At 58.3% G+C, this 57,671-nt stretch carries 42 protein-coding genes and 4 tRNA genes (2 of these 46 only partly in view); 29 read left to right on the top strand and 17 right to left on the bottom strand.

The window, feature by feature from the left end:
- On the bottom strand, positions 1-187 hold the 5' end (the start) of the coding sequence (locus tag J2129_RS06030) for a DNA topoisomerase subunit B (protein ID WP_209630009.1). Its footprint begins 1,811 nt before the window's first position; the window shows 187 of its 1,998 coding nt (coding positions 1-187); it begins with the start codon at positions 185-187; its stop codon lies beyond the left edge, outside the window.
- A 1,161-nt stretch (positions 188-1,348) separates the two neighbouring features.
- On the opposite strand from J2129_RS06030, the gene J2129_RS06025 reads away from it, so the two are divergent.
- On the top strand, positions 1,349-1,765 hold the full coding sequence (locus J2129_RS06025) for a secondary thiamine-phosphate synthase enzyme YjbQ (protein WP_209630008.1): 417 nt from the start codon (positions 1,349-1,351) through the stop codon (positions 1,763-1,765).
- A 51-nt stretch (positions 1,766-1,816) separates the two neighbouring features.
- On the opposite strand, the gene J2129_RS06020 is transcribed toward J2129_RS06025, so the two are convergent.
- Positions 1,817-2,080, bottom strand: coding sequence for a UPF0147 family protein (locus J2129_RS06020; RefSeq protein ID WP_209630007.1), 264 nt, complete (start codon positions 2,078-2,080; stop codon positions 1,817-1,819).
- 76 nt (positions 2,081-2,156) lie between these two features.
- Between J2129_RS06020 and J2129_RS06015 the strand changes: the two genes are divergently transcribed.
- Positions 2,157-2,528, top strand: coding sequence for an autoantigen p27 domain-containing protein (locus J2129_RS06015; RefSeq protein WP_209630006.1), 372 nt, complete (start codon positions 2,157-2,159; stop codon positions 2,526-2,528).
- On the opposite strand, the gene J2129_RS06010 is transcribed toward J2129_RS06015, so the two are convergent.
- Together J2129_RS06010 and glyS are read right to left on the bottom strand one after the other, a co-directional pair.
- Positions 2,519-4,783 (bottom strand): DEAD/DEAH box helicase, encoded by a 2,265-nt coding sequence (locus tag J2129_RS06010; RefSeq protein WP_209630005.1) that lies wholly within the window; start codon positions 4,781-4,783, stop codon positions 2,519-2,521. The genes J2129_RS06015 and J2129_RS06010 overlap by 10 nt on opposite strands.
- Positions 4,780-6,504, bottom strand: coding sequence for a glycine--tRNA ligase (gene glyS / locus J2129_RS06005; RefSeq protein WP_209630004.1), 1,725 nt, complete (start codon positions 6,502-6,504; stop codon positions 4,780-4,782). Before glyS ends, J2129_RS06010 begins: the two co-directional genes overlap by 4 nt.
- Before the next feature lie 406 nt (positions 6,505-6,910).
- Here glyS and J2129_RS06000 point away from each other — a divergent pair, with 406 nt between their 5' ends.
- Together J2129_RS06000 and J2129_RS05995 are read left to right on the top strand one after the other, a co-directional pair.
- Positions 6,911-7,519, top strand: coding sequence for a response regulator receiver protein (locus J2129_RS06000; protein ID WP_209630003.1), 609 nt, complete (start codon positions 6,911-6,913; stop codon positions 7,517-7,519).
- Positions 7,520-7,579: 60 nt separating this feature from the next.
- Positions 7,580-8,233: a metal-dependent hydrolase gene (locus J2129_RS05995; RefSeq protein WP_209630002.1), complete on the top strand. Its 654-nt coding sequence runs from the start codon at positions 7,580-7,582 to the stop codon at positions 8,231-8,233.
- A 1,095-nt stretch (positions 8,234-9,328) separates the two neighbouring features.
- Here the strand turns inward: J2129_RS05995 and J2129_RS05990 are convergent.
- On the bottom strand, positions 9,329-10,510 hold the full coding sequence (locus J2129_RS05990) for a bifunctional 5,6,7,8-tetrahydromethanopterin hydro-lyase/3-hexulose-6-phosphate synthase (RefSeq protein ID WP_209630001.1): 1,182 nt from the start codon (positions 10,508-10,510) through the stop codon (positions 9,329-9,331).
- Positions 10,511-11,627: 1,117 nt separating this feature from the next.
- Positions 11,628-11,796 (bottom strand) — tRNA-Trp (locus J2129_RS05985).
- A gap of 98 nt (positions 11,797-11,894) precedes the next feature.
- Between J2129_RS05985 and J2129_RS05980 the strand changes: the two genes are divergently transcribed.
- From J2129_RS05980 to J2129_RS05970, 3 genes are all read left to right on the top strand, one after another.
- Positions 11,895-13,595 (top strand): AMP-binding protein, encoded by a 1,701-nt coding sequence (locus J2129_RS05980; RefSeq protein WP_209630000.1) that lies wholly within the window; start codon positions 11,895-11,897, stop codon positions 13,593-13,595.
- A gap of 1,101 nt (positions 13,596-14,696) precedes the next feature.
- Positions 14,697-15,071, top strand: coding sequence for a molybdenum cofactor biosynthesis protein MoaE (locus tag J2129_RS05975; RefSeq protein WP_209629999.1), 375 nt, complete (start codon positions 14,697-14,699; stop codon positions 15,069-15,071).
- Positions 15,072-15,162: 91 nt separating this feature from the next.
- The gene (locus J2129_RS05970) at positions 15,163-16,122 is read left to right on the top strand and encodes an aldolase (protein ID WP_209629998.1); all 960 of its coding nucleotides are present in this window, start codon (positions 15,163-15,165) and stop codon (positions 16,120-16,122) included.
- A 1,085-nt stretch (positions 16,123-17,207) separates the two neighbouring features.
- On the opposite strand, the gene J2129_RS05965 is transcribed toward J2129_RS05970, so the two are convergent.
- Complete coding sequence (locus tag J2129_RS05965) at positions 17,208-18,509, bottom strand: amidohydrolase family protein (protein WP_209631271.1); 1,302 nt, start codon at positions 18,507-18,509, stop codon at positions 17,208-17,210.
- A 4-nt stretch (positions 18,510-18,513) separates the two neighbouring features.
- Entirely contained in the window at positions 18,514-19,188 is a 675-nt protein-coding gene (locus J2129_RS05960) for an MTAP family purine nucleoside phosphorylase (RefSeq protein WP_209629997.1), read from the bottom strand.
- A gap of 551 nt (positions 19,189-19,739) precedes the next feature.
- Between J2129_RS05960 and J2129_RS05955 the strand changes: the two genes are divergently transcribed.
- Together J2129_RS05955 and J2129_RS05950 are read left to right on the top strand one after the other, a co-directional pair.
- Positions 19,740-20,870 (top strand): nicotinate phosphoribosyltransferase, encoded by a 1,131-nt coding sequence (locus tag J2129_RS05955; protein WP_209629996.1) that lies wholly within the window; start codon positions 19,740-19,742, stop codon positions 20,868-20,870.
- A gap of 62 nt (positions 20,871-20,932) precedes the next feature.
- Positions 20,933-21,004, top strand: a tRNA-Ala gene (locus J2129_RS05950).
- 1,532 nt (positions 21,005-22,536) lie between these two features.
- Here the strand turns inward: J2129_RS05950 and J2129_RS05945 are convergent.
- On the bottom strand, positions 22,537-24,027 hold the full coding sequence (locus J2129_RS05945; protein ID WP_209629995.1) for a PH domain-containing protein: 1,491 nt from the start codon (positions 24,025-24,027) through the stop codon (positions 22,537-22,539).
- 199 nt (positions 24,028-24,226) lie between these two features.
- Positions 24,227-24,820 (bottom strand): PH domain-containing protein, encoded by a 594-nt coding sequence (locus J2129_RS05940; protein ID WP_209629994.1) that lies wholly within the window; start codon positions 24,818-24,820, stop codon positions 24,227-24,229.
- A 393-nt stretch (positions 24,821-25,213) separates the two neighbouring features.
- Here J2129_RS05940 and J2129_RS05935 point away from each other — a divergent pair.
- Together J2129_RS05935 and J2129_RS05930 are read left to right on the top strand one after the other, a co-directional pair.
- Positions 25,214-25,285: transfer RNA gene (locus J2129_RS05935), tRNA-Ala, on the top strand.
- A gap of 1,468 nt (positions 25,286-26,753) precedes the next feature.
- Positions 26,754-28,469: a hypothetical protein gene (locus J2129_RS05930; RefSeq protein ID WP_209629993.1), complete on the top strand. Its 1,716-nt coding sequence runs from the start codon at positions 26,754-26,756 to the stop codon at positions 28,467-28,469.
- Between the two features lie 456 nt (positions 28,470-28,925).
- Here J2129_RS05930 and thiC read toward each other — a convergent pair whose 3' ends face one another.
- Positions 28,926-30,206, bottom strand: a complete 1,281-nt coding sequence (gene thiC, locus J2129_RS05925; protein WP_209629992.1) for a phosphomethylpyrimidine synthase ThiC — start codon at positions 30,204-30,206, stop codon at positions 28,926-28,928.
- Between the two features lie 121 nt (positions 30,207-30,327).
- Here thiC and J2129_RS05920 point away from each other — a divergent pair, with 121 nt between their 5' ends.
- The 3 genes from J2129_RS05920 to J2129_RS05910 all read left to right on the top strand — a co-directional run bounded on the left by J2129_RS05920 (position 30,328) and on the right by J2129_RS05910 (position 33,755).
- Entirely contained in the window at positions 30,328-30,480 is a 153-nt protein-coding gene (locus J2129_RS05920) for a hypothetical protein (protein WP_209629991.1), read from the top strand.
- Between the two features lie 1,566 nt (positions 30,481-32,046).
- On the top strand, positions 32,047-32,676 hold the full coding sequence (locus J2129_RS05915) for a DUF47 family protein (protein ID WP_209629990.1): 630 nt from the start codon (positions 32,047-32,049) through the stop codon (positions 32,674-32,676).
- A gap of 5 nt (positions 32,677-32,681) precedes the next feature.
- On the top strand, positions 32,682-33,755 hold the full coding sequence (locus tag J2129_RS05910; RefSeq protein ID WP_348632297.1) for an inorganic phosphate transporter: 1,074 nt from the start codon (positions 32,682-32,684) through the stop codon (positions 33,753-33,755).
- A 71-nt stretch (positions 33,756-33,826) separates the two neighbouring features.
- On the opposite strand, the gene nth is transcribed toward J2129_RS05910, so the two are convergent.
- From nth to pyrH, 3 genes are all read right to left on the bottom strand, one after another.
- Entirely contained in the window at positions 33,827-34,495 is a 669-nt protein-coding gene (gene nth / locus J2129_RS05905; RefSeq protein WP_348632296.1) for an endonuclease III, read from the bottom strand.
- A gap of 446 nt (positions 34,496-34,941) precedes the next feature.
- Positions 34,942-35,016, bottom strand: a tRNA-Pro gene (locus J2129_RS05900).
- Between the two features lie 55 nt (positions 35,017-35,071).
- Complete coding sequence (gene pyrH, locus J2129_RS05895) at positions 35,072-35,776, bottom strand: UMP kinase (protein ID WP_209629989.1); 705 nt, start codon at positions 35,774-35,776, stop codon at positions 35,072-35,074.
- Positions 35,777-35,878: 102 nt separating this feature from the next.
- On the opposite strand from pyrH, the gene amrS reads away from it, so the two are divergent.
- Together amrS and J2129_RS05885 are read left to right on the top strand one after the other, a co-directional pair.
- Positions 35,879-36,889 carry an AmmeMemoRadiSam system radical SAM enzyme gene (gene amrS, locus J2129_RS05890; protein WP_209629988.1) on the top strand — a complete coding sequence of 337 codons (1,011 nt, stop codon included), beginning with the start codon at positions 35,879-35,881 and terminating at the stop codon, positions 36,887-36,889.
- Positions 36,873-37,364, top strand: coding sequence for a Mut7-C RNAse domain-containing protein (locus tag J2129_RS05885; RefSeq protein ID WP_209629987.1), 492 nt, complete (start codon positions 36,873-36,875; stop codon positions 37,362-37,364). The genes amrS and J2129_RS05885 overlap by 17 nt, the downstream gene beginning before the upstream one ends.
- 5 nt (positions 37,365-37,369) lie before the next feature.
- Here J2129_RS05885 and J2129_RS05880 read toward each other — a convergent pair whose 3' ends face one another.
- Positions 37,370-38,035 carry a flavodoxin family protein gene (locus J2129_RS05880; RefSeq protein ID WP_209629986.1) on the bottom strand — a complete coding sequence of 222 codons (666 nt, stop codon included), beginning with the start codon at positions 38,033-38,035 and terminating at the stop codon, positions 37,370-37,372.
- Positions 38,036-38,558: 523 nt separating this feature from the next.
- Here J2129_RS05880 and mcrB point away from each other — a divergent pair.
- The 6 genes from mcrB (at position 38,559) to J2129_RS05850 (ending at position 46,402) form a co-directional block, all read left to right on the top strand.
- Positions 38,559-39,875 (top strand): coenzyme-B sulfoethylthiotransferase subunit beta, encoded by a 1,317-nt coding sequence (gene mcrB, locus J2129_RS05875; RefSeq protein WP_209629985.1) that lies wholly within the window; start codon positions 38,559-38,561, stop codon positions 39,873-39,875.
- The gene (gene mcrD / locus J2129_RS05870) at positions 39,868-40,407 is read left to right on the top strand and encodes a methyl-coenzyme M reductase operon protein D (protein WP_209629984.1); all 540 of its coding nucleotides are present in this window, start codon (positions 39,868-39,870) and stop codon (positions 40,405-40,407) included. The genes mcrB and mcrD overlap by 8 nt, the downstream gene beginning before the upstream one ends.
- Before the next feature lie 9 nt (positions 40,408-40,416).
- Positions 40,417-41,181 (top strand): coenzyme-B sulfoethylthiotransferase subunit gamma, encoded by a 765-nt coding sequence (gene mcrG, locus J2129_RS05865; RefSeq protein ID WP_209629983.1) that lies wholly within the window; start codon positions 40,417-40,419, stop codon positions 41,179-41,181.
- 5 nt (positions 41,182-41,186) lie between these two features.
- Entirely contained in the window at positions 41,187-42,893 is a 1,707-nt protein-coding gene (gene mcrA / locus J2129_RS05860) for a coenzyme-B sulfoethylthiotransferase subunit alpha (RefSeq protein WP_209629982.1), read from the top strand.
- Between the two features lie 1,740 nt (positions 42,894-44,633).
- Positions 44,634-45,248 carry a flavodoxin family protein gene (locus J2129_RS05855; protein WP_209629981.1) on the top strand — a complete coding sequence of 205 codons (615 nt, stop codon included), beginning with the start codon at positions 44,634-44,636 and terminating at the stop codon, positions 45,246-45,248.
- 983 nt (positions 45,249-46,231) lie between these two features.
- Entirely contained in the window at positions 46,232-46,402 is a 171-nt protein-coding gene (locus tag J2129_RS05850) for a hypothetical protein (RefSeq protein WP_209631367.1), read from the top strand.
- Between the two features lie 1,204 nt (positions 46,403-47,606).
- On the opposite strand, the gene J2129_RS05845 is transcribed toward J2129_RS05850, so the two are convergent.
- Entirely contained in the window at positions 47,607-49,064 is a 1,458-nt protein-coding gene (locus tag J2129_RS05845) for a DHA2 family efflux MFS transporter permease subunit (RefSeq protein ID WP_245320651.1), read from the bottom strand.
- Positions 49,065-49,559: 495 nt separating this feature from the next.
- Positions 49,560-49,781 carry a ferredoxin gene (locus J2129_RS05840; RefSeq protein ID WP_209629980.1) on the bottom strand — a complete coding sequence of 74 codons (222 nt, stop codon included), beginning with the start codon at positions 49,779-49,781 and terminating at the stop codon, positions 49,560-49,562.
- A 545-nt stretch (positions 49,782-50,326) separates the two neighbouring features.
- Between J2129_RS05840 and J2129_RS05835 the strand changes: the two genes are divergently transcribed.
- The 7 genes from J2129_RS05835 to J2129_RS05805 form a co-directional block, all read left to right on the top strand.
- Positions 50,327-52,126: a hypothetical protein gene (locus tag J2129_RS05835; RefSeq protein ID WP_209629979.1), complete on the top strand. Its 1,800-nt coding sequence runs from the start codon at positions 50,327-50,329 to the stop codon at positions 52,124-52,126.
- Positions 52,127-52,131: 5 nt separating this feature from the next.
- Positions 52,132-53,406 (top strand): BREX system ATP-binding protein BrxD, encoded by a 1,275-nt coding sequence (gene brxD / locus J2129_RS05830; RefSeq protein WP_209629978.1) that lies wholly within the window; start codon positions 52,132-52,134, stop codon positions 53,404-53,406.
- 12 nt (positions 53,407-53,418) lie between these two features.
- The gene (locus tag J2129_RS05825) at positions 53,419-54,384 is read left to right on the top strand and encodes an HD domain-containing protein (RefSeq protein ID WP_209629977.1); all 966 of its coding nucleotides are present in this window, start codon (positions 53,419-53,421) and stop codon (positions 54,382-54,384) included.
- Positions 54,385-54,803: 419 nt separating this feature from the next.
- Positions 54,804-55,031 (top strand): hypothetical protein, encoded by a 228-nt coding sequence (locus J2129_RS05820; protein WP_209629976.1) that lies wholly within the window; start codon positions 54,804-54,806, stop codon positions 55,029-55,031.
- A gap of 1,125 nt (positions 55,032-56,156) precedes the next feature.
- Positions 56,157-56,567, top strand: a complete 411-nt coding sequence (locus tag J2129_RS05815; protein WP_209629975.1) for a PaaI family thioesterase — start codon at positions 56,157-56,159, stop codon at positions 56,565-56,567.
- Positions 56,568-56,625: 58 nt separating this feature from the next.
- Complete coding sequence (locus J2129_RS05810) at positions 56,626-57,141, top strand: DJ-1/PfpI family protein (RefSeq protein WP_209629974.1); 516 nt, start codon at positions 56,626-56,628, stop codon at positions 57,139-57,141.
- A 178-nt stretch (positions 57,142-57,319) separates the two neighbouring features.
- On the top strand, positions 57,320-57,671 hold the beginning of the coding sequence (locus J2129_RS05805) for a PAS domain S-box protein (RefSeq protein ID WP_209629973.1). Its footprint extends 4,832 nt past the window's final position; only the first 352 of its 5,184 coding nucleotides appear in the window; the start codon lies at positions 57,320-57,322; its stop codon lies off the right edge, out of view.

The following is a 57,671-nucleotide window of genomic DNA, read 5'->3' as shown; positions in this document are numbered from 1 at the left end:
CAAGGACAAGGGTTATGTGGTCGCAGTACCCGGCGAGCGCCTCGTCGATGGCATTGTCCACCACTTCATAGACGAGGTGGTGCAACCCCCTCGTGTCGGTGCTCCCGATGTACATGGCGGGCCGCTCGCGCACTGGCTCAAGCCCTTTCAGTACGGTGATATGGGAGGCGTCATATGATTCTTTCATAGATGTCCTCCGTTATAATAAAGGAAGCAAAAGATCGTGGATTCACAGTCTGATATATAGGATGTATATCCTCATTAAGGTACTTATATTGCGAGACTTTTTCTTATGCCAGGTCAGGGTTTGGCACCGCCGGCATGGTCTGCGTCGCCGAGAGCATCTCTCCAGGTTTTCTTCTGTGCAGGGTACAATATCGAGAGGGGCGCCTGCCGACGGGGGGTTTGGACCAGGTAAAAATTGGTGTAATACGGCTCTGTAGAAATCCTCTGGGCAGGTATCTTTGGCGGGAGGCGTGCCGCCCCCCAGATCTCCCCGCGCGATTCGAGAGGTGGTGGAGCGATTGATTGTGCCTTCCTGGCCCTATCTTCCTCCTGGGGGTTGGGAAGGCAGAGGGCAGATGTTCTGGATCATTTTCAAAGTAAATCCTCATAGATCTCTCAGAGGATCTTTCTGATCACGTGCCCTCCCACCTCATACGCGCCGGAGCCATCCCCTGATCCCCGGATGAATATGAAAGGAATGGTGCCTTCCTCGGCTCGATCGTGCGGTGGGAGGTGCGAGAGGCGGCGCGGCCCCTGCAAGAGAGAACCATCCTGAGAGATCCTGCAGAGCCAGAAGTAGCTCACTCTCGCCCTCCTTCCTTCACGCAAATATCAGAGCAGAAGGCAGGGACCATCATGATGAAAAAACGACCCCGATCTCTTTTGATCTGTCATGAGAGGAGTCAGGGCGATCTGAATTTCGTGCACCTCTCTCAATTCTAATCATTGGGCTCTGTAGAAATCCTCATGATGAATCTCTCTGGCGGGGGAGCGTGCCGCGACACGATAGGTTGAGGAGGGCAACATCCTTCTTTATGATTATTTATTCTGCCTTCCCGACCCCATCTTCCTCCCGGGGGTCCGGGGGCAGCGCCCCCGGCGGGAGGCTATGGGAAGGCGGTTGACACGCATTCTCCCCACGATATGTAGGGGCTTCTACAGAGCCGATCGCCGGGATCATGTTCACGGGGGAGGTACGCTCCGGGCAGACCGCATGCGCAGAATCCCATCGCAGTGTCCTGGTATAGAAGGACCCCTCATCACCTCCCTCGCAAAAGGTGGCGGAGTTGTCTTCCCTGCATCCAGGGTATGCTTTTTCTACCTGGCCGCTGGATGCTCACCTATGGTGCATCAAGAACGGATCACGGTGACCACCAGCGGGGAGGGCGACATCATCGACCTCACCCCGGCGGTGCACCGGTGTGTGGAAGCAAGCGGAGCCGAGAATGGGGTCTGCACCCTCTTTGTCATCGGTTCGACGGCGGCGATCTCGACGATCGAGTACGAGGACGGGGTGCTCGACGACCTGCGGGGCGCCCTCGAGCGGGTCGCTCCTTCGGATATCATCTACGCCCATGACAGACGGTGGGGGGACGGGAACGGACGGTCGCACGTGCGTGCCTCGTTCGTCGGCCCCTCTCTCACCCTGCCGGTGGAGCACGGGTCGCCGGTGCTTGGCACCTGGCAACAGGTCGTCCTCCTGGAACTTGATATCAGGCAGCGCCGTGAAAGAACGGTGGTCTGCACGGTGCTGCCCTAAAAAAGTGGATCTCAGAATTGAGATAGAAAAATATCTACCAATGGTTTCTGTTCAGTCGAGTGGGATCGTTTCAAGCTGTGAGACCAATTCCCAGATCCGGGTTCGGGCATGAACCGGCATGTTCGGATCATTGGAGACCTCATCGATGGTTGAGATCGCCTCAGCCGCACGCAGGCCGATGCTCTTCTCCTCGTTCATGAGGAGAGTCTTGGTTTCGTCAGCAACCCTGCGGATGTTACGAGGGATGGTGTTGTCTTCAGAAATATGCTGAAGCATCTGAATACACACATTTATTGTTTCCTCTGGAGTGGCCATTGACAATCACCCTTTATTACTATATACCTCTGGTTCTTATATACATTGATTTATCAGAACGCATTCGGAGGCAGAGATGACAGAGAGAAAACCAGAGGATATCATGGCCGAGTATCTCCTGAAAGGAGGCAAAATGCTCGCAAAAGAGTGCAAGGTCTGTGGATCTCCGTTATTCGAGTATAAGGGGGAGACGCTCTGTGTCGTCTGTGCAGAGAGGACAGAACAGGAGGAGAGCGCATCGACCGCGCCGGTGCCCGCCGCGGCCCCGGTCTCCCCCTCCACCCCTGCTCCCCAGGCCAGGGCAGGCACTGCCGAGGCCGGGATCGAGGCGGCGGTCGCTTCCCTCTGCGGACGGGTCGAGACCGAGACCGACGAGCGCCGGTGCCTCACCCTGATGCAGGCGGTGCTTGCCGGCGCCGAGGCCCTCAAACTCCTCCGTCACTCATAAGGCCGGGTCGAGAGTTCCCTGATCTTCTCGGCCGTCTTTTTTCCGATCCCTTTTACCTGGCTCAGGTCGTCGACGCCTGCGTCGATGACCGCCTGTACCGACCCGAAGTGTGCGAGGAGGGCGCGCGCGTGTTTGAGCCCGACCTCAGGGTAGGCCGCGACGATATATTCCTGCTCTTCCTGTGCGGTCCGGTAGGTCTTTGCCGGCAGGACCGCTCGTTCGGTCCGCTCGCTCCCCTCTCTCCTGGCGATGACGGCAAGCATCTCGGCGGTCTCCGTAGCGCTCCTGGTGAAGATGAGCGAGACGCCGAGGTCGATGGTGATCGCGGCGAGCGCTCCCCTGATGGCGTTGGGATGGATGTCTCGTGCGGCATAGAGATCCCCCTCGCCCTCGACGATGAGGACCGGGCGGGTGACCGCGGAGGCCAGGGCCCGCACCTGGCCCAGGAGGTCGCGCTCGACCAGGGTGTCGGCAAAGTCCTGAACGGTCTTGCGCTCCACCAGCACGCGGTCGCCGACGGCGTAGTCCCCGACTTCCAGGCGGGTGAGGTTCACCCGCATTCCGAGGTCAGAGAGAACCTCGACGACCTTCGAGGAGGTCTCGCGGTCGTCGGCGGTGATCACCGGAGCGTCGGGTTCTGGGGACGCCGGTGCGGGGGCGTCGGCAAACGAACCGATGCTCGTCTGTCCCGTGGCCTGGGGTGCCGGGGGTGCAGGCGGGGCCTGGCCGCCGTTGTTGTTCCCAAGTTTCCTGATCCCCTTGATCATCTGGCGCTCGCGGTTGAGGCTCACGTACTTGTAGACCTCGTCTGCAGTTCCTCTGGTGGTGAGGACGATGATCCGTCCTGCCTCGTTCCGGCCGGTCCGCCCTTTCCGTTGGATGCTTCTGATCTCCGACGGGACCGCTTCGTAGAAGATGACCAGGTCGGTGGACGGGACGTCGAGTCCTTCCTCGCCGACCGAGGTGGAGACGATCGCCGGGAACTCGCCCTCGCGGAACCGCCTCAGCACTTCGATCTGCTGCTTCTGCGTAAGCCCCTTCTCGGCGTCTTTGGTGGCCTGCCCCACGAACCGTTCGGCATGGACCCCCGCCGCCATGAGAGCGTCGACCAGGTGGCCGACCGTGTCCCTGAAACTCGCAAAGACGATGGTCCTGCTGCCAGGGTGCTCGCGCACCTCTTCGAGGACGAGGTCGACGGTCAACCCGACCTTGGGATGGAGTTCATGCTCCCACCCGGCGGCGCGGGTGCAGAGTCTGCGGAAGACCGGGTCGCCGGCAAGCCGCCTGCTTGCCTTTGTTCCTTTTGATGAGTGTCCCTCAGAGGAGAGTTTCTCCAGGTAGGTCCTGAGGGCCGCACTCCCCTGCGACTCGGCAAGCGAGACCGCGTGCCTCACCTTCATGATCTCGGCGTACACCGAGGCCGCCATGAACCCGGCAGCGTCGCGCTGTGCGATCCGCGCCTGCACCTGGGCGTTGAGACCGTTGAGCGCCTTCATCGAGAGTCGTTCGCGTCCCGGCACCCTGAACCCGGCCTCCCTGAGGGCGTTGAGCCGCGAGTCAAGGAGACGGTTGAGGTCGGCGACGGCCTCTGCAAGGTCGTCAGGAAGGTCGACTGAGAGATAGTCCACCTCGCGCTCATGGACGTACGGACGGACGTCGGGATCATGCTCGGTCCGCGTCTCCACCTGCACGACCCCGAGGTGTGCCATCACCTCTTCCACCTTCCCGTGGTCCCCGCCAGGCGAAGCGGTCATCGCAAGGAGAAGCGGCTTCTCGGCCGTCGTCAGGTAGCGGCGGGCGAGAAAGACATATGCATAGTTCCCGACCGCCCGGTGGCACTCGTCCACCACCAGGAGCGTCACCCCGCCGAGGTCGTAGCGCCCGGCGATGAGGTCGTTTTTCACTACCTGCGGGGTGGCAAAGACCGCCTGCGCGCGTTCCCAGGTCGCCGTGCGCTCTTCGGGGGCGGTGTCCCCGGTAAAGAGTGCGCACTCCCCGTCAGGGAGCATGAGCCGTTCTGAGAAGAAACGGAAGTGCTGCTCCACGAGCGGTTTGGTCGGGGCAAGCATCAGGAGCCTTCCCCCCTCCTGGTACAGCCGTGAAGCTGCGGTGATCAGGGCGACGGCGGTCTTGCCAAGGCCTGTAGGCAGGACCACCATCGTATGGGTGTCGAGGGCCTGGAGAGCGATGGCGAGCTGGTATCGCCGTTCTTCCAGGCACTCCGGCCTGATGAGGGGGTGGCTGATGTACTTCATTCTGTCGTAAGGTCGGCAAAGGTGGTGCGGCCCCTGGTAAGAGAGACCAGCGTCTGGACCAGAGCGTCGGTCCTGACCCGCACCTGTGCCATGGAGTCGCGGTCACGCAGGGTGACCGTCCCCGCCTCTTTCGTCTCGGTATCGACGGTCACCGCAAAGGGCGTCCCGATCTCGTCCTGCCTGCGGTACCGGCGGCCGATCGCCCCGTTGTCGTCGTAGTCGGCAAGCACGCCGGCGTCCTGGAGGTCGACGGTGATCTCCCGCGCGATCGTGTCGAGGCCGTCCTTGTTCACCAGCGGGAAGACCGCCACCTGGACCGGGGCGATACATGGGGCGAGGCGGAGCACCTTCCGGACCTCGCCGTCGACATCCTCTTCTTCATAGGCGTGTTCGAGAACCGAGTAGATCATCCGGTCGACCCCGTACGAGGGCTCGATGACATGGGGCATCACCTCGGCGCCCCGCACCTCGACCTCCTCCTCGTGGAGGGTGTAGAGGTCGCCTGGCACAAAGATCGTCTCGCCGTCGACGACCACCTCGGCGCCGTCAGGTCCGGGCATCGCCTCTTCCAGGGCGGCGGCGATCTTTGCGGCCTTGCCGCGGTACTTGGGGCCGAGCACGCCCATGTTGGCGACGATCCGCTTCCTCGTCTCTTTGCGCGCCTTGTCGAAGGGGACAAAGACGGTCATGGAGTCCCCGCTCTCGGCCGCATGGGCCTTGAGGTCGTAGTCGGTCCTGTCGGCGATCCCGACGACCTCGACCCACCCGAACCGCTCAGAGTACACTTCGGCGTCCCAGCAGTCGATGGCATAGTGGGCCCGCTCGTCAGGGAGGTGCTGCCTGAAGCGGGTCCGCTTCGGATCGATCCCGATGGCGGCCAGGAGTTCGTGGGTGAGGGCGAGGTAATAGGCGATATACTCGTTGGCGATGATCCCCTCGTCCACCGCCTGGCGCATCGTCCTGGTGATCGCCTCGGTGTTCTGCTGCTGCTGCTCGATCGCCCAGAGTTCTACGGGGTAGTCGGCGTAGCGCGCAAAGGCGGGGTGCGTCTTCTCCTGGGGGTTGACAAAGATCTCGGCTTCTGCCTGGGTGAACTCGCGCAGGCGGATCATGCCCTGGCGCGGCGAGATCTCGTTCCTGTACGACTTGCCGATCTGGACGGCGCCGAAGGGGAGTTTCTGCCGGTAGAAGCGCGAGAGCCTGGAGAAGTCGGTGAAGATCCCCTGGGCGGTCTCGGGCCTGAGATACCCTTTCCGCTGTGAACCTGGGCCGATGGTCGTCTGGAACATCAGGTTGAAGTCAAAGACCTCGGTCTGCCCGAAGGGTTCGCCGCAGGACGGGCAGGTGGCGTCGGTGATGGCGGCTTCCAGGTCCTCTTTGGAGAGGACCGCGCCATTCTCGACCCCGCATGCCTCGGCAAGGTGGTCCGCCCGGAAATATTCGTGGCAGTGGGGGCACTGGCACATCTTGTCGGCAAATCCCTTCACATGGCCTGAGGCGAGATATATGGACTCGGTCCCGACGGTCGGGCACTCGATCTCGTAGTAGCCTTCTCTGATGATATAGTAGTGTCTCCAGATGTCTTCGATCCGCCGTTTTGTCATGGCACCGAGCGGGCCGTAATCGATGAACCCGGCAACAGAGCCATAGAGCTCTGCTGAGGGCCAGACAAAGCCGCGGCGTTTTGCAAGTTCTATGACTTTATCGTAGATGTCACTCACTGTGATCAGTCCCTATAGTTGTTTGACCATAGGATTATATAGTGACACTTTCCCTGCCAGGACGAGGTGGGCACCTGGCAGGGAGCAGGGGTGTGCCTGGGGGTGTTGTCGCAGAACCGCGCAGATAATTCGACCTCGCAATAGGGGGTGTGGAAAGAATTTCCAGGGAGAAAGGTTGGATATCATCCCGATGGGCACGGAAAAATCCCATGCGCGGGGGGTGGAAAAATCTGAAAAGATCAGGGGGTGGAATGGCAGGATCTTTTTTTTGTCGTGCCTTTTTTACTCCATACACCAAACATATTTCAATATCTCGGAGTGAATCTTACAGGTCGTCCCGGGAATTAATTAAAAATTTTTAAATATGATCAGACGTATTCTATTTCAGACCTAGTGTGGTATTGTCATGCCAGCAGACAAGAGAAAAAAGGAACTCCTTGACCTCTTCCAGGACCTCACCAGCAAGACGGAGATCGTCGAGCCGATGAAGAAGATCCATGGGAGTCTCAGGGACCGTGATGCCGTGGGGCGTGAGATCGCTCTTATCATGCGCGAGATCCTTGACCAGGGTTTCTTCCAGACCAAGCTCTCTCCCCGCCAACTGGCGACGCTTGTCATCGCCTTCAATGAAGGTAAGAATGACACTGAGATCGCCCGCGAGCTTGGGAACGAAAAACTGGCAAAGACCGTCGCGAGGGCACGAGTCAGGATCAAACTCTTCCGCGACTCTGATTTCGACATGCCCTTTGAGCGCAGTGAACTCACCGACCTTGTCGATTCAGGGAAGACGATGAACGAGATCTCCCAGACTCTTGGGATCAGTTCGTCGTCTCTGCGTGAGTACAGGCATGTGATCGCGATGGATGAGGACGCGACTCTTGACCCTTACCTGGAACGGATCAAGGACGTGATCGAGGACCGCGACCTCTCTGAACAGATGACCCGTGGCGTTACCAACGACGGGCTTGCTGAAGCGATCGATGTGACTGAGGCTGAGATGATCGACATTACCTGATCCCTGTTGCACGGCCCCCCAGTACCACCTTTTTTTACTTCATGGCACAGATCTGCGTGCATGAAGATCCAGTGGCTTGGCCATGCATGTTTCCTGCTCAAGGGGAGCAGGGATGTGGTGATCGATCCGTTTGTCCCTTCAGGTGAGGTTCCGGCCAGTCCGGATATCGTGGCTGTCACGCACGGTCACGCCGATCACCTCGGGGCGGCGGTGGAGATCGGGAAACCGACCGTCGCGATGAACGAGATTGCGAAGTACCTCGACGCACGGGGGGTGCCGACCGAGGGGATGAATATCGGCGGGACGGTCGAGGTGGATGGTGTCTCGTTCACGATGACCCCGGCGCTCCATTCTTCATGGCTTGAGGAGGCGGGCGAGGGGTACTATGGTGGGGTGGCGGCCGGGTTTGTCGTCAGGATGGACGGGGTCACCGTCTATCACGCGGGCGACACCGGGCTCTTTTCAGATATGAAGTTGGTCCGCGAACTCTACCGTCCCGAGGTCGCCCTCCTCCCGGTCGGCGGGCGGTATACGATGGGCCCCAGGGAGGCGATGATGGCGGCCGAGTTCGTGGGAGCAAAGACGGTCATCCCGATGCACTACAACACCTGGCCGCCGATCGCCCAGGACCTCTCTGAGTTCAAGGCGGCGATCGAACGGACGACCGATATCAAGGTGGCGCTGCTTGCGCCCGGCGAGAGTATCGAGGTGTAGGTTCAGTTACGGGTCTGTTCATGGCTGAGGAGAGTTTGGCGGGCCTTTGGCCCCCCTGGACTCTCTGCCGTGATGGTACCTTCAGGAACATACTCCAGTCACATCGCAAGGCCGGAGAGTTTTGGGATGACCTCTTTGATTATAGATCGATCGGTTCTGTAGAATTCAGCATGAGGCGAGTTCACGCCTCTGGCATACGGGATGAAAATCTCTCGTTACTTGATCGCTCTTTTTCGAGATTGGGGAATCGGTGGGGATCTTGTTCACTCGCCGCCCCCCCATCCTCGTTGTGGGGTGTCGGCCGTTCTTGATCGCCGTGCCTTTCCTCTCAATCGCGCCGGGGGGCCTGCCCCCCGACCCCCCCAGGATGAAGATAAGGGCGGGAAGGCAGAGGGCCGATTATTGCGGGGGAGTTTTTATCCTCTGTGTATCGGTCTCGATGACATTTGGTGAGTTCAGATCCTCATGTAAATCTGAAGAGATTATCTTCTGGATCATGGTCATAGTAAATCCTCACTATTCTCTGGGGGTGAGCGCGACTTCCCCCTCCTTCTCATGGTTTCTCGCGGGAGGCATGCTGCCCCCAGAACCCCCTGGATGAGGATGAGATGGGGAGGCACATTCGACGTTCATGGAGAGAATTGTGCGGACTTCGACCATATCATGCGGGGAAGCGCGGGGCGCGAGTGCCAGCGAACTTGAGATGATTGGAGGATCGGCCCTGTAGAAATCCTCTTGATGAATCACTCTGACGGGGGGCTGGCCGCTCCCCGAACCCCCGCCACACGATAGGTCGAGGACGGCACGCCCTCTTCAGGGGGTTTCGAATATACCTTCCCACCCCAACTTCATCCCGGGGGTCCGGTGGCAGCGCCCCTGGTGTGAGCATGAGGGAAGGTGGATGACACGCATTCTCCCCACGATAAATGAGGGTTTCTACAGAGCTAAAATCTGGAAAAAGTAGGGGCTCCCTTGCGATCAGTCCACTCAATTCACTGCCCGGCCATCTCCCCTCAATCATACCGCACGGGTACAGAGGCTCCCCTCAAGGGCTGAACGTGCATGCCGGGACCAGGATCAGAAAAAAAGAAAAGATTAGAAATCGGTCATAATCCGGAACTGGTCGATCTCCGGGGCGTTCATCCGCTCGAGGAACTCATCGGCGGCATGACCGATGTCCTTGCTCCCGGTGATGGCGCGGCCGACGACCAGGATGTCGGCGCCAGAGTCCAGGGCCTTCTGCACGACGTGCTGCCTGACCCCGCCTGCGGTTGCGACAAGGAGCTTGCCGCCAGCGGCCTCCTTGATCGCCGGGATGTTGCCCCAGGAATACTCGTCGCCTTCGGTGTCGATGGCGCGGTGGAGTTCGACGATGTCTGGCTTGACCTTCAGTTCCTTGATGAGCGCGACCGGGTCCTTGACATTGAGCATGTCGATGACCGAGTAGATGCCGGTCTTCTTCGTCTCCTCGATCGCCTTCTCGATGGTGGCAGTCGGGGCGAGGCCTGAGATGACGACGGCGTCGGCACCGGCGTCAGAGGCCATCCGTGCCTCCAGGTTCCCGGTGTCCAGGGTCTTGAGGTCGGCGATGATGAAGGCGTCTGGCCTGATCTTCCTGATCTCAGAGAGGACGTTCAGCCCGAACTGCTTGATCAGCGGGGTGCCGGCCTCGAAGACGACGTGGTCGTTCTTCGGGACCGCGGTGAGCACCGCCTCGACCCGCGCCATGTCCACCAGGTCCATGGCGACCTGGAGGTAGGGCGGGTTCCAGAGCCGCTGGACCTTGAAGCCCATGACTGCGTGGGTGGACCGGTCCTTCTCGTAGAGGAGGGTCTCGGTGTCCGGGAACTTCTTGAGGGCACGGCGGATGGCGAGTTTGGTGGCGCCATAGTTGTAGCGGTAGATCTTGCTGTAGTCCTCCGCGTCGGGCGCGATGAAGACGCTTGCGAGGATGACCGTCTCGTCAAGGTCGATGCCCTCAAAGACACCTTCTTCGACCGAGTCGGCCACGGCCTTCGCGACGGCGGCCTGTGCCGGGCCAAAGATCTCATTCACCTGCTCGCCATTCTTCAGGGTCACCTTCGGGATGATGAGGGTGGCCGGTTTGGTGAGGAGGTTCGGGCGTACCACTGCAAGGAGCGGGGTGTGACCCGCAGAGAGCTGTGACATACCGTTTGCAAAAGCCATCCCCACCGGTCCGTTCTTATCGCCCATGATAAGGTCGATGTGCGCGAGTTCCGCGCCAGTTCCAACGAGAGCTTCACCTATCAGATACATAGAAATCCCTTCAATAATGCTGCATATAGATGGCACGCGCTCATACATAAAGTGACGGGGGAGCAGGGAAACTGGAGGACCACCTGGGGGCGGAAGGGACGGGGGTGCCCAGGGAACCATCTGATGCGACGGGTCCCTGCGGCGGGGGGCAGACTGCTCAAAGACCGGTTCTGTAGAATCGCGCATGAGGCGAGAGCACGCCTCACGCATACGGGATGAAAATATTATCTCAGAACTGGATTGATTCTTGATCCTTATCCTTGCGTTCGAGGGGCGAATCGAGGTCGAGCATCATGCCACCCGCTGGCTATCTTCGTCGTAGGGGGTCCGGGGGGTTTCCCCCGGCGCGACGGTGGGAAAGAATCTACGATTGGGGGGTGGCACCTCTGATCGGTGTGCTTTCCCATACCATCGGCCTGGGGCGAGTGCCCCCGGACCCCCATGACGAAGATAGGGGAGGGCGGCCATTTTGATGATCTTCCCACATGGTGTCGCGGCGAGGAGGAGGTACACAGATCAGTGCACGACCAAGAGATCCATGATCGACCGGGTTCTACAGATCCAGAGTATCTCAAACTCGCAGTCTCATCTTCCCGTGGACCTCCCGCCTGGAGAGGGGGATGGGGACTGCCCTCCCATGCGTATGGTGTGGGGAGACGTGATGAATCGACGGGCCGCCCCTGTAACGACTCTGCCGGATTGAACATATGGGACGTGATCAGAGGAGAGGGACCGCCCCTCGTCTTTTGATGTGGTCAGGCACAATTTTTCAACCGCGTCAACCGCGTACTCTGAAATTCTGGCTCTGTAGAAACCCTTGCGTATCCTGGTGTGAGCGTGATGTATCTGCCTTCCCCCATGCTCCCGCCGGGGGCGAATGCCGCCCAGACCCCCGGGATGAAGATAGGGGTGGGAAGGCATCATCAACGACTACAAGGAGGACATTGCTGTCCGTCACCTATCTTCTCGTGGGGGCCCGGGGGGGCGGCACGCACCCCGGCGAAGAGAACGATCAAGAGGACTTCTACAAAGATAAAATTCCAGAGAAGACAGTCCAGAAAAGCCCATGAGACCTGGCGGTCCTTGGAATAGATCAGATAAGAACGTTCAGAAAACGTGGGGTCGGTGAGATTTGAACTCACGATCGACGGGTCTCTCCGACATGCGCGGGGAACGAGATTCTGCATCAGCGCTCCAACGGGTCATCATCAGATCAGTAGACCCATTGTTCATCACACGCAAAGACCGCTGGAGCCCGTCGCCATTCCGGACTAGGCCACGACCCCGAATGCATCATACATGTACGCCCTTCTCTAACTTAATTATTGTGATCGGCGAGCACTAATGATATAAGATCTTCTCGCACCAGTACATACGAAAATCTATGGTCACGGGCAGTTATGCATGCGGACATTCTGGGCTGTCGCTGATGGGCGAGACCATCGGCGCCATGCTCAACCGTATAGCCGCACGATACCCGGAGAACGAAGCCCTGGTATCTGTGCACCAGAACATCCGCTGGACGTACCGGGAGTTTCTTCTTCAGGTAAACTCTCTCGCACGTGGCCTTATGGCACTCGGCGTCGAGCGCGGCGACCGGGTTGCGATCTGGGCGATGAACTATGCCGAGTGGACCCTCACCCAGTTTGCGACCGCAAAGATCGGGGCCATCCTGGTCAACATCAACCCCTCCTACCGGGTCTTTGAACTCGAATACGCCCTCAAGCAGGCCGAGGTCTCGACCCTCATCGTGCAGGGGCGGTTCAAGACCTCCGACTATGTCGGCATGGTCTATGAGGCCTGTCCAGAGGCGATCGAGGCGCGGCCAGGGAGGATCTCCACCGAGAAGTTCCCGTTCCTCAAAAACATCATCTTCATGGGCGACATCCCGTACAACGGGATGTTCACCTGGGACGAGGTGCTCAAGAGGGGCGAGGTGATCAGCCGCGACGAACTCGAAGATCGTGAGGAGACCCTTAACTTCGACGACGCGATCAACATCCAGTATACCAGCGGGACGACCGGGTTCCCGAAGGGCGTGGTCCTCACCCACCACGGCGTGATGAACAACGGGTTCATCATCGGCGAAGGGATGAAGTTCACTGAGAAGGACCGTCTTTGTATCCCGGTCCCCTTCTATCACTGCTTCGGCATGGTCCTCTCGAACATGGCCTGCGTCACCCATGGGTCGACGATGGTCATCCCGTCCCCGGCCTTCAAGCCCGAGGCGGTCCTGAAGACGGTCCAGAACGAACGGTGCACCGCCCTCCACGGGGTGCCGACGATGTTCATCGCCGAACTCTCTCACCCCAACTTCGACAGGTACGACTACTCGTGCCTGCGCACCGGGATCATGGCGGGGTCGCCCTGCCCGATCGAGGTGATGAAGGAGGTCAACACCCTGATGAACATGAAAGACATCGTCATTGTCTATGGGCAGACCGAACTCTCGCCGGGCATCACGATGACCACCGTCGACGACCCCCTGGACCGTCGGGTGACGACGGTCGGGCGGGCCTTCCCGCACACCGAGATCAAGATCATCGACCCGGCGACGAGGCGGATCGTCCCCTGCGGGGTGGTCGGCGAGATCTGCGCCCGCGGGTATATGACGATGAAGTGCTATTACAACAACCCCTCTGCCAGCCGCGCCACCCTGGACCACAATGGCTGGCTCCATACCGGCGACCTCGGGGTGATGGACGAGGAAGGGTATGTGAAGATGTCAGGGCGTCTCAAGGAGATGGTGATCAGGGGCGGCGAGAACATCTATCCACGAGAGATCGAGGAGTTTCTTCACCTCCACCCCAAGATCGCCGACGCCTATGTCATTGGGGTGCCTGACACAAAGTACGGCGAGGAACTGATGGCCTGGGTGAAGCCGACGAACGGGAAGACCGTCACCGAAGAGGAGATCGTCGACTTCTGCACCGGGCAGATCGCCCGCTTCAAGATCCCGAGATATTACAAATTCGTCGACGAGTTCCCGATGTCGGTCACCGGCAAGATCCAGAAGTTCAAGATGCGCGAGATCGCGGTCGAGGAACTCGGGCTTGGCGAGGCGTCTGAGGTCAAGACGGCCTGAACAATCGGCTCTCTAGAACCACTCGCCGGTTCATGGTGTGAGCACGACGCACCCGCCTTCCCCCGTCATCTCGCCGGGGGCGCAACTCCCGCCACCGAGAGGAACCAGGAGGATTTTTACAGAGTTGAACAATCGTACTCTTTTTTTGGACCAGGAGAGGTTCCTCGTGTGGGGAGGGACGGCAATCCCGCCTTGGGGATCATCGAATAGGTCTTCCCGGCCTCATCATCTCGTGGGTCCGGGGGTGCCGCGCCCTTTCTGCGACTACGATGGAATGGTGGTCGAGGTATATTTTCCTGGAGGTCATCCCAGAATGATCTCGCTCTCTTCCTCACCAATGATAGCGACGAATGATAATGAAGAGATCCCAACTCTGTAGAATCGGGGTGGGATCGTATTCCATCGCCGCCCCCACCTATCTTCGGTCCGTGGGGGGTCCGGGGGGTGAACCCCCCGGCGCGAGATGGCGGTGAAGATTCGACGATGGGGGGGCGGCACATCGGATCGACGTGCCTTCCCGCACCACCATGCCGGGGGCGCGGCTCCCCCGGAACCCCAAGGATGGCGATAGAGGTGGGAAGGCAGCACGCCGATCATACTGAAGGTGTCTCTGTCATCTGCATATCATCTTCAACGAGATATGGGTGGTTCAAATTCTCATGCAAACCTTGAGAGATAATCGTCAGGATCATTTTCATCATAAAGCCTCTGGATGGTCATCTCGCCGGGGGGCGGCGAGTCCCCCACCTGAGAAAGACATCCAGAGGGGTTCTACAGAGCCAGAATTCCTGAAAGGAAGTACTCCGGTTCGAGGGGATGTTCACCCCAGGAGAGTCCTGGAATATGCTCCCAGGACGAGGTGAGGATAACTGCACCACTGTGTTATAGAATCCTCATGCCACATGAGAGAGACGAAGATGAAGGGCGGACCTGCGGCCGCCCCGAGAGATCGGTCAGGTGTGTGTCGGCAGCACTCTATATTTCAGACGACCAGGATAGGATGGGGCAGGCGTCAAGGAGATCATTTTTATGTGTCGCGTCAGGTAATGACTCCTGACCCCTGGAGGCAGACAACCTGGCGGGGGTATGGAGGAGAACATTATGGTCGGGATCACACATGACGCGATCGACCCCAGCGCACCGATGAAATCACGGAGCGCCGCCCTGGCAGGTTCGGTTGTCACCTATGTCGGGCGGGTGCGGGCCGAGGAAGGTTCCACCGGGCTTTCGATCGAGACCGATGTCGAGCAGGCGACAGATACGCTGGCATCGATCAGGGACGAGGCGGTGAGGCGCTATGGGCTGAGCTGTGCCGATGTCGTGCACCGCGTCGGCGAGGTGGATGTCGGGGACGTGGTCCTCCTGGTGGCGACGGGTGCGCCAGAGAGGGACGTGGCCTTTGAGGCGTGCGAGTATATCGTCAATGCCGTCAAGGAGGAGAAGATCGTCAGGAAACAACCCCTGCTTGCGGTCTGAAGGTCAGGAGAACGGTTCTGGCTCTCAAAACGATCTCTTTTTTCCGGGTGGGGGAGGCACTTTTTAACCCTTGTGCGCGCCAGGGGGATGCATGCCCTGCCCTTTCACTCTCATCACCGTGGAGGAGAAAGAGGATCTGGAGGCGCGGTATGTCGACGCGGTCGCCTATGAGGTGAAGTCAGAGATCTTCGGGTGCTGCATCAAACTTCTCACCGACGAGAAAGAGACAAAGGAGCGGTGGGAGGAGAACTTCTACTTCATCTCCCAGAACATTCGCTCTCATGGCCGTCTCTATCATCTCAGGGACCCCGCGGTCCCGGCCGAGACCGTGCGCTACGATCCCCAGTCCAGGACTGTGTTTCTCCTCAATGTCACCTATTATGGTCTGGTCAAGTCCCTCGCCCTCTCGGTCGCGGGGGACGTCCTGGAGGAGGAGCATGGGACTCATTCGGTCCACGGGGCCTGCGTGGATGCCGACGGCCGGGGCGTTGCGCTCCTCGGCGAGTCAGGGGCCGGCAAGACCACCCAGACCTACGGGCTCCTTCTGGACCCGCGGGTGCGGGTGGTCTCAGACGACTGGTTCTTTGCCAGGGTCTATGGGGACGAGGTCTTTGCGTATGGGTCTGAGAAGAACTTCTATATCAGGGCCGACCTGGCCGGGGCCTGGCCTGCGTTTGAAGATCTTGTCGGCAAGGCCGACCTCGACGCCGAGGGGCGGGCAGTGGTCGACCTCAGGTCGGTGGTCGGGAAGGGGCGGGTCCTTCCGATGACCACCCTGCGGACCATCGTGTTTCTCAGGCGCCACGAGGGAGGGGCGGCGGCGTGGTGCCGTCTCCTCGACCCTGAAGAGGCCCTTGAGATCGCGTCGGCCGCCGGCTACTTCAACCCCCATCTCCTGGTCAGGACGGCGTTCAGGGAGGGGATTCGCCGCAGGTTCTTCGCCTCGCTCCTCGGGGCGGCGAGGGTCTTCGAGGTCACGGCGGGGCCGACACCTGCCGGGACACAGGCGGTGCTGCGAGAGATCGTGCTGGGGAAGGAAGAGGTGGGGTGAGAAAGCGGGGCGCGTGAAGTCGGGCATCTCTTGCACCAGGAGTGTCAGACCCGTCTTCCTGGCCCAATCAGTATCTCCGGGGATGAGGGAGACCTGAGGGACAACGACCCTGAGAATACGGACCTGTAGAATCAGGCATGAACCAGGGGCTCAGGCATACGAGATGAAAAAGCACGACACCACGCGGACGATCATCAGATGGCCGCACCCCGACGCGAGGGGATAGGGGCTCTGTAGAATCGAGCATGAACCTTGGGCCACGCATACAGGATGAAAATATCATATCAGAACTGGATCGATTTCCGACCCTCATCCGTGTTTTGTTTGAGGAGTGGATCGAAGTCGAGCACCATGCCGCCCTCCGGTCATCTTCGATTTGACGGTTCCGGGCGGCCGATCCATCAGAGGAATATTCTATCCTCTGTGTGTCGGGCTCCAACGTGATATAGCGAGTTCAAACACTCATGCAAATCTGAAGTGAGGATCATAGGGATCATTTTCATGGAGTTCATCCCAAAACTCCCTGTGGCTTGAACATCTTATCGAACCGAAACTCATCTTTCCACGAATTCTAAACCCTCGCCTCCACTGGGGGGCTGGCCGCCCCCCAGACCCCCTGCACCACGATAGGTTGTGGACGGCAATCCCTCTTCAGGGAGTTCGAATATGCCTTCCCGGCCCAATCTTCATCCCCATGGTCCGAGCGGCACTCGCCCCCGGGCCCCCCATGGAGAGAAGATATGCGGGTGCGGCAATGATGCGGCGGTCTCACAGCGTGTCCTGTGCTGAAGGGGAGCACAGGTTCACACACCATAGGAGACTCACGATCATCTTCAATCGCGTATGCGTGAGCCTCATGGTCATGTTCGATTCTACAGACCCAGAATTTCTGAAAGAAAGCACTTCGGTCCGGGGGGATGTTCACCCCAGGAGAGTGGTGGGATATGTTCTGAACCAAAATCTCTGGGAAGGAGTGCTTCAGTTCAGGAGGGAGGTCAAACCCCTGAGAAAAATTCGTGAAGAGGGGGGTGCCGCCCCTTCTTGATCCCTGGCCACGTCCCGGCCAGGGGTCCGCGCCATACTCCTTATTCTGAGACAGACGCATGGTGCCGCGCGAGCAGCCCGGCGATCGCCTGCCGTGCGCCCTCCAGCACCTCCTCTTCGCCAGGGACGACGCGGTCCTGCATCAGGACGCGGCCGTCGCAGAGCACGGTGGAGACCGCACCGCCGTTGCAGGCATAGACCGCATTGGACGCCGGGTTGTAGAGCGGAGTGTTGCTGGAGGCCCGGCGGTCGAGGAGGACCAGGTCGGCGGGGGCACCGACCTCGAGTTTCCCGCCTTCAAAGCCGAGTGCCGCAGCGCCGTTTGCCGAGGCCATGGCAAGCGCCTCCTCTGCAGGGAGGATGGTCGGCGAGCGCCAGTAGAACTTCTGGAGGAGTGCGGCGAACTTCATCTCCTCGAACATGTCGAGATTGTTGTTGGACGAACACCCGTCGGTCCCGAGACAGAGCCCGGCACCCCTTTCCTTCAACCATTCATATGGCATCGCGCGGCCCACCGCGAGTTTCATGTTGCTTGCCGGATTGTGGGATGCAAAGACGCCGCGGTTGCCAAGAAGTGCGCAGTCGTCTGAATCGAGCCAGCAACAGTGGGCGGCGACCGTCCTCGGGGTGAGGAGTCCGCACCGGTCCAGCACCTGTGTGGGGCGCACTCCGGTCTTGGCGACGCAGTCGGTCACTTCCTGCTCGGTCTCGGCCAGGTGGACGTGGATGTTGATATCCTGCTGACGGGAAAATTCGGCGCACCAGGAGAGCCCCTCCTCGGAGACGGTGTAGATAGAGTGGGGGCCGACCGCCGCCTTGATCCGCGGGTTGTCCATCCCCCTGACCGAAGTGGCCAGCGCCTCGGTCGCCTTGATCTCTTTCTCCCGCTTCTCCTCGTCGAAGAGGTCGATGAACCCGTACGAGAGCTGCGCCTTCATCCCCATTGTCTCGACGGCCCTTGCGGCGTCTTCCATGAAGAAGTACATGTCATTGAACCCGACCGTCCCTGACCTGATCATCTCAAGGCATGCCAGGCGCGTCCCCCAGTAGACGTCGTCGGCGGTCAGGTGCGCTTCCAGTGGCCAGATCTTTTCAGAGAGCCACTCCTGGAGGATCATGTCGTCGGCATACCCTCGCAGGAGGGTCATTGCCGCGTGGGTGTGGGTGTTGTACAGCCCAGGGAGAGCGACCGCACCCTTCCCCTCGATGACAAGGTCTGCCTCGCCACCGGCGTCCTCACCGATGGCCGCAAACCGTCCGCCCTCGATCTTGATGTTCACCTGTCTGCCCTGCACCTCGACGTCCCGTACCAGGACGTCCTCTCCATTGTATACTTCTCTCATCATCTCATGCTCCCAGTGCCTGCACAACCGCACCGACCAGGTCCTCGGTCCGCCTCGCGTATTTCTTCGAGGTGGCAAGGATGTGTTCGTAGGTCAGCACCTCATCAGATAATCCATTCGCATAATTGTCGACCGTGCAGACCGCCGCAAACGGGATCTCGAGTTCTCGGGCAAGCGTCGCCTCGCTCGCCACCGTCATCCCGACTACATCCGCGATCTTTGCCAGGGCCTGCACTTCAGAGACCGTCTCGATCCTGGGGCCGCGCGTCTGGGCATAGGTCCCCCCGACCTCGGCGGTAGGGACGGCCTCTGAGATCTGCTTCACCAGACCCTGGTCAAGAGCCGGCATCACATGCTCGATGGCATGGTTGTGGAAGGAGGGGATGTCGGTGAGGCTGAGATAGTCGGTCGGGAGCATCACCGTCCCTGGCTGGATGAGGGGTTTCAATGAACCGACCGACCCGAAGGCGACGACCCGGTCTACGCCGCAGAGGGCGAGCGCCGCCATCTGGGCCTGATAATTGATCTGGTGGGGCGGACGGTCGGCCTGGTGCCTGAGCATCAGGGCGATCTCGCCGGTATGCACGGCGGCCGGACCGTACGGGGTCCAGACCGTCTTTTCCTCCAGTGGGGGGAGGTCACAGTACAGGAGGCTGGTGCCGCCGATGATCCCGAGCATCAGCAGGTCCTCCTCTGCTCCTCAGTATGCCTGCCTGCCATCAGAAAAAATTGGGTTTCCAGAGGGTTAAAGACCACCGCCCTGGAGGCTCTTCTCTGGATGGGCATTTCTTCGTGGTCATCTGTCGTGCTCTCCTGATTCAATTATCTTCGCAGGGGTCCAGGTGGCTGCGAGCGTGAGAAGATCGTTGATCTTTGAGAGCGCCCCTGGCAGGAACAAAGGCATGACGATCAGAGGTGCCATCCTGATCGTAGGGCTTTGTAGAAATCCTCGCCCATTCTGTGTGCACGTGTGATTCTCCCGCCTTCCCTCATGAATCGCCCCCAGGGGGGGGGCGGCCCCCGAGATCCCCGGGATGAAAAGAAGGCGGGGAAGGTACAATCCGCGGCCATGAAGGGCGTATTGCCGTCCGCCACCAATCGAATCGCGGGGGGTCTGTCGAAGAGAGCCGTCAAGATGATTTCTACAGAGCCGATTGAAGGGAAATTCTTCAGAACCAGGACCACCCCTTTTTACCCTCCGACATCTCATATCGCAGTGTTGAGATGAATATGAGCCGTTTTCATATGGTTGACGAGGGGACGATCGCGCGCGGCGAGTGCACAGATATCTATTTTGCCCGCTGTGAAGAGGTGCTTGAGAAGGAAGGGATAGACCCGGTGGTCACGATGGAGGTGACGACCGCAGGTATGCCCTATGAGTGGGGGATTTTCTGTGGGCTTCACGATGTCCTTGCTCTCCTTTCCGGTCTCTCGGTGGACGTGGAGGCCATGCCTGAGGGGAGCGTCTTTCGCCCGAGAGAACCGGTGCTCAGGATCACCGGGCGGTACCGTGAGTTCGGGGTCTTCGAGACCGCCCTCCTCGGGTTTCTCTGCCACGCCTCGGGGATCGCGACCGCCGCCGCGCATATCAAGCACGCCGCAGGAGAGCGCAAGATCTACTCATTCGGTTCACGGCGACAACACCCGGCGATCGCACCGATGATCGAGCGCTCGGCATGGATCGGAGGGGTGGACGGGGTCTCGAACACCACCGCCCCGCCTGGCATGCCGGTCGTCGGGACGATGCCGCACGCCTTTGTGATGTGTCATGAGAACCCTGAAGAGGCATGGACGGCCTTCGACCGCTATGCCGCGTCCGAGGTGCCGCGCCTGATGCTCTGCGACACCTTCGGCGACGAGAAGGAGGAGTGCCTCAGGGCGGCAGAACTTGGGTTCACGAAGGGCGTGCGCCTGGACACCCCGCGCTCGCGCCGCGGGAACATGCGTTCCATCCTTGAAGAGGTGCGCTGGGAACTCGACAGTCATGGGCACGAGGATGTCGAGATCTTTCTCTCTGGCGGTATCACGAGGGAGGACATCCTTGCCTTCCGCGATATTGTCGAGGCATTTGGGGTCGGGGGTTCGATCGCCAATGCCCCGGTCATCGACTTCTCCCTGGACATCATCGAGGTGGAAGGGAGGAGTGTTGCCAAGCGGGGTAAGTGGAGCGGGGTCAAGCAGGTTTATCTCTTCCCTGACGGCCGGCGGAAACTTCTCCCGATCTCCGCCCCTGCACCAGAGGGGGCCGCGCCGCTCCTGGTCCCGGCGATACGGGACGGGACGATCATGGCCTCTGCAGAGACTGCGGAGGCGAGGGCGCGCGTCCTCGCATATCTTGCCGGGATCGCAGGGTCTGTATGACCTGGGGGTATCCCGGCCCAAATCCATTTATTAGATGGCATGCAATATTGTAGGGTATCACCGGGCCGATAGATCAGGGGAAGATCGCTTCCTTGGCATGGAAGAGGCCGCGGGTTCAATTCCCGCTCGGTCCACTCGTTTTTGAAAAAACCTTTGTGAACTTCTTTGTTGAGATGAATTCCTGAGTTCAGGACATGTATCTGTGAGATCATCCCAGAACTCTCCGACCTTACCTTTACAGAAGATAGCGATGGATGATGATTGAAAGGTCCTCACCCCCTCGTAGCCTCGAAGCACCTATGGCCTTCCCGCACGCTCGTGCCGGGGGCAGCGCCCCCCGGAAACCCCCTGGATGGCGATAGGAGGAGGATTTCGTCTTTGATTGTCACGAAGGAGGGATTACTGTCCTCCTCCCTATCTTCTGCGGAGGACCGGGGGGCTGCCGCCCCCCGGCGGAAGGAAGATACGCATTCAAAATTCCTGGAAAGGAGTGTTTCAATTCAGGCCTCAGAGGGTTTTGAGATATGCTCTGTTTCAAGTGTCCTTGCGCGGTATTGTTTCAGCAATTCGGGTGACAGTAAAAACTACTTCCGGATCCTGACCTTCAATCACCCGATACTTTTGAGACGACTTTGTAGTGAAATGGCTTTGTAGAATTCGTCATGGGGCGAGAACATGTCTCAAGCACATGGGATGAAAATATTTTGTTGCTGGATTGGCTCTGTAGAACCCCTCTTGATGGTTCTCTTCGACGGGGGGACTCGCCGCCCCCGGCGTGATTGTGTGGGAAGGCGATTGCGTCGCCCTTGCACCGAGAGGAAGTGAGGGTTTCTACAAAGCCGCTGGATCATTCTTTTTTAAGACAGGAGAATCGGTGAAGATTTTTTTTCCATCGCTGCCTCCGCCTCTCCTCGTCGTGGGGGGGGGTCCGGGGTTTTTCCCCTGGCACAAGCGTGAGGGAAGGTGATGGATTCGGTTCACAGGGGATTGAAGTGATGAAAAGAGGATGGTTTCTACAGAGCCGGTAAAATAAAAAAAGTCGGCTCTGTAGAAACCCTCACCCTTTATGGGTGCACGCGTGACTCACCCCCCTTCCCTCATGAATCGCGCCGGGGGCGCTGCCCCCAGACCCTCGGGAGGAAGATAGAGACGGGAAGGCATATTCGAACTCCCTGAAGAGAGATGTGCCGTCCACGACCTCTCGTGGCGCGGGGGGACCGGGGGGCAGCAACCCCCTGGCGCAAGATGGCGAAGAAGGTTCTGTGATTGAGGGGGGGCCAATCGGATCGACGCATCTTCTCGCCACACCATGCCGGGGGCTCATACCAGAAAGAGGTAAGGGGTTCTACAAACTCACTACAACAGAAAAAATCTTCTATTCCCGGCTCTGTAGAAATCCTCCTGATGAATCTCTCTGGCGGGGGGCGTGCCGCCCCCCGAACCCCCCGCAACACGATAGGCCAAGGACGGCAGCACTCTCTTTATGGTCATCTATTCTGCCTTCCCGACCCTATCGTGGTCCCGGGGGTCCGGGGGCAGAGTCCCCGGCCAAAGAGGAGGGAAGGGGGGGGGAACACATGTCTCACCCACACAAGAGGTGAGGGTTTCTACAGAGCCCTATTCCCCCAATTCCAGACACCGACTCCCAGGAGTTCCGCGGCCCAGTTCAGATACTATTCAGCCGGTAATCATATCTCCCGCTGGTGATACGGTCCATCACGATCTCGTTTATCCTGTTGAAGTAACTCTCAGGGAAGTACCCTGACATGATTCTCGAACTCCCGATAGAGGAGAGCATATACACACTCCCCCTGGCGACCCCGAAGATCCTGGCGACCGGGCCCTCGGCAATCCAGACCATCTGCACCTTATCGTAGTTCATGACCACCGTCTCGCGATCGACGGCGCCGTTCACGAACGTGAAGAGGTCTTCCCCGGCGTCGAACTCCACGACCCTGTAGGTGACGTGCGCGGCATAGAAGATCGCGAGGATCACCAGCGCCGTACCCACGGGCAGCACAGACTGCACGACCGCATCAGGAATGCCGGAGATCCCGGAGAGGGCGGCGGCCTCGCGGGAGACGTAGAGCGAAGGGATGCACATCACCGCCGCCAGCACCAGGGACGCGAGGCCCGCCCGGATCTGGAGCACACGCTTTGCGCCTTCTGGCTGTTTGTGTGGATCGCGTTCGTAGACAAACTCCGGCACCAGTTCCCTGAGGACCCTCTGTTGGGTTGCATCATCTTTGAGCAGGCAGAGGACAGGGCTTGAACTCTCGTCGTCCTCAGAGGCCAGTCCCACCACCTCGGCCTCGATGCACGAACGCCCCAGAAGCCTGGCCGCAAGCGTGCTCTTGACGCGGACGGCGTTGACCCGTGAGACGCTGAACGAGGTTCTGTAGGTCCTGATCAGGCCATGCTGCAGGTAGACCGTGTCGCCCCGGCGGTAGACCTTGTAGTGGTAGTACCGGAATATCAGCGAGACCGACGGCATGATCTGGAGCCCGACGAACATCAGGAGAGAGATCATCGCCCCCGCACCCAACTCGGCCTCAGTTACCATGGAGAGGTAGAGTTCAAAGACCGAGTAGGCCAGGAACATCGACCCCAGTATGGTCTGGTAGGTCGGGACGCTGAAGATCCCATGGATGATCACGTCCAGCGGGGTGAACGTTGCCAGGGACTCGATCGTCTCCTCCTCGTCCTGGGAGATCGCATGGTCGTAGAGGCGCTGCGACATCTCTGACCTGAGCCTCTCGGCCACGTCCTGCTTGAATGTCAGGACCGCTTCCGGGGTCGTGGCGCTGGCTCCTGAGTTGATGTTGATCAGCACCTTCGCCGTCCCAAACACTCTGTTTGCGATGTCCCGGTTCATGTTGACCGACGCCATCTTTGTGTAGGGGAGGGTCTTTTTCATCTGAAAGAGGGTGTCCCTTTTTATCACGACATCGGTCTCATTGAACTGGATGGTCGTCCTCTTCCACTGCCTGTAGTAGAAGAGGAGGAGGGCGACAGGGGAGAGCGCGAGTACGCCCAGGACGGCGGTGTTATCGGTCCATGCACCGAGGAAAATCAGCAATATCACTATTGAGAAGAACGCATTGAACGAGTTCTCCACGATAATGCTGGGATGGCACCGGAATTTTTCGCCGGCCATGCTTCTCTCCTCTGAATACTGAGGCCCCTGTGGAGTGGTGCGTCTCTCGTCCGCGTCAGGGACGTCCTGTCCACACTGCAGACCTTCGGCTAGATCTTCGATGGCGGCCTGGTCGATAGAGGATGATTCCGCTTCTGTTCGGGTTGGAGGCAGCCCGTTTTGGTTCTCCACTCTTTTTACCTCCCGGTCTCCTCTCCTCTCACTCATCCGCAGGCCCGGCATCGGGGGCGGGGGTCGTTGTGATCCGGTCCTGGAGCATCCGGCCGATCAGGTTGTTGAGATGGTCTGCGACCTTCTCCGCCTCCTCGATCTCCAGATATTCGATGGTCGCATCCCCGCCTGCGGTCGTGATGGTGACGTCTGCAAGCCCGAGCAGGGTGTTGATCGGGCCCCTGGAGACTTCCACCTGGTGCACCCGTTCGATCGGTACCAGGATGTGGCGTATCACGAGGACGCCACAGCGGACGTCCACCTTGTCCTCGGTGATCTGGTACCTGTAGCGGGCATAGTAGACCGGCGGGGCCGCCACGATATAGACGAGGACAACTGCAAGGACCGCCAGCGCGGCATATTGAACAAGATCATAATACTGGCCCAGGAATTCCTGCGAAAAAGTTTTGAGGAGGAGATAGCCCGCGAGGAGTATGGCGTACGAGATGGCGTGCCCGATGTACATCGAGACCATGCACTTCCGGTTCAGTCGCCTGTAGCCCTCGCCTCCTGCACTGGTCTCATGGACTGGTTCCCTTTCATCGACCGTGGGGTGTCCTTGAAAAGGACTGGGGATTGGCATAGGTAGAGGTTTCCATTGTGCGCAATTGAAGGTATGGTCAGGAGGGGGGTGGGGGTCTCCAGCAATGCTCGCCATGCCGGTCGGGAGGCGATCTGCACCAGTCTCCGGGACTACAGATCTTGTTCATGCCTGGTCACTCTGCCCTCTCCTCTTAGTTGCGGTTCTCTCCAGTCCCTCTTGTGCGAAGAGAGGGCCGAGGAGGGGGAGGCCCTCGTCGTGATCATCTCTTCTGCCTTCCGCTTCATCGCCATCATGGAGGGGCGGCGCGTCCGGTCATAGAAGATGCGCGTGGTTCGGTGCTCTCCTGGCTCCAGGGCCCTGCGAGGGGGGGTTTGGGGAGCGGCCAGCCCCAATCTTTATTATGGGATTACGATCAATAGTGTAGGGTAGCAGGGGCCGATAGATCAGGGGAAGATCGCTTCCTTGGCATGGAAGAGGCCGCGGGTTCAATTCCCGCTCGGTCCATCTCTGTTTTTGCGAAAACATTTCTTCAGCATATCATTTCTGTACTGTTCTTTGGGTTGCCAAAACCCCAAAAAATAACTGTAGAAATCCTTTCCTCTTCCCGACGCGAGCGCGATAGAACCGCCTTCGTTCCTCGATCACTTCGGGGGCTCTCTCGAAAATCGGAGATTTATTTCATGCTCGTTCTTGCTCGCAGCCACTGGAATCCTAGGGAGGTAGATTGAGTCGGGAAGGTACACTCAACAAACGTGAAGAGGGGACTGTAGTCCACAGTCTCTCTTCGCACGGGGGAACCGGGTGGCGGCACGCCCCTGTAAAGAGAACGGTCCAGAGGAATTCTATAGATCCCAGAAACCATCAAAAAGAAAAGTTTGTTCTTCAAAGATCACTTCTTCCCACGAGATGAGCGGTACGCAGCGTTGTTTGGGTTTAACTGATTGGATCTATTGTTCGTTGTTGCCTTGTGGGCTGAGTTGTTTGGATTTTTCGCATTTGCCCTCTGATTGCTTCCCATCACATTTCACCTCCTTGCATGGTATCCATCACGAGCACAGAATAAAACGTTTCAGCAGAAGTAAAAGAGAATTGGTGTGAGTTTACCTGACTGTCCCTCCCTATTGTATACTGAGAGGTCGTGTGATCAAAGGGAGCAGGTATGGTGAAAATGAATCTTCATGGACAATAGATGCCGGTTTCTTGCATGGACCTATAGGCATACTTGGGAGTTCAAACTTGGTGCGACAGTTGATGTATTGGAATCTAAAAACGTGATGGGTTTCGTCTGCCTTGCCGAGGGACTGATATGCCGTTGAATTATATCTACCTCAGGGAGAGTGATCAGTGCGTCGCACAGATCAAGGAGTAAGTCATTCCTATTCTTCAATGCCTCATATTCATAAAAATCAGGAACAGTTCGGGAGAACGGGACACTTGCCTGTCCGAATAAATCTGAAAGAAGATCTTATTTGAACCATACCTTTTTCGAAGTGCAGATGATGGGCGGCTTCGCACCTGTGACTTAACCTCGCCATAACTGGCACAGCCACACTCTCCGATGAACAGGAGATCGAATCTCGCATGATTCTGGCCACGCCATTTGGATATTTTATTTTCTTCTCTATTGTATGCAAAACCGTTCTTCTTGCATCTTGCTTTATTCACGGATCTTACAAGGTCACGCATCTTGGTGGAAGCGTATGCTTCCGCCTGTGGGGGGATCGTTCTGGAGAAGGAATCATATCGAATAGGTTCAGGTTCTGGCAATACTCATTTTCAGACCAATATTCTGTCATGTCGCGTGTCATTTCATCAATCAATTTTACTTTGAAATGGTGTTATTGTTCATACTGCGATAGATCACAAAATTGGGCAATATAAGCCGGATTTCTGAGTAAACCTCCAGTGTAATAATTTTACAAAGGCAAAATGCTGATATGTAGTATAGTCGATTTTCTGCGGGATAACAGATATGCCAGAGTGTTTTGAATTGACCAAATGTGCAAAGGATATCCTGAGGTATTTCATTCAGGTCGAGAGTAGCAGCATCGAGTATTTCTGTCAGCGAAAGATAGGGGGTACTCAGGACACAGGTAAAACGGCGCTTGACCCCGTGTATGAGTATCCCTCGAAGATATGGAAAGAATGTGGCCAAAAGATAACAAAACCGACGATAAAATCCTGGTGTGAAAAATTTGAAGATATGGGAATATTATCTTCAGAAGAGAAACGAACAGATGGAGTGAATTCATTCCATAAGACAAAACATTATTCCCTCAATCATGATGCCGCAACATTAAAACAGATACTCGAGATCATCGTCAAGAATTTCGACCCCTTTGAACGATTGACGATCTTGAGCAGTGCATATTTCGATTACTTTATTGATGAAAACCTTGTTAGAGAGATCCTGTTTAAAAAAAGCGTATATATCCGGGATAGTTATGATATCCTTGATGTAAACTGGGAAAATATTCGCAGCGCATGGAACATCTGGGTGCAGGACGAAGAATTTAATGAAGAGAGGTTGGTCGAAGAGGTCCGAAGTGAGATATCCTGGACTGAAGATAACACGGGAAGGCACTCCCATCGCCCTGACCGGTGTCTAATCTCGCCATGTGCGTCCAACTGTGCGATCCCCATTGTAACCGACACATTTTATAAAACAAGGCGCTCGGATTTTGTCGATAGAATAAAATTTGGATTCACAATAGAATCTGCCGATCGTGCGATAAGGGGATATCCTGAAATTTTGCATTCTCACAGAGAAGTCATTGAGATGGAGAAATGTATTCTCCCAATATTAACGCTGATTAAATCCTCACCATCTGCGCTGCGGTACTTCCTGTCAGGAGAATGGCATTCCTTTGAATTGAAAAAGGAGATGGTGGAGGATCATGAATACGCTTCTGAATTTATGAAAGATATGGTCTCCATCGCAGCGCGTGATATCAGTATCACTCTTCAGATCCCGATGAATAATATCGTGGACTATGTGGACTTTAATCATCGGGAGTGGGTTCTCTCTCCGGACGGTGACGTCAAACCGCACATCGCGTATATGTTTTTCTCTTTAAAAAATGGAAATACACTTTCTATCGATCTGAAGTACAGCGCTCGCCAGATATCCAAACAATTTTGTTTCATTCCTGTGGACGGCCATGGAACCTGTTCTCCTGGTACCCGATATGAAGTAAAAATACCCGATGAAATGGACTTTAAACTGAAGATCTGGACAACTGACAGTCCATTATGTATCGCCCCTGAAGACATCAAGGATAAAGAAAAGTTCATGGAATGGTTATCCAGTGACAGCGCCATACCTCGCCATCTGGTGCAGATGCTATCGAACAGAGTACAGAATATGATCCGCGTTTATCCATCGAAAGACAACCCTTCGGATACTTTTTTCAAACTCCTTCTTGAGGATCTCAATCGGGCACTGAGGAGGCCAGATCTCTTTGAAAAATCATGTTTTGAAGGAACAGATGTCGACATTGACGGTTATTGTAAGATATTTGAACGGTTGAACAAAGATCCCGTGAAGCACGGAGAGGTTCAGAGTACTGTCACCTATTATAACCGGGAACTCATCGAAGCGATCATTCCAGACCTGCTGTATAAACCTGGCGAGTTGCAACCCTCACAGGAAGCTGTGATGGAATATATACATAGGACATTTGATTGATCCTTGAATCAAGCGGGAGTATTTTAGAAATCCCCGAAGAATCTTCCGGGTACCATGTTTTGGGAGTTTGTTTAATCTGGAGTTCGTTTAAAAATGAACATATCCCAAAACTTCCTGAGGTTTGACTATCGTCTTGAACTGAAGTCGTTCGTTCCTGAATTTCTAAACCCTATCCTCCACCGGGGGCACCGCCCCCTGACCCCCCGCAGATGAAGATTGGCGGAGGATCGCGTCCCGTCTTCACGATCATCGCTCTGCCTTCCCGTCCTCATTGCCATCCCAAGGGTTCCGGAGGCATCGTCCCCAGCGCGGTGGAGTTGGAAGGCATGAATGCATGCATGGATCCGCAACGAAAAGGGGAGGATTTCTCCACCACATCTAATGCTCTCTTCTGAGAGGGGAAGGGCTGGAGAGGTTTGGGATGGCCTCAATGAAAAAATGTGCGAACTCCCTCCTTCAGAACCGCACACTCTTATCTGGGCATTCAGTAGACTTCCCCGACCCACAGATCGCTTTCATCAACCTGATCGCACAGAAGTCCCCGCACATCGTGCAGATCTCGTTCCCTGCCGTCTCCATGATCTGCTGCGCCCGTTCTGGATCGAATGTACAGGCGATCTGGCCGCCCCTGTTGAACTCCGCTCTATTCCTGGCCATCTCAAGGTCCCTGCCGACGGCGCCCCTCTTCACCGAGTCCCCGATATGTGCGGCGATCCTGAACGCGATCAGCCCCTCCTTTACATGCTCGGGAGAGGGGAGACTGAGGTGCTCGGCCGGCGTGATATAGCAGAGATAGTCGGCGCCCGCGGCGCTCGCCGCACTCGCCCCCACGGCCCCGGCAACATGGTCGTAGCCTGCCGCCACATCGGTCGGCAGAGGCCCGGCGACGAAGAGCGGGAACGAGGAGTGCGTCTTGTAGGAACGTATGACCTCCCTGATCCGGTCGAACCTGATATGTCCCCCTGCGCCCTCGATGATCGCCTGGACCCCCATATGATGGGCGTACCTGGCCAGTTCGATATTCTGCCTCATCTCCTCCATCTGCACCGGGTCCTGCGGGTCATGGATGCACCCGCTCCTGGCCGTGTTCCCGAGCGAGAGGACGATGTCGTGCTCCCGTGCGATCGCGAGGATCTCGTCGAAGTGCTCGATAAAGGGGTTCTTGCACTGGTTGAGGTACATAAACGAGGAAGTGATCGACCCACCCTTGGAGACCACGCCCATGACCCGCCCCTGCGCCTTCAGGAGATCGATCATATGGGGGTTCACGCAGTGGACCACCAGTGAACTCACCCCCTCCTCAGCCTGCGCCCTGATGGTCGCAAGGATATCTTCTGCCGTCAGGTCTTCGAGGCCATGTTCCGCCACCGCCTGATAGATGGGCACAGTGGTGAGCGGGAGGGTGGTGCGCCCCGCGACCGCGGCCCTGATCGCCGGGATGTCGCCCCCCATCGAGAGGTCGGAGATCATGTCGGCTCCGTATCTCTCGGCGACCAGGGCCTTCTCCACCTCTTCGTCAGGGGAGACGCTGACATTGGAGGTTCCAAGGTTCACATTGATCTTCGTCCTCAGGCCTGCACCGATGCCGACGCACTTCTCGCCACGGTGCATGATCACCACGCTGCCCTCGGCGATCCTCTGGCATAACTCAAGAGGATCGATCTCTTCTTCATCCGCCACCGCCCTGATCGCGGGCGTCACCACATTGGATCGTGCTGCTTCAAGAATGCTGGTCATGATATCCTGTCTCAGAACTCTCTGAATGAATGGGGTTTCCAGAGTAAAGAGGGTTTATCGCCCCTGTAGAGTCCGGCATGAACCCCCGGGCTCAGGCATACGAGATGAACTGGACATGATCATGGGTCTCCTGGTCGTGCACCCTCCGGTGCGGGACGGCGGTGAAGATTCGACGATCAGGGGCGGCACCTCTGATCGACGTGCCGTCTCAAAGGGCCGGTCATTCAGGAGATGTATCTGCAATCTGTATCTCACTCTTGAAGGAATCTGGTGAATTCGGCTCTGTCGAATTGGGCATGATCATGGGTCTCTTTCAGCACAGGGCACCGCGGCCCTGCCCCTGTCCTCGTCATGGGGGGTGTACCCCCGGTGCGAGACGTCAGTGAAGATCCTGCGCTGAGGGTCGCCGATCAGATCGACGTGCCTTCCCGCACCCCCGCGCCGGGATGGCGATAGGGACTGGAAGGGGAAGGCAGCGGCCCGATCATTTGTGAGATGATCTGCGTGTCGGTCAAGAAGGGGCGTGGTGGATTCAAACTTTTCATGGAGGTCATCCCAGAACTCTCCAACCCTCCCCCTCCCAGAAGAGAGCAATTGATGTGGTGGAGATATCGTTGAAGATGACATGCAGATGAGAGAGATACCTTCAGCATGATCGACGTTCTGCCTTCCCGACTCTCTCTTGCTCCCCGGGGTCCGGGCGCCGCGCCCGCGGCGTGAAGGTCTGGGAAGGCGTGATGATCGGGTGTGCCGTCCCGATCATAGAATCGTCCCTGTCATCTCGCGGACCCCCCTACGACGAAGAGGGGGAGGGGCTGCGAGTGAACACGATTCCCTCCTGCTCCTCAGTCTTGAAAAAGAGAGACCACGTGACAAGAAATGTTCATCGCGTATGCGTGAGCCGGGGGTTCATGCCAGATTCTACAGAGCCGTGAATTCAAACTATTATGGAACCCCAGAGAGATGATCTTCACGATCATTTTCATGAGCATATCCCGCCACTCTCCTGAGGTGAACATCCCCCCAGTCCGAAGTGCTTCCTTCCTGAAATTCTGAACCAACTTCCACCAGGGGGAGACCCCCCTGAACCCCCGCGGATGAAGATTGACTGAGGATTGCGTCCTCTCTTCACGATCATCGCACTGCCCCCCCCGGTTCTGTCGGTATTCCTGGATTCTGGGCGGCACTCCCCCTGACCAAAGAGGAGTGAAGGTGATGGTGATGAATGCATGGGTGCGCTCCAACAGAGGTGAAGATCTTCCCCCCATGTCTGGCGCTCTCTTCTGGGGGGAAGGGCGGAAGAGTGTTGGGATGCCCTCAGGGTAACCCCTCACTCCCCCCACATCAGGAGAGGGGGGGTCGGCACTTTCTCCTTCATGCCTTGGAGTGTGCCTCCCTTCCTGAAACTTTGAACGCTCTCTTCCACCGGGGGGCTGGCCGCCCCCCGGACCCCCCGCCGATGAAGATTGGCGGGGGGTCACATCCCGTCTTCACGATCATCGCTCTGCCTTCCCGTCCCAATTGCAATCCCGGGGGTCCGGGGGCGCAGTCCCCCGGTGCGGTGGTGTGGGAAGGGATGAATGCATGGGTGCGCAACAAAAAGAGGAGGATATTTTCTCCACATCCATTGCTATCTTCTGAGAGGGGGAGGACTGAAGAGTTTCGGGATGACCTCAAATATAAATTCTTGAAAATCCCTGCGCAAACAGACCTGATCTCTCCGGGATGGATCCGGGTCTCATCGCCGCTTTTTCGTGCCATAATTCATGCACGAAAGAACATCTATTTTCATGGGATGGAATGGTTTTTGTTCAGTGAGAACCGATAACACATGGGTGCAATGGGTCTAAAGGAATGGATCGTGCCGCAGGACAAGGTTTTTTTTGACTTGTTCGAAAAGCAGGCAGATACGGTGAACGAGGGCGGAAAGCTCCTCCATGCCCTCGTCAATGATTATGTGGATGTCAAAAATAAGTGCCATATGATCAAGGAGATCGAACACCGGGGCGACGAGATCGCCCATCAGGTCTACGAACAACTCAACCTCACCTTTATCACTCCTCTCGAACCTGAGGAGATTTCCAGGCTTGCCACCGCGCTCGACGATGTGCTTGATTACATCGACGGCACGAGTCAGCAGATGTATGGGTATGGAGTCACTGAGACCGATGAGTTGATGAAAGAACTTGCACGGCTCATCTACCTCTCCACCCAGGAGATCCAGGTCGCCGTGAGGCTGATCAGGACAATGGACGATCCAAGGGCCATTGAAAAACACTGCATCGAGATCAACCGGCTTGAAAACCTTGCCGACGCGGTCCTTGCAGACGCTATCAAGAACCTCTTCTCCACCAACGACGCGATCACGATCATCAAACTCAAGGACATCTACGAGAACCTTGAGGAAGCCACCGACAGATGTGAAGACGTGGCCAATGTCCTCTCGGACATCGCGATCAGGCATTCGTGAGGAGCATGGATATCGTCATCATCCTCGGCATCATCCTGGCGCTTCTCTTCAACTTTGTCAACGGACTCAATGATGCCGCAAACTCGATCGCAACGGTCGTGGCCACCAAGGTGCTCTCTCCTTTCAAGGCGGTCCTCCTTGCGTCGTTCTTCAACCTGGTCGGACCCCTGCTCTTCACGACCGCGATCGCCGAGACGATCGGGCGCGGGATCGTCGACCCGATCCTGCTCAGTCCCCAGATCATCCTGATGGCCATGGTCGGCGCGGTGGTGTGGGTCTTTTTCTGTTCGTATTTCGGTATCCCGGTGTCAAGTAGCCACGCTCTGATCGGCGGACTCCTCGGGGCCGCCTCTGCATGCTGTGGGATCAGCGCGATCCTCTGGCCTTCAGAGATGCTTGTCATCCTCCTCCTTGTGATGCTTGTCATCGGTGCGATCGGCGGAATGGGGGTGGCGGTGTATCTCGCGCGCCACTTCGACGAAGCCTGGGACCGGTACATCGGATTTGGCGCTCTTTCTGGTGTTGCCGTGCTCATCCCGATCATGGTGGCCACCGGGCTCCTCCCGGTCTCGGGGATCCTGGCCGTGGTGGTCTTCATGGTCGTTTCCCCGATGCTCGGGTTCATGGTCGCCTATCTCTTTGGGGTTCTGATCATCAGGAGGTTTGCACATTCAAGTTCGCCGATCCTCGGGCATGCCTTCAAAAAACTCCAGATCGTCGCGGCCGCCTTTCAGGCGGTCGGGCATGGGAGCAATGACGCCCAGAACGCCATGGGGATCATCACGGCGATGCTGGTGGCCGCCGGGTTCATGACCGAATTTTCAGTGCCCCTCTGGGTCATCCTTCTCTCATGCACGGCGATCTCGCTCGGCACCCTTCTTGGAGGCTGGCGGGTCGTGGATATGATGGCCAACAAGATCACCAAGATGCAGCCCTACCAGGGCTTCTGCGCCTCGGCCGCGGGGGGCACCGTTCTCTCAGTGGTGACCGCCTTTGGCGTGCCGGTCTCGACGACGCACGCGATGAGCGGGTCGATCATGGGTGTCGGGGCGACAAAAGGGTATTCTGCGGTAAAATAGGGAATTGTGCGGGACATCGTCGCCGCCTGGGTCATGACTGTCCCGGCCTCGGCGGCGGTGGCCTGGGGGTGCTACCTCGTCTGTGCCCCCTTCCTCCCCTGACTCTCTTCTCTGAAGTAGCGGCACCAGGGCGTGAGCATACATGCCTCGCACCTGGGCCTGCGGGCGATGCAGACCGCCCGGCCGTGCTGGACGAGGAGGGCGTTGATCTCGCCCCAGACTTCTTTGGGGAAGGTCGCGGTCAGGTCTCTTTCCACTTTTACAGGGTCTGTCTCGTCGGTGAGTCCGAGCAGTCCGCTGATCCGGCGCACATGGGTGTCGACGGCGATCCCTTCGTCGGTCCCGAAGGCGTTGGAGAGGACGATGTTTGCGGTCTTGCGCCCGACGCCGGGGAGGCGGGTCAGGTCTTCGAGGGTGCGGGGCACCTCCCCTGCATATTCATCCACGATCATCCTGGCGGTCCCGATGATATGTCGTGCCTTGACCTGGTAGAACCCGGTCGGGCGGATGATCTCGCCCACCTCGCCCGGGTCGGCGGCGGCAAGGGCCTGTGGGGTGGGGTATTTGGAGAAGAGGTGCGGGCCGACGGCGGCGACGGCGCGGTCGGTGGTCTGTGCCGAGAGGATGGTCAGCACCAGCACCCTGAATGGGTCGCCATAACTGATCCCTCCTTCGATGGCAGGAGGATATCGATCTCTGAGTGCCTGGTAGATCGCACAGGCGGTTTTTCTCTCCATCATAGTAGTGTTTTCTGGGCTCTGTAGAAACTCTTGCCTCTTCCCAATGCGGGCGCGACTCGCCCCTTGCCTCTTTTCTTCTCGCCGGGGCTCTTCGAAGATCAGAGATCTTGGTTTTGTAGAAACCTTCACCTATTCTTGGTGTGAGCGTACCCCCGCGCCACGTGACAGGGGGAAGGAGGAAGTGTCTCTTCACGAGGGTAATTGTTTTATCCTGCTCGTATTTTCTGTGGAGTGCGAGCATGAGAAGATCTCTCTGATCTTTGTGTGACATGTTCCCGCCACAGAGAACCCACCGAGGAGTTCTACAGTGCCAGAACCCGTGATCTTTGAGAGGTGATCAGAGGCGAAGATGAGACGACGAAAGACTTCGAGGGCGTCCCCGACACGAGAGACGAGGGGGATACGCGTCGGTCAAGATGGGGTTCATGACACGACAAGAAGAAGAATGGGGTAGGGCAGATTCGAACTGCCGTCAAAGCGTCCCAAACGCTCTAGGATGGACCAGGCTACCCTACTACCCCGCGTTTGACATATTCTATGCGTGCTCCAGCCTAAAATAATTATGGGAACGTGGCCTCACAGGGGGAAGGGGGTGCAGGCATCTTCGCTGACGATGGTGCCCGCGAACTCTCCCTCGCAGACCGCCGCCACCAGGTTTTCCGGGTTTCTGCCGTCGATGACTGCAAGGGGGATACCGCTACGCTCGACGACCTTGGCGGCCACGATGTCGATGACCATGTTGGACCCGGCATCCATGCGAGCGGTCGAGATGATCTTGAGGAGTTCGGCCGGGGTGAGGTGGTCGTAGCGGCGGGCGCCCTTCTCGACCTTCGGGTCGGCGCTGTAGATGGCATCGACCGAGGTGCCGTTGATGATCACATCGGCCCCGACCGTCTCGGCGAGCACGGCCGAGACCGCGTCGGTCGTCTGCCCTGGGGTGACGCCGCCCATCACCACGATCTTGCCGGACTCACCGTATTCCCGCGCCTGCCGGTACGAGGTGGCGACCGCAGGATAGGCGGCATCGCCGAGGGCGAGCATCAGAAGGGTAGCATTGATCCTGGTGACCATGATCCCGATCTCGTCTGAGGACGCCTCACTGATCCCAAGAGAGCGGGCGGCTTTGATATAGCGCCGTGCCTCGCCGCCGCCGCCGACCACCACAAAGACCTGCGCCCGGTCTGTCATCGTCGTCAGCGCCGCCACATACTCGGACACAGTGTGGGATTCGAGGGAAGGCACCAGTATCGAACCTCCCAGGGAGAGTACTATCTTCGCCATAATAGATCTAAGCTTATTCGTTTCTTCGGGCCTCTGATATATCTTGTTCGCGCGGCCCGCACCCCCATAATCTTCAATTACCTCACCGTGCATGATCGGCATATGCACGAGGCGCACCAGTATGCCAGGACTGAGGGGGACACAGTAAAATGTTCGCTCTGCGCTCACCGTTGTACGATCGCCGAAGGGAAGCACGGGATCTGCGGGGTGCGCATCAACCAGGGGGGTACCCTCTATGCGGCGAACTTTGGCAAGGTTGCGGCAGAAGCGGTCGACCCGATCGAGAAAAAACCGCTCTTCCACTTTCTTCCAGGCACCCTCTCCTATTCGCTCGGCGGCGTGGGGTGCAATTTCAGGTGCCGGCACTGCCAGAACTGGGAGATCTCGCAGGCCTCCCTGGACGCCATGCCCCTGAGGGAGATCAGCCCTGAACAGGGGGTCGAGCGGGCGCGGACCTCAGGGGCGGCAAGCATCTCCTGGACCTACAATGAGCCGACGATCTGGCACGAATATGCCATGGAGATGGGGGCGCGGGCGCGCGCACAGGGGCTCGGCACTGTCTATGTCACCAACGGGTATGCGACCGAGGAGGCGCTCGACGAACTTGCGCCCATGCTCAACGCCTTCAGGGTGGACATCAAGGCCTTCTCAGACGACTTCTACCGGAAGGTCTGCCGGGCCAGGCTCCAGCCGGTGCTCGACGCCGCTCTCGCCGCCCATGAGCGCGGGATGCACATCGAGACGGTCACCCTGGTGATCCCGGGGCTGAACGATTCTCTTGAGGAGATGCAGGCGTTGATCACCTGGGTGCTCGAAAACCTCGGACCCGACACCCCGATGCACTTCACCCGTTTCCATCCAGATTACCAGATGACCGACCGCGACCCGACGCCCCTGCCATTGCTGGAGAAGATCTACAGGCTGGCCAGAGACCTTGGGGTGCGCTATCCCTACCTCGGGAATGTGCCGCCAGGGCCGTACGAGAATACCTACTGCCCCTCATGCGGGGCCCTGCTCATCGAACGCTACGGGTTCATGAGCAGGGTGGTCGGGCTCTCTGAAGACCGGTGTATAAAGTGCGGGGAGCGGATCGCGGTTGTCAGGTCGGTCTGAAGAGAGGGCAAAATTCCTTGCGGACCGGATGCTCGGCACCCTGACCAGGCGGCTGCGGCTGATGGGGTACGACACGCTCAGCGCCAATTCGCTCTTCCCAGGGAGCAGGCGCGAGGACACAGTGCTCCTTGAGATCGCAAGGACCCAGGGACGCATCCTCCTCACCCGGGACGCCGAACTTGCAAGGCGTGCAGGTGAACAGGGGGTTCTGGTCAGGTCAGAGCAGGTCGACGAGCAGGTGGCGCACCTCTTGGGCCTGGGACTGGTCAGCCTGCACCTCTCCTTTGACCGGTGCTCGCTCTGCAACACCCCCCTCAGGCCGGCGCGCCGCCGCGAGATCGAGGGGGCCGCATATGCGCCAGAGGCCAGAGAGGGACTCTCGTTCTTCTGGTGTCCGGTCTGTCACCGCCTCTACTGGATGGGCTCGCATACCAGGCGGATGCGGGAAGAGATGGAAAAAGCAGGGGACGAATAGCCCCCTCATGTCCTGGGCCTTGCAGCCCAGGTGTCGTACTCGTGCCTCCAGGTCTCTTTGTTCGCCTCGACAAGGGCACGCATATGTGCTTCCATCTCCTGGTGGAAGGTCTCCTGGTCCGGGTACTTCCGGCGTTCACCGATTGCGGCCACAAGATCGGTGCCGAGCCGGTGGGCCCGCTCCCCGCCGGCAGAGAGGGCGTCCGATTCAGTCCCGAGGTCGACCCCGACCGCCCCGATGGTGGTGGCTCCAAGGACGCGGAGGGTCTGGTTCAGGTATGCGGCCACGTCCTCGGCCCCTGACCCCCCGGCGGTCGAGACTGCACACCCGTACTTCCCGACAAACCGCTGGCAGTGGATCGCATCGGCCATCCGGTCGAGAAGGAGTTTGAGCTGGGCCGAGACATTGTTGATGTAGTTGGGTGAGCCGAGGACGATCCCGTCGGCGTCGAGCATCTTTTCGTAGACCTTGAGGAAGTCATCCATCTTTGGGCACTCACCGGTCTGGTAGCAGAGGGTGCAGCCCACACAGGGCCTGATCGTGTAGGCCGCGATATCGATATACTCGGTCTCTGCCCCGGCCGTGGCGGCCCCGCCCAGGACGCCCTCGACGAGGCGTCGAGTCCTGCTCGCCGGGCCTCGTGGGCTCCCGTTGATGCCAAGAATTCTCATGGAGATCATCTCTGATCTCTGTGCGGGCCGTCTTGATACTTTCCTTCGGTATTGTTTTATCCTGTGGTTCCTTTGCCCCCGACTCCTGCGTTTCTGATCAGGGCCTGTCGGGGTGGGGGGGTACAGGAAGGTATACCTCTCCTGACTGGTATATCCGGACATTGATAAGTGTAAGAAATTATTTGCTTTAATTATTTAATTGGAGTTATTTTCTATAGTTATTTTGATAATGGTTGGATAATATATGGAATTGGGCGTGCCCGGGCCATATTGTGGCTCAGTTATATTTTGATGATAATTTGGTGCACAACAATACAAAAGACCAATAATAATCCACTTTAATGTAAAATATCATGTTAAACTATTAAAAAAGATTAGGAAATTTTATATGAGCATCGCTGGATAGATATATAGTCCCAGATAGGGGCTTGCAGTAGTGACGCTCAGGAATTTCATACCATTTACCGGGTGGAATTCTTGAAGAACATACCTTCCTACACAAAGGGTAAAAGGATGTACTGATATGGCAGCATATTCAGAAACCATCGATCTCTATTCAGATGACGGTAAACTGCTGAAAAGCGGAGTTACCCTCGACAAGGTCAGCCCGTTGGTGAACCCTGCGACCAGCAAGATCATCGACCTGACCAAGCGTACAATCAATGTCAATCTCGCTGGCATTGAGAACAGCCTCAAGGCCGCAAAGCTCGGCGGAGGTAAGATCAGGGGGCGTGAACTCGACCTCCCGATCATGGAGAACAAGGACAACATCGTTGCCAGGATCAAGGAGATGGTCCAGGTCGAGGAGGGTGACGACACCGAGATCCTCGAATTCAACAACGGCCAGCTCCTCCTTGTCCAGGTGCCGAAAAAGCGCCTCGACAATGCAGCCACTTACGACGCTGCACTTACGGCAGTCGCCTCGGCGACCACCTACTCGATCGTCGAAGAGTTCGACATCGACATGTTCAACGCGTCCACCGTCAAGGCGGCCTGCTGGGGTGCATACCCACAGACCATGGACGTCAAGGGCAGCAACGTCACTTCCATCCTCAACATCCCCCAGAACAACGAAGGCCTCGGCTTCGCTCTGAGGAACATCCCGGTCAACCACTATGTCATGATGACCGGCAGGAACTCCCTCCAGGGTGCCGCTCTTGCGTCCACCCTCGAGACCGCTGGTGAGTTCGAGATGGGCGAGGCAATCGGTCCCTTCGAACGCAACCAGCTCCTTAACTACGCCTTCCAGGGCCTCAACGCCAACAACATGGTCTACGACCTGGTCAAGGCAAACGGCGAGAACGGCACCGTCGGTACGGTGGTCCAGTCCCTCGTCGAGCGTGCGATCGAGGACAAGGTCATCACTCCAGGCAAGAAGGGCGGGTACTTCCAGTTCTACAACACGAACGACCCGATGCTCTGGAACGCCTACGTCGCTGCCGGTTCCCTTGCCGCCACGGTTGTCAACTGTGGTGCTGGCCGGTTTGCACAGGCAGTCTCCTCGACCCTCCTGTACTTCAACGACCTCATCGAGCACGAGACTGGCCTGCCGTCCTGCGACTTCGGCCGCATGATGGGTACCGCCGTCGGTTTCTCCTTCTTCAGCCACTCTATCTACGGTGGCGGCGGTCCGGGTATCTTCAACGGCAACCACGTCGTGACCAGACACGCCAACGGCGTCGCGATTCCGTGCGCGGTTGCCGCCTGTGCTCTCGATGCAGGCACCCAGATGTTCTCACCTGAGGGCTCCTCAAAGGTCATGGGCGAGACCTACGGCCAGATCGACGTCTTCAACAAGCCGATCGACCAGATCGCCAAGGGCGTGGATCTGATTGCCTGATTCAGTCTTCCCCCAGTGCAGGATCGTCCCACTGCGGCTCCTCTCCCCTGCGACGACGGAGCGTCTCCTCAACCAGATTGCAGGGATCCCGGGGGTGCGCCGGGCTGTCATCAACGGCCCCTCCCTCCCGGTCACTATTCCCTATGGTCCAGCACGAGGAGCAGCAAATCCCAATACCAACAGACAGACGATCCAGGTCCGCGGCACCGAATTTGAGATGCGGGTCCAGACCGGTATGGTCACCCTCGAGGTCAGAGACGACACAGTCATCGAGGCCGTACGGAACGCCTGTGACGAGATCTTCACGGCCTTCCCATATACCCTCCAGACCGGACGCCAGTTCATGAAGAGCCAGGCATCCCTGGTGGACTACACCAAGTACGGTCCCAACGCCGACGAGTTCATCATCGGACTCACCGACCCGAGACGACATGACAGCCCTGTCATCATCCCGGCCGCGGCATGCAACGACAATGGGGGAGGACTGTCTGATCAGACGCAGACAGAACATACTTCAAATTATTCCAATTGAGGTTACAAAATGGCATACAAACCACAGTATGGTCCGGGAACTTCGATTGTTGCCCAGAATAGGCGCAACCAGATGAACCCCGGCTATGAACTCCAGAAACTCCGTTCAGTAACTGATGAGGACGTCGTCCTTATCCTTGGACACCGTGCCCCTGGTGCGGCCTACCCGACGGCTCACCCGCCTCTGGCCGAGCAGCAGGAGCCCGAAGACCCGATGCGCAAGATCGTCAAGCCGACCGACGGTGCGAAGGCCGGCGATCGTGTCAGGTACGTCCAGTTTGCAGACTCCATGTTCAACGCGCCCTCGCAGCCGTACCAGAGGACATACAGTGAGTGCTACCGCTTCCGCGCCATCGACCCGGGTACCCTCTCTGGCCGTCAGATCGTCGAGTGCCGCGAGCGTGACCTTGACCAGTACGCCAAGTTCCTCATCGAGACCGAGATGTTCGACCCGGCCACCGTGGGCATCCGCGGTGCGACCGTGCACGGTCACTCTCTCCGTCTTGCAGAGGACGGCATGATGTTCGACGCCCTCCAGCGCTGTGTCCTCGGCGACGACGGTGTCGTCAAGTACGTCAAGGACCAGGTCGGTGTCCCCCTCGACCGCCCGGTCGAAGTCGGTAAGCCGATGGACGAGAAGTGGCTCAAGGAGCACACCACCATGTTCCACTCCCTCGCCGGGACCGGGTTCCGCGAGGACCAGGAATACATCGAATACATCCAGCGCATCCACACGCTGAGGACCAAGTACGGCTTCATGCCCAAGGAGGAGTGATTGCAATGGCAAAGATCGAGAGAGCCCAGAAACTGTTCCTCAAGTCACTGAAAGAGAAGTTCCAGGGACAGGACGTCCAGTCTGAGAAGACTGAGTTCTACAACTTTGACGGTGTCCGTCAGTCCCCGAGAAAGCGCGAGTTCATGGAAGCCACCAAGGCCATCGAGGCCAAGCGTGGTATCTCCATGTACGACCCTGAGCGCTGCCACCTTGGCGGTATCCCGATGGGTCAGCGCCAGCTGATGACCTACGAGGTCTCCGGCACCGGCACCTTCGTCGAGGGCGACGACCTGCACTTCGTCAACAACTCTGCGATGCAGCAGTTCTGGGACGACATCCGCAGGACCGTTATCGTCGGCATGGACATGGCCCACGCCACCCTCCAGAAGAGGCTCGGCAAGGAGGTCACTCCTGAGACGATCAACGAGTACCTCCACACTCTCAACCACGCCATGCCGGGCGCAGCCGTGGTTCAGGAACACATGGTCGAGACCCACCCGGGGCTTGTCGACGACTGCTACGTCAAGGTCTTCACCGGTGACGACGATCTCGCCGACGACATCGAACCCCAGTTCCTCCTCAACATCGAGAAGCTCTTCCCGGCCAAGCAGGCCGAGGAGCTGAAGGCCGAGGTCGGCAACTCGATGTACCAGGCAATCCACATCCCGACCATCGTCTCCAGGACGTGCGACGGCGGTACCACCTCCAGGTGGTCTGCGATGCAGATCGGGATGTCCTTCATCGCCGCGTACCGCATGTGCGCCGGTGAAGCGGCAGTCGCTGACCTGTCCTTCGCTGCAAAGCACGCCGGTGTCGTCCAGATGGGTACCATCCTCCCGGCCCGTCGTGCCCGTGGTCCGAACGAGCCAGGCGGTATCAAGTTCGGTCTCTTCTCCGATATCGTCCAGGCGAACCGGAAGTACCCGAACGACCCCGCAAAGGCGGCCCTCGAGGTCGTCGGTGCAGGCACCATGCTCTTCGACCAGATCTGGCTTGGTTCCTACATGTCTGGCGGTGTCGGGTTCACCCAGTACGCCACTGCGGCGTACACCGACAACATCCTTGATGAGTTCACCTACTACGGTATGGACTACCTCAAGGACAAGTACGGCTTCGACTACACCCAGCCTGGCCAGAACATGCTCAAGCCGACCCAGGACGTCGTCAACGACCTCGCCACCGAGGTCTCCCTCAACGCCATGGAGCAGTACGAGCAGTTCCCGACCATGATGGAAGACCACTTCGGTGGGTCCCAGCGTGCTGGTGTCATGGCCGCCGCCTGTGGTCTGACCTGCTCGATCAGTACCGGGAACTCCAACGCCGGTCTCAACGGCTGGTACCTCTCCATGCTCCTGCACAAGGACGCCTGGTCGAGGCTCGGGTTCTTCGGCTACGACCTGCAGGACCAGTGCGGTTCAGCCAACTCCCTCTCCATGGAGCCTGACCGCGGTCTGATGGGCGAACTTCGTGGCCCGAACTACCCGAACTACGCGATGAACGTCGGTCACCAGGGCGAGTACGCCGCCATCGTCGGCGGTGCTCACTATGGCCGTGGCGACGCCTATTGCTACGCTCCACTGGTCAAGATCACCTTCGCCGACCCGTCCCTCCAGTTCGACTTCGCCGAACCGAGGAAGGAGTTCGCAAAGGGTGCGATCCGCGAGTTCGAGCCTGCAGGCGAGCGCTCGCTCATCATCTCAGCCAAGAACTGAGATCCCACGACTTCTTTTTTTTCTGCACGTTCCCTCAAACGTTTGAAAGAGATGTCGTGATCTTTGAGCCACTCTTCCAGATTTCACGCGTGTATGCGCCACATCGCGCGGGCGTATCTGGGCTGTGACTTATCCATAGACAATTTAATACACACCTTGGGGGCGCAGTGGTGCGCCCCTTCACCTTGGTGGTGCGAGGGGTGTGTGTCCGGTCTTTTCTTCTGAAGGGTTTTGAGACGCGCCTTTGTAGAATTCACACTGTGTAGAAGCCCTCACTTTTCTTGGTTCGAGTATGATTCCCCCGCTTTCCCCCATGTTCACACCGGGGATTCTGCCCTCGGACCCCTGGGACGAAGATTGGGCCGGGAAAGCACAATCAACGATCATGGAGAGGATTATGCTGTCTGCCATCTCTCTTCACGCAGGTGGTCCGGGGGACGGCCAGTCCCCTACCGAAGAGAACCATCAAGATGGTTCTACAGAGCCAAAGAATAGTTCCTTGCTTTCTCCTGCCGGGGGGCGCTGCCTCCGGACCCCCCCACGACAAAGATAAAGGAGGGGCGGCATCAACCTCTTGAACGAGATTGTGCTTCAGAATCTTCATCCGCCCACTTTTCAGAGCCAGAGTAGTTTTGGGATGATCTCTCAGAATTGGTGAGGAATCTACAAGGCCTATCGTCTCTCCCTATCATCGAATCAGTATGAGGGAGAAGATCCCCACCAGATCAGATGAATATGATTTGCGTATTTGCACCTCATGTGCACCGAAATTACACTGAAAAAATGCAAAGAACAAGGACTGAGAAACAGGCTCAGAGTACCTTATCTAAAGAGAGGAGAGAGATCTCTCTCTCCTCTTGTACTATATTGCACTCGAACTGAGACACACCCACTACCCCAGGTTGGTCAGGCTACAGGTGTGGGTGTGTGTGTGATCCGGGCACGAGTGCACATGAGAATACGGTCCGGATTTAAATCCAGGGATGAAGAGAAAGAGTTCAAAATGCCTTCAGTTCGGTGACATTCTTGAAGTGCAAACCCAGTGCAATCCGGTGCATATGTGCAACCATGATGACGATGCACCCCCTCACCAGCAGAGTATAGGTCTTCTGCGCACGGATATGAAATAAATATTATTCTTATATGATATATCATTTACGTGTGAACATGTTCTCTTCGTCTCGAAAAAAGAGGGGGAGGGGAAGATCCTCTGACTCAAGGAGTGGCGTGGGGACTGGGGGTGCTGATTGCTCATCTGATGTCCCTTCCAGAGGGAATAGTATAGATCCACGCCATTTTCAGAGGCCCATGATATTTTCATCCCATATCGATTGATCGAGGACGGCAGCACCTTCCTCATGGTCATCTTCTGCCTTCCTGGCTTCATCGTGGTCTCAGGGGTCCGGGGGCAGAGCCCCCGGCCAAAGATGTAGGACGGCGGTTGAATCGCGCTCGCCCGAGAATAGGTGAGGGTTTCTACAGGGGTTCTGTCTTGAAAAAGAGTGACCAAGCGACGAAAAATGTTCATCCCAGATGCGTGAGGCATGCCCTTGCTTCATTTAGGATTCTACAAAACCAGGGGAACCTTATTTCTCTGCTCTCGTCGACAGGCCGTATGATGCTTTATGATTCCTCGTTTTTTCTCTCTATGGGAAGGCACTGCCTTTGAGGACTGGTCTCTGTTTCGTCCTTCAGTCGCGAGATCTTCGCTCCGCGCACCCCTTCAGACCAGGAGGATCAATGCCTCCGCGTGACTCCCCCCGCATCCTCGGCGTCGGGGGCAGTCCGCGCCGCGGCGGGAACACCGACCTCCTCCTCGACCGGATTCTCGAAGGGGCGGCGTCGGCAGGTGCGGAGGTGGAGAGCGTGCACCTCCGCGACTATACCATCGAGGCCTGCACCGGGTGCGAACGCTGCCGGAAAGACCTGACCTGCACCAGGTTCTTTGACGGCATGCACCTGCTCTATCCAAAACTGGAGGGTGCACAGGGCCTGGTGATCGGGTCGCCGACCTACAACTACAATGTCACCAGCATGACCAAGTCATTCATCGACCGCCTCTACCCCTACTACACCTTCACCGGTGAGCGGCCTGGCGGTGGATATTCGAGTCGCCTTGCGGGCGCCGGGCGTGCGGCACTGGTCTTTTCGGTCTGTGAGCAGACGGATATCAGTGAGATGGGGTTCACTCTTGAAGCGCTCTCGATGCCGCTCGAGGCGCTGGGGTATGAGGTGGCCGAACGGTTCCCGGTCACCGGGATCTTTGAGCGCGGGGCGGTGAGACGGCACGAGGAGATCATGGATGCGGCATATGAGGCCGGGCGGCGGTTTGCTCGCCAGATTATGGCCCGGTGATCGGTGGTCTCTTGTCTTGATTATTTCGGCTCTGTAAAATTCGGCATGAGGCGGGATCACGCCTCACGCATACTGGATGAACATACCTTGTGGCGTGATCTCCCCTACGAAGACAGGAGAATCTTTTGGGACTGTGTTCAATGCGTCGCCTCTGTCTCTCCTCTTCATGGGGGATCGGAACTCCCTGAAGAGGGATTGCCGTCCACGACCTAACCTGGCGTGGGGGTGGTTGGCGGTGCGGTCAACCCCCTGCCAAAGATAACTGTCCCGAAGGTTTCTACAGACCCCTATCCTCTGCATATTGGTCTCACTGAGATCTCGTGAGTTCAAATCGTCATGTAAATCGAGAAGATCGAGATTTGGGATCATGTTCCTCGTGAACATCCCCCGAACTGAAGTGCTTCCTTCCAGAAATGCTACCCTCACTCCTCCACCTGGTGGCTCGGCCGCCCCCCGGACCCTCCGGTGATGAAGATTGGCGGAGGATTACGTCCTGTATTCACGATCCTCGCTTTCCCTCCCCGCTCCATTCGCCATCACTGGGGTCCGGGGGTAGCGCCCCCGGCACCGGGATCTGGGAAAGCGACGAATGCAGGGATCTCTTCATTATCATCTCTCACTATCATCGGTGAGAAGGAGGGGTGGGGAGTGTTGGGATGACCTCATAGTAACTCCTCTGGATGGGACGCTCGGGCGGAGGGGCGTACCGCGACACGAGAGGTCGAGGACGGCAACACCCCTCTTATGGTCTAACTCTGGAGGGAAAGCGGGGGTCCACTCACTCCAGAAAACTCGGATAATTTTCATCCCATGTGCGTGAACCCCGTGTTCCGACCTGATTCTACATCGGTCTCGTGGTATTTTTTGGAATCATCTCAGAACCGAATATCTTTCGAGTGAGGTTCATTGCTTCCTTATCCTACACTTTTACTATGTAGGGAGGCTCCTCCTTACACGATTAGATACAGAAAAGAGGTGAACGGTTGACAGAGACGAAAGAACTTGTGGATCACATGAAAGCAGAACTCGAACATGTGCATGACGACGTCGAGCACGTGGGAAGAGACATCGAAGAACTCAACGCGCACATCAAGAACCTCGACGACCATCTTCACCATCTCCTTGACGAGACCGAGGAGGGGACTATCGAGTAACCTCCACTTCATCACGTGTCCCGGTCCAGTGGGTCAGGATTAGTTCCCATGATACAGGCCGTGTGTATGAGAACGGTCCCCCTCCATGGGGTGTCGAACAAAGTATCTCTCTGCTTGAAACAGGAGAAATCAAGAATATACCCTCCAGAGTGCCAGGATATCTCATCCTGTTTCAATGCATTTTCAATTCTTCGATCCTGTAGACATTCATACAGATCTGTCAGGATGACGTCTCTGATCGCGCACTTCTCTTCATTGCTCGTGCGAGTGGCATGCCCCTCCCTTGAGAGCGTCTTCAAATGGGTTCTGCCCTTCCGCTCGTCTCCTTGATGAGCACGAAGATCGGAAAAATGGGTTTTGTAGAAATCCTAGGCATGTATCTTTGGCAGGGGGCTTGGCCGCCCCCAGGTCCCCCCGCGCGATTCGAGAGGCGGTGGACGTACGCTCTTCATGGCGATTGAGTGTGCCTTCTCGGCCCCATCGTGGTCCAGGGGGTTCGGGCGGCATGATGCTCGACTTCGATCACTTCTCGTTCGTAAAAGGATGAGGGTCAAGAATTGATCAAATTTGAGATGATATTTTCATCGAGCAGTGTTTCGAGACGGGGAGGGGTTCTTTTCCTCTCGACGGGCATCTTGAAGATATGGCTTCATCACCGCCCTCTGCATCAAGATAAGGCGGGGTACTGCAACTCCCCTCGTCATGTCCATTGGTTTTCCTTCCCCTTCCAATCTTGATCCCTGGCGTTTGGGGGGCACTCGCCCCGGCACGAGACGATGGGGAGGTGGGTGACACACATTCTTTCCACACCAGGAGCACATCCCAAAACTCTCTATGGTTGAAGATCTCCTCGAACTGAAGTGCTTCCTTCCAGAAATTCTAAACTCTCTCCTCGACCGGGGGGCGTGCCGCCCCCAGGTCCCCTCGCGCGATTCGAGAGGCGGTGGACGGCATTACATCCTTCATGGCGATTGAGTGTGCCTTCCCGGCCCCATCGTGGTCCTGGGGTTCGGGGGGAGCCGCGCCCCCGGCCAAAGAGATGGAAAGGCGATGAATGCACGGGTGCGCGATGAAAAAGGTGGGATCTCTTCATTGCCATCCATCGCGCTTCATCGGTGAGGAGGAGGGCTGGAGAGTTTTGGGATGACCTCTAGGTGAAGAGTTTCTACAGAGCCAAAAAAAAGGGTATGAACCCTCTGCGGGTTCACCCTGCTACCGCAGGAGTCTCTTCTTCGATTTCAGCAGGCACCTCTTCTTCTCTCACCAGGAACGAGAGCCCCAGTGCCAGCACCGCGAGCGCCGCCCCGGCCCAGAAGGCCATATCGAACCCGGCCGAGAGGACCGCGAGTTTCTGGTCGATGGTGACCGAGGCAAGCGACTCGGTGGTCACCTCGGCATGCGAGACGATCGAGAGGACGGCCTGGATGAGGACCAGTTCAAAGAGGACAATCCCCAGGGACTGGCCCCCATAGCGCTCGGTGTTGAGGAGGCTTGAGACCATCCCCCGCTTCTCGGGCCTGACCGTGTTCATCACCATGGTGTTGTTCGGGGCGACATAGAGCCCGATCGCAAACCCCAGGAGCCCGAGTGCTCCCGCGACCATGATCACCGGGCTGTCAGGGTGGAGCCCGGCAAGGATGACAAAACTGAGGGCCGCCAGGGTCGCGCCGGCCAGGGTGAGCCTTCGACCGCCGACCCGGTTGAAGAGCGAGCCAGCCACCGGTCCGCCGATCATCATGGCAAACGAGAAGGCGGTCATCACCATCCCGGCCGAGAAGGTTTCGAGCCCCTTGACATATTCGAGGAAGAAGGGGAGGAGGAAGGCCGACCCGGCAAAGGCGATCATGATCAGGGTGACCGCCAGGTTTGCATACAGGAAGTTCCGGTTGGTGAAGAGACTGAGGTCGAGGAGTGGGTCTTCGGCACGCCGTTCATGGTATATGAAGAGGCCGGCACAGGTCAGGGCGACGGCGCCGGCCAGCAGGATCAGCGGCGAGGTGAACCCCATCGCGGTCCCCATGTTGAGGGCGAAGACGCCGGTCATCATACCGGCAAAGAGGAGGGCGGCGCCAGGTGCGTCAAACCCTGCCGACCGTCCTGAGCCAGGTTGATGATTGGGGATGACCCGCGCCCCCAGGGCCACGGCCGCGATCCCGACCGGGACATTGATGAAGAAGATCCAGTGCCAGCTGAGAAACTCAGTGAGAAGCCCGCCGAGGAACGGCCCGGCCGCTGCGCCAAGCGAGGCGAAGGTGACCACCAGCCCCATGCTCCGCCCCCGCTCTTCGGCCGGGATGAAGACGCTGACCATCGCCGGAGCGATGGCGGCGATCATCGCCCCGCCGATCGCCTGGACGACCCTGGCGCCGAGGAGCGACGCAAAGGAGTTGAGGGCGCCCGGGAGGAAGCCGCAGAGAAACGACCCAAGGGTGAAGATGACAAATCCCAGGAGAAAGATCTTTTTCAGACCTTTGATGTCGGCGAGTTTCCCGCAGATCAGGAGACTGCTCGTCACCACCAGGAGATAGATCGTCGAGACCCATGAGACGAGCCCGGTCGAGATGTCAAACCCTTCCGAGATCGTTGGGAGGGCGATGTTCACGATGCTGCCGTCGAGGGCGGACATGAAGGCCGCGAGGGCGATGGCGGAGATGAGGAGCAAGGTCTGCGTACCCTGTGTCGAAGGCTGACTTGGTTTCACAGAGTACGGTACCCTTTCGGAGAAATAAATCTGTTTATATCTACTTTTGGGTCGGGAATTTCGGGATATTTCCTGAAATGGTGAAAATAGAACTCTGTAGGAGCCCCTCTGGGAGGTTCTGGTGCTCTCTTCGTTTGCACCTTGAAGACCGACACGAGATCGATTCGGGAGAAATCCTTTTGAAGACTTGCTGGGGCGAGGGGCGTGCCGCTCTCCCGGCTCTCCTCGCGCGACGAGAGGTCAAAGACGACAGCACCCCCTCATGGTTCTCGATCTGGCCTTCCTGGTTTCATCGTCGTCCCCGGGGTCAGGGGGGCACTCGCCCCAGGTGAGAAGAGAGTGGAAGGCGAGTGAGACGCGCTCACACCGGACACTGATGAGGATTTCTCCAGAACCGAAAAAAAGGATGTTCTGATCTCAGAGAGAACCCGTGTTGCAGCCGGGCACTCCTCCTCTTCACCCCCCGACCTCGATGATCTCCACCGGGCACCCGTCGGCGGCGTCGCCCGCACAGTCCTCTATTTCATCCGGGATCTCGCCGGTATCAGGGCCGTCTGTCTGGTACTCCTCCCTGATCTGGACGCGTCCGTCTGGGCTCTCTTCAAAGATCTCCGGGCAGGTCTCCCAGCAGAGTGCACAGCTCGTGCACTCCTCCCTCTCGATCGTGACCAGCACCATGGAGGGGCCAGTGGTCGCACTCTCATATAGACCTATCGCAGCACCCCAGATCTGGTCGGCGAGGTGGGGGGACGAGGGGCGATCTTTGGGGCTCCGTGAGAGGGGAAGTCGTAGGCTCATGGAACGAAGGTCCGTCTCAGTCGTGCGAGCATATCGCGGATTGGGGAGTCGGATCTTCAGCGGACCCATGGATTTTTCATTCCAGGAGTTCAGGACGCTTTTTGCCGGACCTCTCATACTCGAAGATTGGGCCGGGAAGGCATATTCGAAATTCCTGAAGAGGGAGTGCCGTCCACGACCTATCTTGACGTGGGGGTCCTGGGTGCGGCACGCTCTTCGCAGAGAGAGCCAACGTGGATTTAGTAGAATTTCTCACTTGTTCCTGGTGTGAGCATGACTCACTCGCCTTCACCCATTGACCCATCGATCGTGCCGGAGACGTGCCGCTCCCCGGCGGAAAGCATTACCTGGAGGATTCCTACAGAATCTCCCCGAGCATAATTCAGTATACTTATTGGCCCACACCGCCCAGTACACGGTTGTATATGAATGAGGGGTCACCCACCAGCTGGAGGAAAGAGGCGTTCGCCCTCTATGAGGCAGGAAGATACTGGGACTCGATCGAGTGTTGCGCCTCGCACCAGGACGGCGCCGCCGACCCTTCGGTTGCCGTCCTCATCGTGACCAACTATTTTGCTCTTGGTGAGTACGACGAGGCCGAAGTGCGACTCCGCGACCTCATCACGCACGCCCCCGATTCTTCCTATTACTATAGTTTTCTTGGGAAGGTGCTCGACGCCGCGGGGAAGGAGGGCGGGGTCGCCGCCTATGCCACGGCGGTCCAGCTTGATCCCGAAAACGAGGAAGCCTTGCGTGCCTATGCGGCGCACTTCACCGGACTGGAGGACCACCGCGCCGCCCGGCCTCTCCTCTCGGCCCTTGCGCCGATCTCGAAAAAAGAGGACGACGCCGTCGCCCTGATGCGCAACCTCATCGCCACCGGCGACGGCGAGGGAGCACTCGAGGTCCATGCATCCCTGCTCGGGGGAGAGGGCGCAGAGACCGAGTACATCGACGCTCTGATCATCGACGGCAGATGCCAGGAGGCGGCCAAGGCCGCCTTGGCGGCATACCACTCGTGCCATGACGCAGGATTCCTGCGCCAGCACCTCGCTGCTCTCGCCGCCTATGACCGTCCCGCCGCCCTCCACCTCTTCCCGACCGTCCTCCAGAAATGCCCGGACGACGACCTCGTCCTCGACTATGTGCTCCTCCTCAAGTCTGAACACCGGTACCTGGAGGCGCTTGAGGCCTGCAAACGCCTCATCGAGATGAAGCCCGACCCGATCCACCAGGTCGTCGCCTGCGAACTCGTCGCCGCGACCGGGGAGACCGACCTGGCGCAACAGGGATATGAAGACCTGATCAGGGAAGAGATCGCGCAGGGCGACGACCTCGAGACCCTCTCGGTGATCATCGAGGCCTACGAGGGATTTCTCAAGAAGTCCAGACCTCTCACCACGGTGCCTGACTGCTACCTCTCTGTCGTCTCAGAGGACCCGAACGTCGTCAGCCTTGCACGGACCGGGTGGTTCTACGCCTCATTTGGCGAGGAGAAAAAGGGGCGCGAGTGGCTGTACCGGGCCTACCGCCTCGACTTTCTCAACGGCGGGACCGAATACGCCAGGTTCCTGGCAGGGGAGGGAGACCTGCGCGAGTGCGAGAAGGTGCTCCTCTATGTCCTCACCCATGTCAAAAAGACCGGGGACCTGGTGCGGGTCGCGGAGACGGTCTTTGAGGCCGAGCACGGGTGGCAGAGGATGCCGCGCCTCGTCGACGGGCTCATCACCAGGTTCTCGGCCGAGGTCACCACCCTCAGTCCTGAGGGCCTGGAAGTCTTTGCCAGGATTTACCTCTGCGCCGCAGAGGGGGCGCTTGAGGCAGGCGAGTACATGCGGTGCAAGGAGTGCGCCCTGCACGGGCTTGACCTGACCAGGGCGCATACGCACGAGTTCTTCGAGGTCGTCTCGCGGTGTAAGGAGGCGACGGTGGCCGAACGCCCGGTCCTCCCCCCTGAGGGCGCCGGGGCGGCGAGGGCCACGAGAGACGAGGAACACGACGATCTCCCCGACCTCGGGCTTGACGAGCGTGAAACGGCGCTCGTCGCATTTTTAAAACAGCACAGAGAGAGCAATGAAGCAGACCTCAGGAAAGTGCTCGGGACACGGCGGGTGAGCGGGGTGGTGAACCGGCTCATCAAAAAGGCCAGTGAGGCCGGCGTCTCTCTCATCGAGAAACAGGGTATGGGTGAACACGGCGAGATCTATGTCTACACCGGGAAGTGAAGAGGATGGATGAGAAGAAGGCTGAAAGTATCGGGATCATCAACGCCCTCAGGCGGGGCACGGTCCCTGCCGCAGGGCTCGAACGACTTGCGGTTGGGCTCGAGGTCGAGGGGCGGGTGATCGGCGAGCAACTCGAATACGTCGCCACCGGCGGGGCAGACGTCAAGTTCGTGCGCGGCGACTATGGGAGCGGGAAGACCTTCCTGGTGGCGCGGGCACTTGAGATCGCACGAGATCAGGGGTATGCGACCGCCCACGTGATGATCTCGGCCGACACCCCGCTCCATAAGTTGAGCGCCCTCTATTACCGGATCCTCTCGTCCCTGCGGACGGCCGAGCACGAGAACGCCCTCAAGGAGATCATCGACAACTGGACCTTCTCGATCGAAGAACAGATCATCGATGTCGAGAAGACCGAGGAGGACGAGGTCCTGGAGGCCGGGACGGTGGCGCGGATCGAGGAGGCGCTCACCGACATCTCGACGGTGAACCCGGCGCTGGCGGCGGCGTTGCGGGTCTATTACACCGCCAACAACGCAGGAGAGTTCCAGCTCGCCCAGGCGGCGCTTGGCTGGCTCTCTGGCGAGCCCCATATCGGCCGCGACTTCCGTCGGGCGGCCGGGGTGAAGGGCGAGGTGGACGAGGTCTCGGCCCTGGTCTTTCTCCAGGGGATCGTGCGGGTGATCAGGGGGGCAGGCTACCGCGGACTTGCCGTGGCCGTCGACGAGGTCGAGACCGTCCAGGCCCTCCCCTCCAATCTGCGGCAGCGCGGTTACAACAACCTCCGCCAGATCGTCGACGCTGTCGACCGCGGTCAGATGCCCCACTGTTACTTCCTCTTCACCGGGACGCCGGCTTTCTTCGAGGGCTCGAAAGGGATCAGGTCGCTCCCGCCGCTGTACGACCGGCTGAAGGTCGTCGGGGACGACGGATATACCAACCCTCTCCAGACCCAGATCGAGCTCTCCCCCTTTGACAGGCCAAAACTCGAGGCGGCCGCCCAGAAGGTCTGCGAGGTCTACTCTGACGCCTATGGTCCGGTGGACAGGGAACGGGTCTCGCACCGTTTTGTGAGGGGGATGATCGACGGGGTCACCTCGCGCTTTGGCGGGCGGGTAGACGTTATCCCACGGGTCTTCCTGCGCGAGTTCGTCGATCTCCTGGACAAGTGCGAACTCTATACCGAGTACGACCCGGCACAGGCCTATGCCTTCGACGCCGGAAAGGTAAAGCAGGAACTGAACGAAGAGGAAGAGGCCTTCTTTGAGGTCGAGTTTTGAGGAGTAGACTGGATGAATGATAGGTGCGTGAAACAGAAGTTTGCAGCAGAGATCACTGACGGCGAGAAGGTGGACGACCTCTTCCTCCTCAAGACCTTCGAGGTGAAACAGAAGAGGGACGGGAGCCCGTACGTCAGGGCTGAGATCGGGGATGTCACCGGCACGCTCTCCTGCTTTCTCTGGGGGGTGCAGGGGTGCGCGGACCAGGTCACCGAGACCGCCTCCTCGATGCAGGTCGGTGCGGTCTACCACGTGAGAGGGAATGCAAAGACCTACAATGGTTCGATGCAGGTCTCGGTGAACGAGGGGATCGCCGACTTCGCCGCCCCGGTCCCTCCCATGGGCCTCGACCCTGAGGACTATCTCACGTCGCCGCTCAAGGGCCTGGACCTGAAGGACGGGATATTCAGGACGGCCAATGAGATCTCAGACCCGGTGCTCAGGCACCTGGTGCTTGAGGCGATCTCGTCGGCCGACGGGTTCTTCATCAAACCTGCGGCAAAGGGGAGGCACCACGAGTACAGGGGAGGGCTTGCAGAGCACACCCTTGAGGCCGCCAGGATCGCGCGGGCGGCCTGCGATGCCACCAGGACCGAGATCGACCGCGACCTGGTCATCGCCGGTGCCCTCCTTCACGACATCGGGAAGGCCTGCTGCTTCGAGGAGCAAGGACTTGGGTTTGCGGCACAGCCCGAGTACGACCTCATCGGGCATGTCACTCTCGGGGTCTCGTACATCGCGCCGTTCGCAAAACGCCTGCCCCCTGAGAAGGCTGCCCACCTTCTCCACATCCTCCAGTCCCACCATGGCCCGCACGGCGAGGTGCCCTGCCAGACCCCTGAGGCATGGACAGTCCACTTTGCCGACCTGACCAGCGCCACCCTCAGGGAGGCCGCGGACGACCAGGCCGATCTCGCCCCAGGAACAGGGAAGAGGAAAGGCTGGCGTGCAGGCGGCCCGGTCTGGCGCTTTGAGTGAGCAGTGGCGGCCACCCTGGTGATCATGTCCTGCTCAATAGACCTCTTCTTTTGACCTCCACTCACCAAAGAGAGAGATTGCATGGATCCTCTATGGCTCTCTCCATCGTGGCGCTGGCCGCCTGAAGGTTGAAAGCCTTCTCAAGTCCCTCTCCGGTCGCACCCCCGGTCCCCTGCACCACGATAGGTCGAGGACTGCAACGCACTTATCATGGTCGTCCATTCTGTCTTCCCGGTCAATCTTCCTCCAGGGATCTGGTGGAAACAGACAATAGTGAGCCTGAATGGACCTGCAGGTCTTTGATTGAGTCCCCGGCAACGAGATCAGGGGAGTCACGCTCGGGTCAGGGAGAGGTGAGAGTTTCTCCAGGGCCTGAGAGTTCAACAAAACCCATATGGAAGAACTTCCTTCTCTTCACTATGGACAGCGAAGAGAAAGAGATGTTCAAAGACCTGTTGTGGCTCAATGCCGTCATCGCAACCGAACTGATCCAGATCACCGAGAACACCTCCCAGATCCTCAGGAAGCAACCGCCGCCAGACTCATGCGTGCGCGAGCACGGCGAACTGCGCGAGACCGCCCTTGCGATCGCGGAGAAGTATCGTCCAGGCACTGCACTCGGCCCTCACCTCCGCGGACACCAGTGAGGGGTGCGGCCTGGTGACGATCCCTGGAGTGCACGCGGATCTCTGATCTTCGGGCTCTGTAGAATTCGGCATGGACCTGAAACTCACACATATGGGATGAACATGACCGTAGACCTTTGGATCGTGCACTGACCTGTGTGCCTCATTCTGGGCCAGACCCTGGTGGGAATCACTGGATGGCCGTCCCCACTTCTTCCTTGTCAGGGGGTCAGGGGATGCACTCCCCAGCACAAGGTGACAGGAGACGTTCAGCAGTTGAGGGCCGCGGATTAGTTCGACGTGCCTTCTCGCCCTGTCCTGTAATGCCGGGGGCGGGAAGGCGGGCAACACACCTCCGCCCCACACAATAGGTGAGGATTTACTATGGGGTCATCCTGGAACTCTCCTGTCTCGCCCTCACAGAAGATAATGGGGGACGAAGGTTAAGAGATCCTCATCTCTTCATTCAATGGCCTTCCCATCGTCTCGTGCCGGGGGTGCCACCCCTGGAATCCTGGGATGATGATGAAGTCAGGAAGGCACATCCGGCGTTCATGACAAAGATTCTGCGATCTCCGATAAATCATGTGGCGCGGGGGTCCGGGGGCAGCGCCCCCGGCACGAAAAGGGGGAACCCCTCGTGATCAGAAGGCTACTCTGGCACGATCTATAGGGGGTTTACCATGAAAATGATCCTGACGATCAACCCTGGAGGTTTGTATGATGATTTCTCCTCACCGAGATCCTCCATACCTGATATACGAAATACAGAAACTCTCTCCGAATGATCACCCGCCCTCAGCGCAACCGCAACACCTTCACCGTCGTCTCGCGCCTCCTCTCTTGAAAAGAGAGAGCAGATGACGAAAATTATCATCCCCTATGTGTGAGGGGCGTTCTTGCCTCATGAGCAATTCTACAGAACCTACAGGACTATTTTTTAGCTGTAGAGGCCCCTCTGGATCCTGGGCCGAGAGATCAGAAGCCACACCGACCTGGAGACCTGATCCCGCCTGGAGAAAAACTACGCAGCCCAGATGAAAATTTGATCCGGACAGACCCCCTCTTCCCGGACGCCCCTGGACGGCACGACCGGACATTCCCCAGGTGAGAAGGGTTATCCCGCCCTGGCGTGCATGAAGAGATATGAGTTATCTTGAGGAGATCAGGGCCAGGGGCCGGGAAGCAAACCCCTTCTTTGTCATGATGGGGATCGATCCCGTCTCATATGGGAACGGAGAGGCCGAACTCTCGATGGCGGTGAGGCCAGAGATGTGCAACGGAGCAGGATGGCTGCAGGGAGGGGTCTACACCTCCCTCGCCGACGAAGCGATGGCCCTCGCCCTCTTTACCGTCCTCAAAGAAGACGAAAGGATCGCCACCATCTCTGAGACGACACATTTCCTCGCGGGCGTCCAGGACGGCACCCTCAGGGCCAGAGGCGAAGTGGTGAGGAGAGGACGGCGCGTCGCCTTCGCCGATGGTGAAGTCTCTGACCAGGACGGGAACACCCTCTCCAGGACCACCGCCTCGTTTGCGGTGATGGGGCCCCGATGAGATCCTCATTGGCCACCGCATGATAAAAAATATGAGAGACCCTCGCCTAACTACTGCTATGAAACTCGTACTCGCAGTCGCACCCGACAAGTTCCGCGACGAAGAATTTGAGGTGCCGCAGCAGGTCTTCTCAGAGGCAGGCATCAAGACCGTGGTCGCTTCCACCAGGCCCGGCACCTGCCAGGGAATGATCGGGGCCACGGCAGAGGCCACCTCCGCCTTCGCCGACCTGGACCCCGAGGAGTACGACGGCATCGTCGTCGTTGGGGGCATCGGATCACAGGACCACCTCTGGACCGATGCCGACCTGAAAAAACTCGTGCAGACATATGCACATCACGGCAAAGTCGTCGCGGCGATCTGTCTCTCTCCAGTCGTCCTGGCACTCGCCGGTGTCCTCGACGGGAAGAACGCCACCGTCTTCAAGAGCCCTGCCTCGGTGAAGGAGATGGAACAGAGCGGGGCCAGACTCGTGGACGAAGCCGTCGTCTCCGACGGGAAGATCGTAACCGCCAACGGACCGGCGGCCGCCAGGAAATTTGCAGAGGCCGTTCTCGCCGCCCTTCCCCAGTAAACAGGATGGACATCTCTCCTTCATGGAGAGCATGCATCCATTTTTTTATCTCAAGAAAAATATTATAACAACACACACGCCACCGTGATCGGCCGGCATTTCTTGATTTGCATATTACAGAAGGCATATATGCATTGCTGGTCATCAAACCCTATCTGGACGTGGGAGCTGGTATACATTGGAAAGTTCGAAGTCAAACCCCTCAGATTCTGAGACCGCCCTCCTCTCCCTGGCCATGGACCAGAACGGGGACGGGGTCCTGCTCATCGACCAGGAAGGCTCGATCGTCTATGCCAACGACATCTTTGGCAGGGTGTTTGGGCTTGCGCCAGAGAACCTTCCCGGGCGCAACGCTCTCGAAATGCTGGAGACCGATGTCTCCCCCCTTTTCGAGGACCGGACCGGGTTCTGGAACCGGATCGAATCAGTGCACCGAAAGGAACGAGACGCCAGGAGTACCGCATGGACCCTTACCGGCCCGGTCCCCCGCGGGGTGGCCTACTCCAGTCACCTGATCACGGAGGGGCTCC

The sequence above is a fragment of the Methanofollis sp. W23 genome (assembly GCF_017875325.1).
Classification (GTDB): domain Archaea; phylum Halobacteriota; class Methanomicrobia; order Methanomicrobiales; family Methanofollaceae; genus Methanofollis.
Note: the sequence above shows the minus strand (reverse complement) of the source record. Positions and strands in the feature narration are given on the sequence as shown.

Coding starts and splice junctions, on each gene's coding strand:
- J2129_RS06025 (WP_209630008.1), top strand. CDS start 1,349: ATGGTGCATCAAGAACGGATCACGGTGACCACCAGCGGGGAGGGCGAC.
- J2129_RS06020 (WP_209630007.1), bottom strand. CDS start 2,080: ATGGCCACTCCAGAGGAAACAATAAATGTGTGTATTCAGATGCTTCAG.
- J2129_RS06015 (WP_209630006.1), top strand. CDS start 2,157: ATGACAGAGAGAAAACCAGAGGATATCATGGCCGAGTATCTCCTGAAA.
- J2129_RS06010 (WP_209630005.1), bottom strand. CDS start 4,783: ATGAAGTACATCAGCCACCCCCTCATCAGGCCGGAGTGCCTGGAAGAA.
- J2129_RS06000 (WP_209630003.1), top strand. CDS start 6,911: ATGCCAGCAGACAAGAGAAAAAAGGAACTCCTTGACCTCTTCCAGGAC.
- J2129_RS05995 (WP_209630002.1), top strand. CDS start 7,580: ATGAAGATCCAGTGGCTTGGCCATGCATGTTTCCTGCTCAAGGGGAGC.
- J2129_RS05990 (WP_209630001.1), bottom strand. CDS start 10,510: ATGTATCTGATAGGTGAAGCTCTCGTTGGAACTGGCGCGGAACTCGCG.
- J2129_RS05980 (WP_209630000.1), top strand. CDS start 11,895: ATGGTCACGGGCAGTTATGCATGCGGACATTCTGGGCTGTCGCTGATG.
- J2129_RS05975 (WP_209629999.1), top strand. CDS start 14,697: ATGGTCGGGATCACACATGACGCGATCGACCCCAGCGCACCGATGAAA.
- J2129_RS05970 (WP_209629998.1), top strand. CDS start 15,163: ATGCCCTGCCCTTTCACTCTCATCACCGTGGAGGAGAAAGAGGATCTG.
- J2129_RS05965 (WP_209631271.1), bottom strand. CDS start 18,509: ATGAGAGAAGTATACAATGGAGAGGACGTCCTGGTACGGGACGTCGAG.
- J2129_RS05960 (WP_209629997.1), bottom strand. CDS start 19,188: ATGCTCGGGATCATCGGCGGCACCAGCCTCCTGTACTGTGACCTCCCC.
- J2129_RS05955 (WP_209629996.1), top strand. CDS start 19,740: ATGAGCCGTTTTCATATGGTTGACGAGGGGACGATCGCGCGCGGCGAG.
- J2129_RS05945 (WP_209629995.1), bottom strand. CDS start 24,027: ATGGCCGGCGAAAAATTCCGGTGCCATCCCAGCATTATCGTGGAGAAC.
- J2129_RS05940 (WP_209629994.1), bottom strand. CDS start 24,820: ATGCCAATCCCCAGTCCTTTTCAAGGACACCCCACGGTCGATGAAAGG.
- J2129_RS05930 (WP_209629993.1), top strand. CDS start 26,754: ATGCCAGAGTGTTTTGAATTGACCAAATGTGCAAAGGATATCCTGAGG.
- thiC (WP_209629992.1), bottom strand. CDS start 30,206: ATGACCAGCATTCTTGAAGCAGCACGATCCAATGTGGTGACGCCCGCG.
- J2129_RS05920 (WP_209629991.1), top strand. CDS start 30,328: ATGGGTCTCCTGGTCGTGCACCCTCCGGTGCGGGACGGCGGTGAAGAT.
- J2129_RS05915 (WP_209629990.1), top strand. CDS start 32,047: ATGGGTCTAAAGGAATGGATCGTGCCGCAGGACAAGGTTTTTTTTGAC.
- J2129_RS05910 (WP_348632297.1), top strand. CDS start 32,682: ATGGATATCGTCATCATCCTCGGCATCATCCTGGCGCTTCTCTTCAAC.
- nth (WP_348632296.1), bottom strand. CDS start 34,495: ATGATGGAGAGAAAAACCGCCTGTGCGATCTACCAGGCACTCAGAGAT.
- pyrH (WP_209629989.1), bottom strand. CDS start 35,776: ATGGCGAAGATAGTACTCTCCCTGGGAGGTTCGATACTGGTGCCTTCC.
- amrS (WP_209629988.1), top strand. CDS start 35,879: ATGCACGAGGCGCACCAGTATGCCAGGACTGAGGGGGACACAGTAAAA.
- J2129_RS05880 (WP_209629986.1), bottom strand. CDS start 38,035: ATGAGAATTCTTGGCATCAACGGGAGCCCACGAGGCCCGGCGAGCAGG.
- mcrB (WP_209629985.1), top strand. CDS start 38,559: ATGGCAGCATATTCAGAAACCATCGATCTCTATTCAGATGACGGTAAA.
- mcrG (WP_209629983.1), top strand. CDS start 40,417: ATGGCATACAAACCACAGTATGGTCCGGGAACTTCGATTGTTGCCCAG.
- mcrA (WP_209629982.1), top strand. CDS start 41,187: ATGGCAAAGATCGAGAGAGCCCAGAAACTGTTCCTCAAGTCACTGAAA.
- J2129_RS05855 (WP_209629981.1), top strand. CDS start 44,634: ATGCCTCCGCGTGACTCCCCCCGCATCCTCGGCGTCGGGGGCAGTCCG.
- J2129_RS05840 (WP_209629980.1), bottom strand. CDS start 49,781: ATGGTGCTGGTCACGATCGAGAGGGAGGAGTGCACGAGCTGTGCACTC.
- J2129_RS05835 (WP_209629979.1), top strand. CDS start 50,327: ATGAATGAGGGGTCACCCACCAGCTGGAGGAAAGAGGCGTTCGCCCTC.
- brxD (WP_209629978.1), top strand. CDS start 52,132: ATGGATGAGAAGAAGGCTGAAAGTATCGGGATCATCAACGCCCTCAGG.
- J2129_RS05825 (WP_209629977.1), top strand. CDS start 53,419: ATGAATGATAGGTGCGTGAAACAGAAGTTTGCAGCAGAGATCACTGAC.
- J2129_RS05820 (WP_209629976.1), top strand. CDS start 54,804: ATGGACAGCGAAGAGAAAGAGATGTTCAAAGACCTGTTGTGGCTCAAT.
- J2129_RS05815 (WP_209629975.1), top strand. CDS start 56,157: ATGAGTTATCTTGAGGAGATCAGGGCCAGGGGCCGGGAAGCAAACCCC.
- J2129_RS05810 (WP_209629974.1), top strand. CDS start 56,626: ATGAAACTCGTACTCGCAGTCGCACCCGACAAGTTCCGCGACGAAGAA.